Annotated in this window: 64 protein-coding genes (2 of these 64 only partly in view); 8 read left to right on the top strand and 56 right to left on the bottom strand. The window is 38.8% G+C overall.

Translation table 11 applies throughout. The features are described from left to right. From MKY80_RS07135 to panB, 4 genes are all read right to left on the bottom strand, one after another. A protein-coding gene (locus MKY80_RS07135) for a 5'-nucleotidase C-terminal domain-containing protein (RefSeq protein ID WP_096363960.1) crosses the window boundary here: on the bottom strand, positions 1–1,057 show its 5' portion. It extends 1,067 nt beyond the left edge of the window; 1,057 of the gene's 2,124 nt are visible here — the first part of the coding sequence; it begins with the start codon at positions 1,055–1,057; its stop codon lies beyond the left edge, outside the window. A 272-nt stretch (positions 1,058–1,329) separates the two neighbouring features. Then, positions 1,330–1,713, bottom strand: coding sequence for an aspartate 1-decarboxylase (gene panD / locus MKY80_RS07130; protein ID WP_090001314.1), 384 nt, complete (start codon positions 1,711–1,713; stop codon positions 1,330–1,332). Between the two features lie 2 nt (positions 1,714–1,715). Beyond that, positions 1,716–2,570, bottom strand: a complete 855-nt coding sequence (panC, locus tag MKY80_RS07125) for a pantoate--beta-alanine ligase (protein WP_342532394.1) — start codon at positions 2,568–2,570, stop codon at positions 1,716–1,718. Beyond that, the gene (gene panB / locus MKY80_RS07120; RefSeq protein WP_008181899.1) at positions 2,567–3,406 is read right to left on the bottom strand and encodes a 3-methyl-2-oxobutanoate hydroxymethyltransferase; all 840 of its coding nucleotides are present in this window, start codon (positions 3,404–3,406) and stop codon (positions 2,567–2,569) included. Before panB ends, panC begins: the two co-directional genes overlap by 4 nt. Before the next feature lie 419 nt (positions 3,407–3,825). Between panB and MKY80_RS07115 the strand changes: the two genes are divergently transcribed. From MKY80_RS07115 to MKY80_RS07105, 3 genes are read left to right on the top strand one after another with little or no spacing between them, the layout of a single operon-like run. Continuing rightward, on the top strand, positions 3,826–4,146 hold the full coding sequence (locus MKY80_RS07115; RefSeq protein ID WP_008181900.1) for a PadR family transcriptional regulator: 321 nt from the start codon (positions 3,826–3,828) through the stop codon (positions 4,144–4,146). Further along, positions 4,139–4,741: a DUF1700 domain-containing protein gene (locus MKY80_RS07110; RefSeq protein WP_089986585.1), complete on the top strand. Its 603-nt coding sequence runs from the start codon at positions 4,139–4,141 to the stop codon at positions 4,739–4,741. Before MKY80_RS07115 ends, MKY80_RS07110 begins: the two co-directional genes overlap by 8 nt. Further along, complete coding sequence (locus MKY80_RS07105; RefSeq protein ID WP_089986586.1) at positions 4,742–5,578, top strand: DUF4097 family beta strand repeat-containing protein; 837 nt, start codon at positions 4,742–4,744, stop codon at positions 5,576–5,578. 56 nt (positions 5,579–5,634) lie between these two features. Here the strand turns inward: MKY80_RS07105 and MKY80_RS07100 are convergent, their stop codons facing one another. From MKY80_RS07100 to MKY80_RS07075, 6 genes are all read right to left on the bottom strand, one after another. Further along, positions 5,635–6,618 (bottom strand): biotin--[acetyl-CoA-carboxylase] ligase, encoded by a 984-nt coding sequence (locus tag MKY80_RS07100; protein ID WP_008181552.1) that lies wholly within the window; start codon positions 6,616–6,618, stop codon positions 5,635–5,637. Between the two features lie 143 nt (positions 6,619–6,761). Next, positions 6,762–7,940 (bottom strand): CCA tRNA nucleotidyltransferase, encoded by a 1,179-nt coding sequence (locus MKY80_RS07095; protein WP_342532393.1) that lies wholly within the window; start codon positions 7,938–7,940, stop codon positions 6,762–6,764. Further along, positions 7,927–9,072 (bottom strand): N-acetyl-alpha-D-glucosaminyl L-malate synthase BshA, encoded by a 1,146-nt coding sequence (gene bshA, locus MKY80_RS07090; protein WP_008181556.1) that lies wholly within the window; start codon positions 9,070–9,072, stop codon positions 7,927–7,929. Before bshA ends, MKY80_RS07095 begins: the two co-directional genes overlap by 14 nt. A 33-nt stretch (positions 9,073–9,105) precedes the next feature. After that, on the bottom strand, positions 9,106–9,510 hold the full coding sequence (mgsA, locus tag MKY80_RS07085; RefSeq protein ID WP_008181558.1) for a methylglyoxal synthase: 405 nt from the start codon (positions 9,508–9,510) through the stop codon (positions 9,106–9,108). A gap of 19 nt (positions 9,511–9,529) precedes the next feature. After that, positions 9,530–10,327, bottom strand: coding sequence for a 4-hydroxy-tetrahydrodipicolinate reductase (gene dapB, locus MKY80_RS07080; protein ID WP_043990815.1), 798 nt, complete (start codon positions 10,325–10,327; stop codon positions 9,530–9,532). Next, positions 10,327–10,662 carry a nucleotide pyrophosphohydrolase gene (locus MKY80_RS07075; RefSeq protein ID WP_008181563.1) on the bottom strand — a complete coding sequence of 112 codons (336 nt, stop codon included), beginning with the start codon at positions 10,660–10,662 and terminating at the stop codon, positions 10,327–10,329. Before MKY80_RS07075 ends, dapB begins: the two co-directional genes overlap by 1 nt. A gap of 115 nt (positions 10,663–10,777) precedes the next feature. Between MKY80_RS07075 and MKY80_RS07070 the strand changes: the two genes are divergently transcribed. Then, positions 10,778–11,647 (top strand): YitT family protein, encoded by an 870-nt coding sequence (locus MKY80_RS07070; protein WP_008181565.1) that lies wholly within the window; start codon positions 10,778–10,780, stop codon positions 11,645–11,647. 56 nt (positions 11,648–11,703) lie between these two features. On the opposite strand, the gene MKY80_RS07065 is transcribed toward MKY80_RS07070, so the two are convergent. From MKY80_RS07065 to prsW, 39 genes are all read right to left on the bottom strand, one after another. Then, positions 11,704–12,378 (bottom strand): zinc metallopeptidase, encoded by a 675-nt coding sequence (locus tag MKY80_RS07065; protein ID WP_008181566.1) that lies wholly within the window; start codon positions 12,376–12,378, stop codon positions 11,704–11,706. A 60-nt stretch (positions 12,379–12,438) separates the two neighbouring features. Next, complete coding sequence (locus MKY80_RS07060; RefSeq protein WP_008181568.1) at positions 12,439–13,035, bottom strand: DUF1405 domain-containing protein; 597 nt, start codon at positions 13,033–13,035, stop codon at positions 12,439–12,441. A 242-nt stretch (positions 13,036–13,277) separates the two neighbouring features. After that, the gene (locus tag MKY80_RS07055; RefSeq protein WP_004232669.1) at positions 13,278–14,045 is read right to left on the bottom strand and encodes a menaquinol-cytochrome c reductase cytochrome b/c subunit; all 768 of its coding nucleotides are present in this window, start codon (positions 14,043–14,045) and stop codon (positions 13,278–13,280) included. Positions 14,046–14,086: 41 nt separating this feature from the next. Beyond that, positions 14,087–14,761 carry a cytochrome b6 gene (locus MKY80_RS07050; RefSeq protein WP_008181573.1) on the bottom strand — a complete coding sequence of 225 codons (675 nt, stop codon included), beginning with the start codon at positions 14,759–14,761 and terminating at the stop codon, positions 14,087–14,089. Positions 14,762–14,780: 19 nt separating this feature from the next. After that, positions 14,781–15,287, bottom strand: a complete 507-nt coding sequence (locus MKY80_RS07045) for a ubiquinol-cytochrome c reductase iron-sulfur subunit (protein ID WP_025114703.1) — start codon at positions 15,285–15,287, stop codon at positions 14,781–14,783. A gap of 154 nt (positions 15,288–15,441) precedes the next feature. Beyond that, positions 15,442–15,891, bottom strand: a complete 450-nt coding sequence (locus MKY80_RS07040) for a DUF2487 family protein (protein ID WP_008181955.1) — start codon at positions 15,889–15,891, stop codon at positions 15,442–15,444. 146 nt (positions 15,892–16,037) lie between these two features. Beyond that, complete coding sequence (locus tag MKY80_RS07035; RefSeq protein WP_008181956.1) at positions 16,038–16,595, bottom strand: ReoY family proteolytic degradation factor; 558 nt, start codon at positions 16,593–16,595, stop codon at positions 16,038–16,040. Between the two features lie 14 nt (positions 16,596–16,609). Then, the gene (locus tag MKY80_RS07030; RefSeq protein ID WP_107921770.1) at positions 16,610–17,878 is read right to left on the bottom strand and encodes a tetratricopeptide repeat protein; all 1,269 of its coding nucleotides are present in this window, start codon (positions 17,876–17,878) and stop codon (positions 16,610–16,612) included. Between the two features lie 96 nt (positions 17,879–17,974). Next, positions 17,975–19,261 (bottom strand): 3-phosphoshikimate 1-carboxyvinyltransferase, encoded by a 1,287-nt coding sequence (gene aroA / locus MKY80_RS07025; RefSeq protein ID WP_342532392.1) that lies wholly within the window; start codon positions 19,259–19,261, stop codon positions 17,975–17,977. Positions 19,262–19,318: 57 nt separating this feature from the next. After that, complete coding sequence (locus tag MKY80_RS07020; protein ID WP_089986589.1) at positions 19,319–20,416, bottom strand: prephenate dehydrogenase; 1,098 nt, start codon at positions 20,414–20,416, stop codon at positions 19,319–19,321. Then, positions 20,413–21,513 carry a histidinol-phosphate transaminase gene (gene hisC / locus MKY80_RS07015; RefSeq protein WP_089986590.1) on the bottom strand — a complete coding sequence of 367 codons (1,101 nt, stop codon included), beginning with the start codon at positions 21,511–21,513 and terminating at the stop codon, positions 20,413–20,415. Before hisC ends, MKY80_RS07020 begins: the two co-directional genes overlap by 4 nt. Before the next feature lie 18 nt (positions 21,514–21,531). Beyond that, a complete protein-coding gene (aroH, locus tag MKY80_RS07010) occupies positions 21,532–21,900 on the bottom strand; it encodes a chorismate mutase (protein ID WP_008180391.1) in 369 nt (122 codons plus the stop codon). Beyond that, a complete protein-coding gene (aroB, locus tag MKY80_RS07005) occupies positions 21,897–22,988 on the bottom strand; it encodes a 3-dehydroquinate synthase (protein ID WP_090001296.1) in 1,092 nt (363 codons plus the stop codon). Before aroB ends, aroH begins: the two co-directional genes overlap by 4 nt. Positions 22,989–22,991: 3 nt before the next feature. Then, complete coding sequence (gene aroC / locus MKY80_RS07000) at positions 22,992–24,173, bottom strand: chorismate synthase (protein WP_342532391.1); 1,182 nt, start codon at positions 24,171–24,173, stop codon at positions 22,992–22,994. Positions 24,174–24,475: 302 nt separating this feature from the next. After that, positions 24,476–25,249, bottom strand: a complete 774-nt coding sequence (locus MKY80_RS06995) for a protein-glutamate O-methyltransferase CheR (protein ID WP_008180397.1) — start codon at positions 25,247–25,249, stop codon at positions 24,476–24,478. A gap of 84 nt (positions 25,250–25,333) precedes the next feature. Next, positions 25,334–25,564 (bottom strand): hypothetical protein, encoded by a 231-nt coding sequence (locus MKY80_RS06990; RefSeq protein ID WP_008180398.1) that lies wholly within the window; start codon positions 25,562–25,564, stop codon positions 25,334–25,336. Between the two features lie 125 nt (positions 25,565–25,689). Continuing rightward, positions 25,690–27,315: a long-chain fatty acid--CoA ligase gene (locus MKY80_RS06985; protein WP_008180399.1), complete on the bottom strand. Its 1,626-nt coding sequence runs from the start codon at positions 27,313–27,315 to the stop codon at positions 25,690–25,692. Positions 27,316–27,384: 69 nt separating this feature from the next. Then, positions 27,385–28,152: a 3-hydroxyacyl-CoA dehydrogenase gene (locus MKY80_RS06980; protein ID WP_089986592.1), complete on the bottom strand. Its 768-nt coding sequence runs from the start codon at positions 28,150–28,152 to the stop codon at positions 27,385–27,387. Between the two features lie 15 nt (positions 28,153–28,167). Continuing rightward, positions 28,168–29,316, bottom strand: a complete 1,149-nt coding sequence (locus MKY80_RS06975; protein WP_089986593.1) for a thiolase family protein — start codon at positions 29,314–29,316, stop codon at positions 28,168–28,170. Positions 29,317–29,818: 502 nt separating this feature from the next. Beyond that, complete coding sequence (locus MKY80_RS06970; protein ID WP_089986594.1) at positions 29,819–30,547, bottom strand: zinc ribbon domain-containing protein; 729 nt, start codon at positions 30,545–30,547, stop codon at positions 29,819–29,821. A 668-nt stretch (positions 30,548–31,215) separates the two neighbouring features. After that, a complete protein-coding gene (gene ndk / locus MKY80_RS06965; protein WP_089986595.1) occupies positions 31,216–31,632 on the bottom strand; it encodes a nucleoside-diphosphate kinase in 417 nt (138 codons plus the stop codon). A gap of 86 nt (positions 31,633–31,718) precedes the next feature. After that, the gene (gene hepT / locus MKY80_RS06960; RefSeq protein ID WP_089986596.1) at positions 31,719–32,693 is read right to left on the bottom strand and encodes a heptaprenyl diphosphate synthase component II; all 975 of its coding nucleotides are present in this window, start codon (positions 32,691–32,693) and stop codon (positions 31,719–31,721) included. 19 nt (positions 32,694–32,712) lie between these two features. Beyond that, positions 32,713–33,417: a demethylmenaquinone methyltransferase gene (locus MKY80_RS06955; protein ID WP_008180404.1), complete on the bottom strand. Its 705-nt coding sequence runs from the start codon at positions 33,415–33,417 to the stop codon at positions 32,713–32,715. Positions 33,418–33,432: 15 nt separating this feature from the next. After that, positions 33,433–34,200: a heptaprenyl diphosphate synthase component 1 gene (locus MKY80_RS06950; protein ID WP_008180406.1), complete on the bottom strand. Its 768-nt coding sequence runs from the start codon at positions 34,198–34,200 to the stop codon at positions 33,433–33,435. Between the two features lie 253 nt (positions 34,201–34,453). Continuing rightward, a complete protein-coding gene (gene mtrB / locus MKY80_RS06945; RefSeq protein ID WP_008180408.1) occupies positions 34,454–34,672 on the bottom strand; it encodes a trp RNA-binding attenuation protein MtrB in 219 nt (72 codons plus the stop codon). 62 nt (positions 34,673–34,734) lie between these two features. After that, complete coding sequence (gene folE / locus MKY80_RS06940; protein ID WP_008180410.1) at positions 34,735–35,304, bottom strand: GTP cyclohydrolase I FolE; 570 nt, start codon at positions 35,302–35,304, stop codon at positions 34,735–34,737. Between the two features lie 220 nt (positions 35,305–35,524). Then, on the bottom strand, positions 35,525–35,797 hold the full coding sequence (locus MKY80_RS06935; RefSeq protein WP_004232618.1) for an HU family DNA-binding protein: 273 nt from the start codon (positions 35,795–35,797) through the stop codon (positions 35,525–35,527). A gap of 198 nt (positions 35,798–35,995) precedes the next feature. Then, on the bottom strand, positions 35,996–37,474 hold the full coding sequence (gene spoIVA, locus MKY80_RS06930) for a stage IV sporulation protein A (protein WP_008180413.1): 1,479 nt from the start codon (positions 37,472–37,474) through the stop codon (positions 35,996–35,998). A 92-nt stretch (positions 37,475–37,566) separates the two neighbouring features. Further along, entirely contained in the window at positions 37,567–38,349 is a 783-nt protein-coding gene (locus MKY80_RS06925; RefSeq protein ID WP_008180415.1) for a hypothetical protein, read from the bottom strand. Positions 38,350–38,371: 22 nt separating this feature from the next. After that, positions 38,372–38,584, bottom strand: a complete 213-nt coding sequence (locus MKY80_RS06920) for a DUF2768 domain-containing protein (RefSeq protein ID WP_008180416.1) — start codon at positions 38,582–38,584, stop codon at positions 38,372–38,374. A 223-nt stretch (positions 38,585–38,807) separates the two neighbouring features. Then, entirely contained in the window at positions 38,808–39,824 is a 1,017-nt protein-coding gene (locus tag MKY80_RS06915) for an NAD(P)H-dependent glycerol-3-phosphate dehydrogenase (RefSeq protein WP_089986599.1), read from the bottom strand. 111 nt (positions 39,825–39,935) lie between these two features. Further along, positions 39,936–41,246 carry a ribosome biogenesis GTPase Der gene (der, locus tag MKY80_RS06910; protein ID WP_008180419.1) on the bottom strand — a complete coding sequence of 437 codons (1,311 nt, stop codon included), beginning with the start codon at positions 41,244–41,246 and terminating at the stop codon, positions 39,936–39,938. A 202-nt stretch (positions 41,247–41,448) separates the two neighbouring features. Further along, a complete protein-coding gene (locus MKY80_RS06905; RefSeq protein WP_255319012.1) occupies positions 41,449–41,577 on the bottom strand; it encodes a hypothetical protein in 129 nt (42 codons plus the stop codon). 265 nt (positions 41,578–41,842) lie between these two features. Next, positions 41,843–42,979, bottom strand: a complete 1,137-nt coding sequence (gene rpsA / locus MKY80_RS06900) for a 30S ribosomal protein S1 (protein ID WP_008180421.1) — start codon at positions 42,977–42,979, stop codon at positions 41,843–41,845. A 102-nt stretch (positions 42,980–43,081) separates the two neighbouring features. Next, positions 43,082–43,756 carry a (d)CMP kinase gene (gene cmk / locus MKY80_RS06895; RefSeq protein WP_008180423.1) on the bottom strand — a complete coding sequence of 225 codons (675 nt, stop codon included), beginning with the start codon at positions 43,754–43,756 and terminating at the stop codon, positions 43,082–43,084. 96 nt (positions 43,757–43,852) lie between these two features. Continuing rightward, positions 43,853–44,512 carry a flagellar brake domain-containing protein gene (locus MKY80_RS06890; protein WP_342532390.1) on the bottom strand — a complete coding sequence of 220 codons (660 nt, stop codon included), beginning with the start codon at positions 44,510–44,512 and terminating at the stop codon, positions 43,853–43,855. 86 nt (positions 44,513–44,598) lie between these two features. Continuing rightward, a complete protein-coding gene (locus tag MKY80_RS06885) occupies positions 44,599–45,882 on the bottom strand; it encodes a PepSY1/2 domain-containing protein (protein WP_008180427.1) in 1,284 nt (427 codons plus the stop codon). Between the two features lie 15 nt (positions 45,883–45,897). Beyond that, the gene (sleB, locus tag MKY80_RS06880; RefSeq protein WP_008180429.1) at positions 45,898–46,731 is read right to left on the bottom strand and encodes a spore cortex-lytic enzyme; all 834 of its coding nucleotides are present in this window, start codon (positions 46,729–46,731) and stop codon (positions 45,898–45,900) included. Between the two features lie 96 nt (positions 46,732–46,827). Continuing rightward, positions 46,828–47,502, bottom strand: a complete 675-nt coding sequence (prsW, locus tag MKY80_RS06875; protein ID WP_043990729.1) for a glutamic-type intramembrane protease PrsW — start codon at positions 47,500–47,502, stop codon at positions 46,828–46,830. An 84-nt stretch (positions 47,503–47,586) separates the two neighbouring features. On the opposite strand from prsW, the gene MKY80_RS06870 reads away from it, so the two are divergent. Beyond that, a complete protein-coding gene (locus MKY80_RS06870; protein ID WP_089986600.1) occupies positions 47,587–48,555 on the top strand; it encodes an asparaginase in 969 nt (322 codons plus the stop codon). 28 nt (positions 48,556–48,583) lie between these two features. On the opposite strand, the gene MKY80_RS06865 is transcribed toward MKY80_RS06870, so the two are convergent. The 7 genes from MKY80_RS06865 to MKY80_RS06835 all read right to left on the bottom strand — a co-directional run bounded on the left by MKY80_RS06865 (position 48,584) and on the right by MKY80_RS06835 (position 55,997). Beyond that, on the bottom strand, positions 48,584–50,125 hold the full coding sequence (locus MKY80_RS06865; protein WP_342532389.1) for an aminotransferase class V-fold PLP-dependent enzyme: 1,542 nt from the start codon (positions 50,123–50,125) through the stop codon (positions 48,584–48,586). 4 nt (positions 50,126–50,129) lie between these two features. After that, on the bottom strand, positions 50,130–50,690 hold the full coding sequence (locus MKY80_RS06860; RefSeq protein WP_090001282.1) for a glycerol-3-phosphate acyltransferase: 561 nt from the start codon (positions 50,688–50,690) through the stop codon (positions 50,130–50,132). Positions 50,691–50,747: 57 nt separating this feature from the next. Further along, the gene (locus MKY80_RS06855) at positions 50,748–51,713 is read right to left on the bottom strand and encodes a YpdA family putative bacillithiol disulfide reductase (RefSeq protein WP_342532388.1); all 966 of its coding nucleotides are present in this window, start codon (positions 51,711–51,713) and stop codon (positions 50,748–50,750) included. 113 nt (positions 51,714–51,826) lie between these two features. Continuing rightward, complete coding sequence (locus tag MKY80_RS06850; RefSeq protein ID WP_342532387.1) at positions 51,827–52,582, bottom strand: metallophosphoesterase; 756 nt, start codon at positions 52,580–52,582, stop codon at positions 51,827–51,829. A gap of 146 nt (positions 52,583–52,728) precedes the next feature. Next, on the bottom strand, positions 52,729–53,439 hold the full coding sequence (locus MKY80_RS06845; RefSeq protein ID WP_008180442.1) for a LysM peptidoglycan-binding domain-containing protein: 711 nt from the start codon (positions 53,437–53,439) through the stop codon (positions 52,729–52,731). Between the two features lie 86 nt (positions 53,440–53,525). After that, positions 53,526–54,968, bottom strand: a complete 1,443-nt coding sequence (locus MKY80_RS06840) for an ATP-dependent DNA helicase RecQ (protein WP_342532386.1) — start codon at positions 54,966–54,968, stop codon at positions 53,526–53,528. Continuing rightward, positions 54,969–55,997, bottom strand: coding sequence for a helix-turn-helix domain-containing protein (locus MKY80_RS06835; protein WP_096363936.1), 1,029 nt, complete (start codon positions 55,995–55,997; stop codon positions 54,969–54,971). A 106-nt stretch (positions 55,998–56,103) separates the two neighbouring features. On the opposite strand from MKY80_RS06835, the gene MKY80_RS06830 reads away from it, so the two are divergent. The 3 genes from MKY80_RS06830 to MKY80_RS06820 all read left to right on the top strand — a co-directional run. Beyond that, positions 56,104–56,352: a ferredoxin gene (locus MKY80_RS06830; RefSeq protein WP_004232564.1), complete on the top strand. Its 249-nt coding sequence runs from the start codon at positions 56,104–56,106 to the stop codon at positions 56,350–56,352. A 136-nt stretch (positions 56,353–56,488) separates the two neighbouring features. Then, entirely contained in the window at positions 56,489–57,091 is a 603-nt protein-coding gene (locus tag MKY80_RS06825) for a hypothetical protein (RefSeq protein WP_239354363.1), read from the top strand. Between the two features lie 147 nt (positions 57,092–57,238). Next, positions 57,239–57,671: the 5' portion of an SDR family oxidoreductase gene (locus tag MKY80_RS06820; protein WP_008174288.1), read on the top strand. Its footprint extends 350 nt past the window's final position; 433 of the gene's 783 nt are visible here — the first part of the coding sequence; the start codon lies at positions 57,239–57,241; its stop codon lies beyond the right edge, outside the window.

The following is a 57,671-nucleotide window of genomic DNA, read 5'->3' as shown; positions in this document are numbered from 1 at the left end:
AGTTAGTAAATTTCACTTTACCTGGAGAAGCAATATCCAAAGTTTCTTCTGTTGTTAAACCGAAGATACCGACTTTTTCTCCATCAATTTCTTTTACAATACCTGAATAGATTTTACCGTTTTCAGGCTCACTTGAAACTAAATCTGTAAATAAACCTTTAAATTTATCATCCGCTGAGAAATCTGTATTGGCACCCACAAATGGGAATTTAGCACCTTTAACAAAGTCTGCAAGTGCTTGATGTCCTTCAGGTGATGAACCTAAATCAAATTCATGGTTACCAAATACCATAGCATCAAAGCCAATTTCATTTAATAGCGCTAAATCTGCTTGACCATGGAATTCGTTGAAGTATAAAGTACCACTAAATGCATCGCCAGCATGTAATGTTAAAACATTTTTCTTTGTTTCACGTTGCTCTTTTACAGCAGTTGCTAGTTTCGGTAATTCATTTGCGCGTGCATGTGTATCATTCACATGTAGAACTGATAATGTAAATGCATCTTCCGGTTTTTCAGGCGTTTCTGTGTTTAATTTTGTGAGAGCTTCTGCAATCAATGTTGCTAGTTGTCCACGTGTTACGCTTTTACTAGCTTCGTGATTTTTAGCACCTTCTAATTCTGGTAAGTTAGGAATAGATGATAAGATTTTTGCCAAATCACCATGTGTAATCGTTTGGTTTGGACGGAATGTGTTGTCTCCATAGCCTGAAACAACTTTTAATCCTACTAATGCAGCGATTGGACCGTAATACGTATTAGCTGTATCAATATCCTTAAAGTTTGGATTCACAACTTCTTTCGTGTCTAGCTTTAATGCGCCTGCAATCATTTTTGCAGCTTGTCCACGTGTGACATTTGTATCAGGTTTGAATGTACCATCTGGGAATCCACTAATAATACCTGCCGCATAAAGTGTCGAAATGCCCTTATAATCCGCATGACTTTCCTTTACATCCGAAAATGGACTAGCTGCTGATGCTGGTGCCGCTGCTACCGCTGTGATAGCCAATGCTGCTGCAGTAGCTGTTAAAAATTTATTACGTTTATTTTCCATTACAAATGATACCTCCACTAGTAAAATGATGTACTAACAACTAAATTCTACATAAATATCTCATAAAATACTAGAACATTTGTAAAATTTTAATTTCACAAACTAGTTTAATAGTTAGAAAAACAAAATTTTACCAGTACTTTTGTAGTAGTTTTAATCACATAAAAAAGGAGGATGGCTATTCGGCTACACTAATTGAGCCTTGTCATCCTCCTATTTAATTCAATTTCCAGCAACTTTCCTCATTGTTGATTCTGGACAATTCTCTTGTCTTACATCACCGTTGCTTCAGGCTCATAGGAAATCATTTCTTTAATCGTATTGCTTTCTCCCATAATGGCCACAGTCGGTTTATGATTCTTTGCCTCATCATTATCCACATACGCATAGGAAATAATGATGACAATATCGCCACGCTGTACGAGTCTTGCTGCCGCTCCATTCACACAGATTACACCTGAACCACGCTCACCTGCAATAATATACGTTTCAAAACGAGCGCCATTATTATTATTAACAACATGTACCTTTTCGTTTGGCAGCATACCGACTGCATCTAAAATATCCTCATCAATTGTTATGGACCCCACATAATTTAAATCCGCCTGAGTCACTGTTGCACGGTGGATTTTACTATTCATCATCATTCGTAACATATTTATAGTCCCTCTTTCAAAGTAAAGATACTATTATCAATTAAGCGAGTCTGCCCAATATACACAGCAGCTGCCAGCAATACTTGTTGTGTCGTTTCAGTCACTGGTATCAAATCTGGGTAGGCTAATAATTCAATATAGTCAATTCGGCCATGAGTTCGTGCCTGAATATGGGCTTTGGCCTTTGCTAATGCGTACCCAACCTCTCCAGTCGCTAAAAAGCTATCCTGAGCCAATTGTAGTGCTTCTTGTATGGCAGGAGCCTCTTCTCTTTCCGATTCGCTTAGATAAATGTTGCGAGAAGACTTCGCTAGCCCATCTTCCTCACGAACGATAGGTACAACACGCATTTCTAACGGAAAATTAAAATCACGTACCATTGTTGTAATAATGGCCACTTGCTGGGCATCTTTTTGACCGAAATAGGCTCTTGTTGGAAGTGTAAGGTGGAATAGTTTGGCTACAACCTGTAACACACCATCAAAATGACCTTGACGACTCGCGCCACAAAGAATCATGGCCTGTTCACCAGCATGGATACGAATTCCGCCATCCTGCGGATACATTTCTTCTACACTTGGAGCGAAGATAAGATCAACACCGACAGACTCTGCCAACGCAATATCTCTTGGCAAATCCCGTGGGTAACTTTCAAAATCTTCATTTGGCCCAAATTGTGTGGGGTTAACGAATATACTCATAACAACTAAATCATTTTCTGCACGTGCTGTTTGAGCCAATGTTAAATGGCCTTCATGTAAATATCCCATAGTTGGAACAAGGCCAATAGTTTTATGGGCTTGTTTTGCTGCCTGAATTTCAGCTGTTAATGCTTGTATCGTTGTGATGACTTTCATGATTTGATGCCCCCATATAGCTGGTCTAGCGCATCCTCTTTCATTGTGAAGAAATGCTTTTGAGCTGGGAAAGCACCCTCTTTGACTGCTTCCACATAGCGAACCATTCCTTCACTTGCCTCTTTCCCCATATCCGCAAATTGTTGAACGAACTTTGGCACATGGTGTGAGCCATAGCTTAACATGTCATGATAAACTAACACTTGGCCATCTGCTTCGACACCCGCTCCTATACCAATAGTTGGTATTACTAGACTAGCAGACACCATTTCTGTTAACTGATGTGGGATACATTCTAAAACGACCGCACATGCACCAGCCTTTTCACACTGCTTGGCATCCTCAATCAGCTGCGTTGCCTGTTCTGCCGTTTTCCCCTGTACCTTATAGCCACCAATTACTCCCGCTGATTGTGGCAACAAGCCTAAATGAGCAACCACTGGAATTCCTGCAGCTGTTAGCTTTCGAATGACCGGAATGACATCACCAGCCCCTTCCACTTTTAAAGCGTCAGCACCTGTTTCTTGCATCATATAAATGGCTGTTTTCAATGTTTCATTGACATCACCATGATAGGAACCAAATGGCATATCCACTACAACAAAAGTGTCCTTTGCCCCACGTCGCGTTGCTTTCGCATGATGGATCATATCTGCTACAGTCACTGGCATTGTTGAATCATAGCCAAGGACAACCATTCCAAGTGAATCCCCTACAAGAATCATGTCTACATTAGCAGCCTCTGCAAATTTAGCGGCTGGATAATCATAGGCAGTCACCATCACAATTTTCTCGCCTGCCACTTTCATCTTTAAAAAATCTGTTGTCGTTCTCATTTTGTAGTCCTCCTTTTTAAGGGAAGAAAACAGAAAAAACCCTCGGTTCCAAAATGGACAGAAGGGTTGTGTTTCATTCGTTAGCAAAAAGCCTCTGCATAACTCAGCAAGAGGTACTAGCTTCACTTAGAAAGTAAGCTACTTTTTGAACGCATTGTTTTCTTCCGTCCCTGTCATATAGATCAAGGCAGATATTTGTTAGTATGAGATCTTACGTTTTGAAGGTGCCGTTCACAATGGATACTGCCCTTCAGCACATACTATAACAATAAAACTTGTAATCTTCAAATATTATTTTCTAATAGTAAAAACATTTATTTATAAAATTTGACAATCAATGCTATACGTCATATACTATCCACATACTATATGGCATATAATATAAAATGAAGTATAAGTAATGAATGTGAGGTGGAAAGATGACATTTCAGCTTGGCTCAGCTTTACTGGATGCTTGTGTATTGGCCATTGTTGACAAAGAGGATGCTTATGGCTATTCCTTAACGCAGCAAGTACAATCAGTCATGGATATTTCAGAGTCTACATTGTACCCCGTATTACGTCGCTTACAAAAAGCAGATTACTTAACTACCTACGATCAGCCCTATCAAGGTAGAAATAGACGCTATTATCAAATTACCGAGCATGGCCGTATACGCTTATTAGAGCTTTTAAAAGAATGGCGTGTCTATAAGGAAAAGGTTGATTGTGTACTTTTAGGAGGGAATATAGATGGATAGAGCTAGTTATTTGAAAAAGCTACGAGGGAAATTACGGCGCCTTCCTGCGCAAGAGCTAGAGGCTGCTCTTGCCTATTATGAAGAATACTTTGATGAAGCAGGAGAGAATAATGAGCAGCAGGTTATTTCAGAACTAGGCTCCCCTTCTCATGTTGCCTCACAAATATTGGCTGATTTTGCCTTAAAAGATTTAGAAAACACTTCGGAGAAATCGACTAAAAAGAATATGACAGCTTTATGGCTTATTATTCTTGCTATACTTTCTGCACCACTTTCTTTACCACTTCTTGCAACAGCTATCGCCCTTATATTATCATTTGGTGCTGTCATTATTAGTTTGATTTTTGCGATTGGAGCAGGTATTTTAAGTATTTTTATTGGGGGAATTGCAGCCCTTATTTCAGGCCTCTTTATTTTAACAGAGCATTGGCCAACCGCCTTATTATTTATGGGTATTGGCTTAATCATTACAGGGTTGAGTGTCTTACTCTTTCCATTCGTTGCCCGTTTTATTAAGAAAACCGTCCTTCTCTCTGTAGAAACATTGGGCAGATTGTTCCACAAAATAACGAAAACAAGGAAAGGGGGCTTGTAAATGGCTTCTAAAAATTCCCTTATTGCGATGACCATCATTGCGTTAGGTGTTTTACTAGCATTGGTCGGCTATTTTTCAGGCGGTCGATGGTTCATTATCAAAGATGAGGATGGCATTCACGTGCCAGGAAGCAATAAACTAGTTAGTGAATCGTATAACTTAGATAAGTTTACTAGTATAAATATAGCGAATGATTATGGGGATATTACCGTTGTCGCCACTGAAGACCAATATAAACTAGAAACGAATGTACTCGAACAACAAGACGTCTCATATCGTATTGAAAATGGAACTTTACAGATTGAAACAAAGGCTAAGAAAAAAAACGGGTTTGAATTTGGTTTCTCAAGCTTTTCTTCTCCCTCTATCAAAATCTATGTTCCAGCAAATACTAACCTCAAGTCGATTGTAATAGATAGTGATTTTGGCGATACAACACTTCGTGGTTTGCATTATCAACAGCTGAATCTGATGCAAAATTATGGAGATATTACCTTTAACAACATAACTGGAGAGAACACAGAGATTACACAAGACTTTGGTGATTTAACTTTCAAGCAATATTCTAGTAATGGTGTAAACATCGAAAGTGAACATGGTGATATTCATATTGCTGGAACTTTAAATGGGACATCAACCATTACATCTAGCTTTGGGGATGCAACACTTCACTTACAAAATAAACAAAGCGATCTTGGTTATGAAGTAAAAACAAGTTTTGGCGATATAACGGTTAATGGTACAGAAGAAAATGGCTCAATCACTCAGCTTTATAAAGGCGATGACCAGCTGAACGTTTCTTTATCTCACGGTGATGTCAATGTTTCACTCAAATAATAATAACAATTGAAGTCATCAAAAAAGCTGCAGGTACGCACCTTGCAGCTTCTTTTTTATAGTATTTTGATATCTCCTGCATAAATGGTTCGGACCAATCCATCATCTTGTGTAAGCTGTAGCACCCCATCATCTGTAATTCCACTAGCAATTCCTTCAAAGCGCTCTCGTATAGTCGTCACCTCAATACGTTGACCAATTGTACAAGACAGCTGCTCCCATAGGGTTTTAATACTGGCAAAGCCTTCTTCGATATATAACTCTGTAAATTGCTCTAGATACTGTAAAATTAAGGCTACAAGTGCCGCACGATTAATTTCTTCTCCTGCTTCTAATCGTAGTGAAGTAGCAATATCCGCAATATCCGGTGAAAAATCAGCCGCCTCCTGGTTAACATTTATTCCAATGCCAACTAGCAATGCCTGAACCAAATCTGCCTCTGCCTGCATCTCCGTCAAAATACCTGTACATTTTTTACCATTAATTAATAGATCATTTGGCCATTTAATAGTTGGCTCAATATCGCTATATAGTGTTTTAATGGCCATTGTGACAGCGACTGCTACGACAAGCGTAAAAGAGGATGCCTGTTGAGGTGTGACATCAGGTCGAACGATAACGGTCATCCAAATACCACTACCATGAACTGATTCCCATGGACGAGCCATCCGACCGCGTCCTGCTGTTTGCTCTTCACCAATAATGACTGTGCCATGTGGTGCGCCTTCCTGTGCCAGCTTATGGGCAATCGTTTGTGTTGAATCTACGACATCGAAATAATGAATTTCTCTTCCGAAATGCTCTGTTTTTAAAAAAAGTTCAATTTGTGTGGGACTTAAACTATTTGGTACACCCGTTAATACATAGCCTTTTTTCTTTATTGTTTCAAATGTGTAGCCCTCTTCTTGTAACGTCTGCATATGTTTCCAGACAGCGGTCCTTGAGACTCCAAGAGAATCCGCTAATTCTTGACCTGAAACAGCTTCTCCATTGGCAGCTAGTATTCTTTTTAAAATTTCATCTTTCATGGACATTGTCATGTTCACATCAATCCTTTTGTAAACTCTGCTTTTTATATAACTAAATTTAATCATACTGTAAATCAACTGAAATGACCATCAGTGATATAAAAAACAAGCCGTCCCACACTTTCCTGAGACGGCTTGTTGTAAGGTATATATACTCATGTTTCATGGAAATAGTTATGCTTCAGCCATTTTTTTATCTGCTGCTGATCATTTGCAAGCTCATTATGAATAATCGCTTCGAGTATGTCCTCTAATGCTTCTTTTACCCAAGGGCCTCCTTTTTTGCCAGACCATTTAAGTAAATCCGCCCCATTCACCGCAATTTCTTGCTTTTGTCGAATCGGCAGCTTGTCCTGCAATATACGAATAGGCTCACTTGGTAAACAAACGTCCGCTTGGAGCAGTTTTGCAAAATATATCGCTGCTTCCAGCTCCTGTTCTTTATAGGTAAAATAATGGGAGTTTGTCCAGCCACTTTTTAACGCTTCATATGCTGTCAAAACAGATTTAACAAACGCCATTTCTTTATTGGACAATCGATAATCCTGCAAAATCTCGCGCCAGTTTGCTCCTTGAAGTAGCGCAAAATATGCCCAGCCCACATGCTTGTCCTCAGTCTGAAATTCATACCAGCGATCAGCCTGAAAACTCCCTTGTAAATACGCTGCCAAGCCACTTTCCTCTAATTTTTGTAGGCCACTAAAAACAGTCGTTCCTAGCCATAGCTTATCTAGCTCTGCCTTGATTCGCTCTTTCGCAATAAAAGCGATATCGGCCGCTCTATGTTGTATCGCCATCAATGTATCTTCCGCTATTGTGAAATCAAGCTGCGCTGAAAAACGGATTGCTCGTAACATGCGCAAGGCGTCCTCAGCAAAGCGTTTTTGAGCATCTCCAACAGCTCGAATAATACGAAGATCAATATCTTGACGACCACCATAATAATCAACAAAAGAGCCATCACGTCGCATAGCGATGGCATTCATTGTGAAATCACGGCGTTGTAAATCATCTTGTAGAGAGCGAACGAATTGCACTTTATCTGGTCTTCGATGGTCTGTATATTCCCCATCTGTACGATAAGTAGTTACTTCAACTGGCCCAGCAGGTACGATAACAAGTACCGTCCCATGCTGAATTCCAATATCAACTGTTCGTTGAAAAACTGTTTTTACCTCTTCAGGCAACGCATTTGTCGCTACATCGACATCATGTGCAGGACGATTCAGTAAAGCATCTCTAACAGCTCCACCTACAATAACCGCCTCAAAGCCTGCTTGTTCTAATTGTTCTATTACTGAATAGGCTGTTTGCCATTCTTTATTGTTTTGCATGATTTCTTTCCGCAACCTTCTCGTACAGATTTTCGTATTGTTCTACAATTTTGGACGAGTGGAATTTGTCACTGACTGCATGAATGGCCGCTTCTCTGAAACGCAGTAATTTTTCCTCATCTTGCAATAACTGAACAGCATATTCAGCGACGGCTTCCGTATCTCCTAATTCCACAATAAAGCCGTCCACGCCATGTTCAATGACTTCCGGGATACCTCCTACATTTGTTCCAATACAAGGCACTCCACAAGCCATTGCCTCTAATAAAACCAATCCAAACGATTCCTGCTGAGATAGTAACAGCTTTAGGTCACTAATTGCATATAGTTCAGCTAAATTTTCTTGCTTCCCTAAAAATAGAACATCCTTCATATATGGACTTTCCTTTACTTGGTCCATTACACGATGTTTTTCTGGCCCATCACCGACTAATAAGAGTTTCGCCTTCACATTAGTACGTATTTTCATAAAGGCGTCAATGATATGCGGAAGATTCTTAATTTTACGGAAGTTAGAGACATGGATGAGGACTTTTTCATCTTCTTGTATACCAAATTGCTCTTTTAGGTTTCCTGAATTACGAGGGAAGTACTCCCGTTCATCCACAAAGTTATAAATTGTTTCAATGGGCTTAACTGTATCAATTAATTCATAAGTTTGTTCTTTTAATGCATGTGACACGGTCGTCACAATATCAGATTTATCAATCCCATACTTAATGGCCTGTGAAAGCGTAGAATCCTGCCCAAGCACCGATATATCTGTGCCATGAAGTGTTGTAACGATGCCAATATCTCGCCCACTCATTTCACGTGCTAGCACAGCACATACTGCATGTGGAATTGCGTAATGCACATGCAACACATCCAACTCTTCATCCTTGATGACGTCTGCCATTTTACTCGCTAATGCAATATCGTATGGTGAATATTGAAACACTGAATAATTATTAACTTCGACTTCATGGAAAAAGACGGTTGGATAAATTTTATTCAATCGAAATGGTACGCTTGAGGTAATGAAATGAATTTCATGTCCTCTTTCTGCAAGCATTTTGCCTAATTCTGTTGCTATTACACCAGAGCCTCCAACTGTTGGATAACAGGTAATGCCGATTTTTAGCTTTTTCATTCGATGATCATCCTTTCTAAATCACGTCTTTTATTAGTTACGTCTTTCTTGTATCAGTCTCCAATCCACAAAGCCTTCTTGTAGGCCTTTTAATAATATTTCTGCTGTCCCCATATTTGTCGCCAGTGGCACTTGGTAAACATCACAAAGACGGATAAGTGCAGAAACATCTGGCTCATGTGGTTGTGCTGTTAATGGATCACGGAAAAAAATAACCATATCCATATCATTGTTGGCAATCATTGCGCCAATTTGTTGGTCGCCACCAAGTGGACCTGAACGAAAACGTGTTACCTCTAAACCAGTGGCTTCAATGACACGCTGTCCTGTTGTACCGGTAGCATAAAGTGAATGTTCAAGCAAAATTTCTTTGTAAGCAATAGCAAACTGTACTAAATTATCTTTTTTACGATCATGTGCAATTAATGCGATTTTCATATAGCTTCCATCCCAATCTTTAGATGATGTTTTCTAAACCATAAACAAGCTGATCCATTTTCATAACCTCTTCTACGCAAAAGGCAATGCCTGACATAAAAGAATTTCGATTCAATGAATCATGGCGAATCGTTAAAAGCTGCCCATCTCCACCAAATAATACTTGCTGGTGTGCCACTAAACCAGGTAAGCGAACAGAGTGAATGCGCATGCCTTCAAAATCTCCACCTCTTGCACCTTCAATGGTTTCTTTTTCTTCTGGATGCCCCTGAGTCTTTTGCGTACGTACCTCTTGAATTAGTTGAGCAGTTTTCACTGCTGTTCCAGATGGTGCATCCAGTTTTTGATCATGATGCATTTCAATAATTTCTACATCTGGTAAGTATTTGGCCGCTTCTTTCGCAAATTTCATCATCAGGATAGCGCCAATCGCAAAGTTTGGTGCAATAATGCAGCCCAACTCTTTTTCTTTAGCAATGGTTGATAATTCTTCTAGTTGTGCGTCAGTAAATCCTGTTGTACCAATTACAGGTCGTACATTTAAATTCAATGCTTCTTTAGTATGATTATATACAGCATGTGGGTTCGTTAAATCCACTAATACGTCTGGAGAAGTTGCTTCTACAAGATCATGCATTTCCGTAAATAAAGGTACTGTATAGCTCGCTGGGAACATGTCTAAATCAGCTAATGTTCTTCCTACTTCCTTATAATCTAGTACAGCTACTAATTCCATTTTGTCATGTTTCATGACCGTATGTACAGCCTCAGCCCCCATTTTTCCTCTTGCTCCTGCAATAGCTACACGAATCGACATCATTCTTCATCCTTTCTCGTCCAACGATCCTTATCCCTTGTTTCAAATTTATGTATGACTCTTAATAGAGCTTCATCTAATTTAATGCCCTGAGCATTGGCAAAGCATACTAAAACAAAGAAAAAGTCACCAAGCTCTTCTTCAATACTGTTTATTTCCTCTGTATTCTTTTTCTTTTTTTGTCCATATACATCCTGAACCTCGCGAGATAGCTCTCCTAATTCCTCTGTTAAACGAGCTAGCAGTTCGAAAGGTGGGAAATATCCTTCTTTAAATTGTCCTATATAATTATCAACACGCTGTTGTAATGCTTGCATAGTTAGTTGATCGGTCATTTAAATCACACTCCTATTTACCATCCTATATAATTTACACCGTTGTTGTCAAAACCAATAAAATGTCAGATAATAGATATCACTACTTCATTTGTTTGGAACTACAGGAGGTCAAATGTTAAAACAGATTAAAATACGTAATATTATCGCAATAATGCTCGGAGCAGCCATTTTTAGCTTCGGCTTTGTTCACTTCAACATTCAAAATCAGCTAGGTGAAGGTGGACTAAGTGGAATTACACTCATACTATACTTTACATTAGGATGGGACCCCGCCTTAATGAACCTATTATTAAATATTCCCATGTTTATAATTGGTTATCGATTACTCGGAAAGAAATCTTTTGTCTATACGCTTGTTGGCACTTTATCTGTTTCTCTTTTTCTAAAGATTTTCCAGAAATATCAGTTTACCATTCATTTAGAAGATGACATGTTACTCGTTGCTCTGTTCGCGGGTATATTCGTCGGTCTTGGCCTAGGAATTGTCTTCCGCTTTGGTGGCACTACCGGTGGCGTCGATATATTGGCACGACTTGGGCATAAATATTTTGGCTGGAGTATGGGTAAAACGATGTTTGTCTTCGACGCCATCGTCATCATCCTTTCATGGCTTACATTCTTAGATGCGCGTTCCATGATGTACACATTAGTCGCTGTATTTGTTGGCGCTCGTGTTATTGACTTTGTACAGGAAGGTGCCTATGCAGCGCGTGGTGCTCTCATTATATCCGAGAAGTCAGGTGTTATTGCGGAAACAATTGCCCTACGAATGGAGCGCGGGATCACTATATTAGAAGGTCATGGACACTTTACTAAACAGCCTAAGGAAGTTATTTATTGTGTGATCGGTCGCAACGAAGTTGTACGCCTAAAATCCATTGTTCATGAAGTGGATCCGCACGCTTTCGTTTCTATTATAGAAGTACGTGATGTGGCAGGAGAAGGCTTCACTCTTGATGATCAAAAACAACCGCTTCATTAAGTGTTTGAAGATAAAAAACTTGTTATAGTGGTGTACCACCATAACAAGTTTTTTTCTTAGTCATCGCTACGCATATTCGTAAAAATTAAAATTAAACGTAATAACTCTAGTACAGCTACCGCTGCCGCTGCTACATATGTTAATGCTGCAGCACTCAATACTTTTCGTGCTGGTCGTTCTTCTTCATTTGTAATAATGCCAAGCGAATTCATTTGAACTAATGCTCGCTTTGAAGCATCAAACTCCACTGGAAGTGTCACTAATTGGAAAACAACACCTGCTGCTAATAATATGATACCTAAAAGCAAGAAATTCGTACTACTTGCAAAAATACCAATCATTACAAAAATCCAAGACGCATTAGAAGAAATATTTGCCACTGGGACTAGCTTACTACGTAATGTAAGCATAGAATAAGCTTCTTTATGTTGGATGGCGTGACCTACCTCATGGGCAGCTACCGCAGCACCTGCAACACTCGCTTCATAAAAGTTACTTTCTGATAAAGCAACTGTTTTGGTTGCCGGATTGTAATGGTCAGACAACACACCTTGTGTTGGCACAACTCGTACATCATATAAGCCGTTCGCATCTAAAATCGCACGCGCTACCTCTGCACCTGTTTGGCCCTTCATTGTACGTTGTTTCGCAAATTTATTATACGTGCCTTTTACTTTCATTTGTGCATAAAGTGGCAGCAGCATAATAATAATAAAATAAACAATATACATGCTTGTTGACAATATTCTAACCCCTTTCTACCTCGATACTATAATTCTATAATTTATACCCTAATTCGGCAAATATTTGCGCCACCTAATTGAGAAAATCGCAAGGAGAATACATGCAATTGATAACCAAAATGTAAAGTAGCCAATATAGCTTGTGTACTTGACTAAATCCCCATACATAGGCATTTGTCCAAACACATAGTCAATGACATCATTATGGAGCGTCCAGACAGCTGCTATCACTACATGCCAATAAGTGAATACATATTTCTTCATATATAATATAGCTTGAACGGCCATTGCAAAATGTGAGCCAACTAGCATCCAACCTTGCCAACCGATCGATCCTGTTTCAACTAATGTCCAAATATTCATGACATCAGCCCACAGACCGTATTTCACTAATGTTACAAGCGCTAATACTTCCATTAGCGGCCATCTTTTTCCCATAATCCAAGCCATTAACACAAAGCAAAAGAATAAGCTAGCTGTCGGGCTATCAGGAACAAAAATATAAAAAATAGGCTTAGTCATGGCAAGCTGCCATCCATACCAATAATAGCCATAAATTGTGCCTAATAGATTAATAATAAGTAGCGCAATTAAGAATGACTTATGGTTTAGAAGATACCAAAGATTTGCACGTGTTATTTGCATAAATTCAACTCCTTGCGCTTTACTAATAATTCTTTGTTATGTATAGGGAAGATTCTTATTTCCAGGTGAAATTATTTCCACAACTTCAATATGTGCTAATGGATTGAATTCATTCGCTTTTATCTATTTTTCGACATTTTTCGCTAAATTACTGAGGACAAGGGAACCTTTTCGGCTAGCTTTCAGTCCCAATATTATAACAAGGTCGAAAAAAAAGAGCCAGTTTCCTGACTCTTTTACTATTACTCAGCTTTTAAACTTTCGATAAATTCAGCAAGTTTCTGAAGATCTTCATCTGAACCTGTCCATAATCCTGGTGGCATGTTACCACGACCATTATGAGCAATGTCCTTAATTTCATCAGCTGTTAATCCAGTGTTCATTAGAGATGGTGCACCTGCTCCACCTTCTAAGCCTTCACCGTGACATGTAATACATGCTGAACCAGCGTATAGTTTATAACCTTCTGATTCTTTATCGAATTCAACTGTTTCTACGATTGCACCCATAGCTTTTTGAGCTTCCCAGTCGTGGTTAACAACTGACTCCCAAGTTAGGTAGAACATAGCAGCTAGAGTTAATAACATAAACGCTGTCGGTAATGGACGTTTAGATGGACGACGTTCTGGACCCTTGTCTAAAAATGGCATTAATAATAGCGCTCCAAATGCAAGACCTGGAATTACAATTGCTCCAATTACATTGTATGGACCAGAAGCAAATGAGTATTTTAAAAGTTGATACATGAATAAGAAGTACCAGTCCGGTAGCGGTGTATATGCTCTAGTTGGATCTGCCGGCCCTTCAAGTGGTGACGGGTGAGCGACAGTTAATAATAAGTATCCAATTAAAAATACAGCACCTACCATCCATTCCTTCAGTAAGAAGTTCGGCCAGAAAGCTTCCGTCTTACCTGGATATTCGGAATAATCCTTTGGAACGTTCGGCATTCTGTGATTCGCTTTAATACGAGAATCGCCGACAAATTTCATTCCTTTTCCGCGATGCATAGTGTCCCCTCCTTTTAAAGATCATCGAACCGTCAAGACAATCACAACGGCCCTGAAATTCCTTGACGACGAATCATGATAAAGTGTGCTGCAAGTAACCCAAACAATACTGCAGGCAAGAAGAATACATGAATCGCAAAGAATCGAGTTAACGTTTGAGCACCAAGAATTGTAGTGTCACCCGCTAATAATACTTTAATCATCGAACCGATAAACGGTACAGATGCTGCAATTTCGATACCTACTTTAGTAGCGAATAATGCTTTCATATCCCATGGTAATAGGTATCCTGTAAAGCCAAGACCCATCATTACACCAAAAATACCTACACCAACCATCCAGTTTAACTCACGAGGTTTCTTATAAGAACCTGTGAAGAATACACGAAGTGTATGTAAGAACATCATTACGATAACTAATGAAGCTCCCCAGTGGTGCATACCGCGCACGATTTCACCAAACGCTACTTCGTTTTGTAAATAATAAACTGATTTCCAGGCATTCACAACGTCTGGTACATAATACATTGTTAGGAACATACCAGATAGAATTTGAATTACTGTGATGAAGAATGTTAATCCACCGAAGCAGTAAACGAATGCTGAAAAATGATGTGCAGGGTTAACGTGCTCTGGCACTTCGTGGTCGGCAATATCACGCCAAATAGGTGTAATATCTAGGCGTTCATCGACCCAATCATAAATTTTATTTAGCACTGTTGTCGTACCCCCTTACTTATTTAACTAGAGTATTTGCTTTAGCTGGACCAATCATTAAATAGCCATCTTGTTCTTGTACTTCAAATTCATCCAACGGACCTAGAGGCGGTGTACCTGCAATGTTTTTCCCGTTTTTCTCATAACGTCCTGCGTGACATGGACAGAAGAATTGACCTGGGTGTGCAGAATCTCCATTCCAGTCAACCATACATCCTAAATGCTTACAAACAGGTGAAAGGGCAATGATTTGATCGCCACTTTTATAAACCCAAGCTACATCTGTAACCTGTGATTTGTACCATGCATCCACTTGTTCATATGAAAAGTCAACTTTTACAGGCTCTTCAGTCAAGTCAGCGATTTTATGCTCTGTTTTTACAAAATCTCCACCCTCATGCTTTTGTAGCACAGGATCAATTGCAAAGCGAAGCATTGGCATTAGCATACCTGCCGCCATAAATCCACCTACACCAGTAAGAGTATAACTTAGAAATTGACGACGTGAAACTCGATTATTACTCATTATTTTCCCCCCTCTAACTTAAAGGTCAGTCCAACGGACATACTTTTACAAATAGTAATACTAGGACATATATATGATATATCAAGTCCATAGCTTGGTCAATATAGCATTCTGTGGAAAGCTGGAGAATGTGAACATTTATTGAAACTAATTGTTAAATCTGTGCCCATTTGGTCGAAAGCATCGGAACCACTTGTCGTAATTGATCTTCGAGAATGGATTTTTTCACACCTGCATCCATACTTTCTAACGGAATTGCTGGTAACCAAATAATATTTACTATATCTCCAATATTTGTCCAAGAGTGGTCACAAGTAATGAAGAACACATGCTTAAAGCCAGCATTATGTAATTGTGTTTCAAATTGCTTCGGTAATTCTTCGTTTTTTAAAGAAGCCATATAAGAAAAAGGTGGCATGACTAGTAAACGGCCTTTAAACTGTTGTTCTATGAAAGAAGTTAAAGACATTAGAAAATCTACCTCAGCACCACTTTGTTTCATTTTCTCAGGAGCCAAATCGATGGATATGAGCGGAACTATCGCAGTATCGATGAAATCCTTCTGTCCCAAAAACGATGTCACATCGTTTGCATTAAAGTACATTCAACAAACCTCCTTTGTCGCATAATAAAAAATGCCCTTTTCCACTCTTCAAATAGGATACCCAATTAAAAGTGAAAACAATCATTCATTCACTAGTAATGTTACCATATTGAAGTGGGTAAAGGACATTCAATTTTTACCTATAACTAAGGTAAATTAGCCGTTTCCTTTAATGCTTGTAACAAATTAGACAATTCATAAAAACGTTCTTCATCTCCCTGATCGAGGGCTTCATCAATTTGTGCAAGTAATTTTTCTTCTTGGAATACGAGTAAGCTATTGGAAAGCAGTTCTTCTGCCAGTAAACGATCTTTTTCACTAACTAACAGTGTCTCTGGCATATAAGGGTTTTCTTCTAGAACTGCTAAGTATTGTGCACTTGGTGGTATATTTGGAAAATTCAACTGTATATACATATCTTCTTGCTCGTGTAAGCGTAAATCATGGAAAGACTTTTCGGCGTCTGCTGTCATTACATTGCCTTTATAGAAACGAAAAGGAACACCTGTTGAATCAACTGTTGACATCACCATTGCTCTCGGACAATAGTGAGCTTCTTCCACGAATCGGATTCGTTTTAATAAGTCATCATTGCTAAGTAAGTAATTTAAAATCCAAACACACTCACGACGTTTCAATTGATAATTTTTTAAAAACCATCGAACAAATGCTTTTTTATCAACAACTGATACAGAAGCAGTCATACCCACTCCCTCCTTTACTCAAATTCTAAGGCTTCTAACTTCTCTTGCCATTCTGGTTCACCTGGTTGAATGTTCATTAATTGTTCAAGAACCACTTTCGCCTCTGAACGTTTTCCTTCCTCTAATAAAAAGTACACATATTTTTCTAAAAATGTTGCGTCTTCCTTAAAATCATTATATGCCAAACGGTAAAATTCGTATGCACGGTCGTACAATTCTAAATTTTCATATGCCTCCGCTGCAAATGGGTATAACGTGCTCCATTCAAAATCATTTTGCTGTAGAGTCTCAAATAATTCGATAACATCTTCATTCCGTTCTTGTTGACCTAACACAGAAATAAGTGCTAATACGGCTTCCATATATTCAGGATCTAACGCTATTGCTTCTCGTAAATATTGCTCTGCATCTACTGGCAAACTATTTTTCAATGCCATTTTCCCAGCAAATAAATAGAGTGTTTTATCATATTCATCGCGCTTTAATCCCTCTTGGATTGCCGCATAGGCTTTTGGATTTTCCTCTGTCATCGCATAGCTTTCTGCCAGCAATAAGTAAGCTGAGAAGTAATCAGGATCTAACTCTTTCAATTCCTCTAATTGTTTAATAGCCATCTCGTATTTTTGGGATTGGAAGGCTGAATACGCAGCACCAAATAAAATATCCGGTTTTACCTCATCGTCAAGCGCCTTTAAATAGTAATCCAATGCCGTTTCGTAGGCAGCCCCGGCACGATAAACCTCCGCCAATCGCTCCACAAGATGAATACCAGCAAATTCAGCTTGTTGTTCATATAATTCTTCATACAATCTTGCAGCTTCTAAAAAACGACCTGTTTCAAATAACAGCTCAGCTTTGGCAAAATGCAGTAATGGCTCGTCTGGTAAAATTGCTAGTGCTTCATTTATACGTATCTCAGCTACTTCAAATAACCCCTGCATCTGATAATAATCAGCTAAAACTAATAATGCTTGAGGATATTCTGGTGATGCTTCTTCAATTTCAAGCAATAAATTTAATGCTTCATCTTCATCACCAAGCTCCATTAAAACATTTGCACGATCTATTTTTAACTGTGCCTCTTCTGGGAATAAAAATTGTAAATGCTCCAGAACGCGGTCAGCTTCTTTCATGTACCCATATTGCATAAAAATTTCTGCAAGTGCGTAAATTTCCTCGGGTAGCTCCTTCACTAAAAATGTTTCAAGTAGCTGATCTATTAATGCTAAGTCTCCCTGTTCAAGTGCTTGCATCATTTCAGTCATCGCATTGTTCACAGTCATTCACCTATTCTTTCTTTGATACCTTTATGCTACAAAACATTTACCACCGAAACAAGAAAAAACTCCCCAAAAACTTGGAGAGTCAATCTTCAATTGTTACCTTACTGCCTCAATATGTTCAAAGAATGATGGATACGATACAGCAATACACTGTGCATCATCTAAAGTGACTGAGCCTTCGGTAATTAAAGCAGCCACAGCACCCATCATGCCAATTCGATGATCGCCATATGTTTTGAGACTTGCACCTTTCAATGGTGTTGGCCCTTCAATAATCATACCATCATTTGTTGCTTCGATGTTAGCACCCAGCTTTTTTAATTCAGTTACAACCGCTGTAATACGATCTGTTTCCTTTACTTTTAACTCTTCGGCATCTTTAATAATCGTTTGACCGTGTGCCTGTGTAGCAAGTAAAGCAAGGATTGGTATTTCATCAATTAAACGAGGAATCAATTCTCCCTCGATTGTTGTACCAGATAAAGTAGATGTTTGAATTTGAATGGTCGCTGTCGGTTCAGCTTGACGATCATCATTTGGGATCACTGTCATCGTTGCGCCCATTTTTGAAAGAACCTCGATAATTCCATCACGCGTTGGATTAACGCCAACATTTTCAAGAGTTAATTGACTAGTATTGCAAATTGCCCCTGCCACTAAGAAAAAGGCTGCTGACGAGATGTCCCCTGGTACAGAAACATGGGTCCCACTTAATGTTTGTCCACCCTCTAATGAAACGACTCCATCCTTCACTTCGACATCGGCACCAAATTGACGCAGCATTCGTTCAGTATGATCTCTTGACACTTCTGTTTCTCTAACAATCGTTGTACCCTCAGCACGCAAGCCTGCAAGTAATATAGCAGATTTAACTTGAGCACTTGCTACTGGCATTTTGTAATCAATGGCCTGTAGTTTTGTACCTTGAATGGCTAATGGTGTATATTGACCGTCTGCACGTCCCGTAATATGGGCTCCCATTTGACGCAGTGGATCAATGACGCGTCGCATTGGTCGCTTGCCGATTGATGCATCCCCTGTCATGACTGAATGAACTGTAGAGCCTGCTAAAATTCCAAGCATTAAACGTGTAGTTGTACCAGAGTTACCTGTATATAACACGTCAGTAGGCTCCTGCCAGCTATTCATCCCTGGACTTTCTATCGTTACATTCGTTCCTTCCACCTCAATATGCACACCAAGCTTCTGGAAGCAATCAATGGTACTTAAACAATCTTCCCCAAGTAAAAAACCTTCTACTGTTGTTGTCCCAGTAGCAATGGAACCGAACATCACAGAACGGTGAGAGACCGATTTATCGCCTGGAACAGTTAGTGATCCCTGTAAAGATGGCTTATTGTATTGTAAAACTTTTTTACTCATTAATTTTTCCCTCCAATATGAAGACAGAAAGCGCCGTAAAGCCGACGCTTTCTTTTTCTATGAAATATACGTTTCAAAATTGGCACGTTTTTGAATACATGCTGCGGCACGTTCACGGTCATTTTCGCTTTGGAAACTAATGACCAAAATACCGAAAACATCCTCTCTTGACTCGACAATCCTTAAATTCGTAATACTTATTGCCTCATCAGCCAGCAAACCTGTTACCTCGGAAATGACACCTGGATAGTCTGGAACATCTACGTATAAGTCGAACGCTGTATACATAGCTCCTGCGCTAATTGGTAATTCATCTCTCAGTTCTTTGGCAATAGAAAAATAGTCTTCAATATCCCGAGAAGTACCATTCGTCAGCAATTCCTTAATACGGCCCATTTCTTTTTCCCAGCCTTCTAGCTGAGTCAGTAGCTCATCACGATTTTGTAAAGTGATATCTCGCCATAAAACCGGGTTGGAAGAAGCTATACGCGTGACATCACGGAAACCACCCGCGGCAAGGGAGCGAGTCATAGGGTATTCCCCATTCTCCTCTCCTAATTGATGCACAAGGGAAGCTGCAATGATATGTGGGAAATGACTTACCACAGCTGTCATATGGTCATGCTCATTTGCAGAAACACTAACCACTTTTGCATGCGTGAATTTTAAGAGGCTTTCCAGCTGTGCCATATGAACAATTTCTTCACCAGCAAGCGGTGTAAGCATATAGTATGCATTTTCAAAAAGATGCGCCTTTGCAGCTAATACGCCACTTTTATGTGAACCTGCCATTGGATGTCCACCAATAAACGTAATGCCAAGTTCACGTAATTCGCCAGCTTTTTGCATAATTAATTTTTTTGTACTTCCTGTATCTGTTACGATGACTTTATTTTTTAATGGCCATGATTTTAATTGCTCCATCCATTCAAGCGTTGCATTAACTGGTGTACCGAAAATAATGATATCGACATCACCTGCAATTGCCTGTGGATCCGTTACAGTGTCATGTACAATATTTAATGCTTGCGCATGCTCACGCGTTTGAGCATCCATGTCATAGCCAATAATCCTTGTGTCTGGTGCCTTCTGTAAAGCAAGGGCGATGGAACCACCGATTAATCCTAGCCCAATAACGAGCACATTGCGTGTCATGCAAATACTCCTTGCTCTTTTAATACATTGTCAAGTTGAACTAGCAATGCTGCATTTTGGGCTTCAGTACCGATTGTAACACGGATAAATCCTGGTAATCCTAAAGCATTACCACTGCGCACAATAAAGCCCTTTTTCATAAGCTCTTGGAAAATGACATCACTATCAGCCTTTGTATCAAAGAAAATAAAGTTCGTATCAGATGGGAAGTATTTTAGATTATGTTTTTCACAGAATTCAACATATTGCTTTTTACCATTTTCATTTGCTTCACGACATGCTTCTATATATTCCTGATCGCTTAGTGCAATAGCAGCTACAGCTTGGCTTAAACTCGTATTATTAAACGGACCTCTGACCGGATCAAGCTTTTCAATGACAGTTGGCTGTCCAATCGCATAGCCAACTCGGAACGATGCCAAACCATATGCTTTAGAGAATGTACGTAATAAAAGAACATTTGGATATTGATCGATGATTGGTAGAGTATCCTTATGTTCAGGATGTGTCACGTATTCAATGTACGCTTCATCTAATACGACAAGTACATCATTTGGTACCTTGGCAAGGAAGGCACGTAAAGCCGTATCTGGAATTACAACACCAGTAGGATTATTCGGACTACATACCCATACGACAGCTGTTCGATCATCAATTGCAGCCGCCATTGCATCTAGATCATGTGCACCCTCTACACAAGCAATTTTACGTATTTCAGCACCTTCAATTTCAGCATTATGCCAGTATTGGGAGAATGATAGATCAGCCATAATGGTATTTACCCCTGGATACAACAATGCACGAGTAATAATAGCAATGATATCGTCAGAGCCGTTACCAAACAGAAGCTGTGTCTCTTGAACGCCTAGATGATTTGCAACAGCTGTACGTAAATTTTGTGCATAGCCATCTGGATAAAGGGCATGATTCACTGCATTATTTTGTAAATATGCTGTCACCTTAGGTGAGCATCCAAATGGATTTTCATTTGATGCCAATTTAATCACTTCTTTTAAGCCATATTCACGTTGCACTTCTTCAATTGGTTTTCCTGGTTTATACGCTTGCATACCGTCCAATTGTTGTTTCCACTTCATCTAAAACATCTCCTCTACTTATTTAGCTTGTGCTAAATCTGGTCTTAATTTCACTGCATCATTGAGATACAAGTGCTTCACGTCTTTTTGTGCTACCTCTACATTTGCATGAATTAATACTCGAATACATAATGGTAGTGCATTCGGCACATCCATTTCATGTGTACACATTACTGGAACATATTGCCACCCTTCCATCAAGCGTACTGCACGAGCAGGAAATGCTGAGGTAATATCCGGCGTAGTAGAAATTAAAATGGATGCAATATCATCTATTTCTACATTATTTGCTGCCACAACCTCACGCACTAATCTTGCTGTCTCATCCCATACAAGCTCTGGCTTGTCAGATTCAATTGTAATTGCCCCTCTAAGTCCACGAATCATACAAGCACCTCCGCTAATAACTGTCTATATTCGGCATCTACTTCTTGGCATTCTTCTAAATCAATTGCCCGCACAAATGGTTTACCAATTTTTTCCAATAAAACAAATTGTAAAATGCCATATTCCGTTTTTTTATCTTTCATTAAATAGCTTGTTAATTGTTCAAATGTATAGTCATTAACAGCCTCAAAAGGATAGCCATTTTTAACTGCAAATTGTAAAAACGCTTTGCTAAACGAACGATCTAGCTCCCCATAACGTTCACTCAATAATAAGCAATACACAAGACCAATCATGACTGCCTCACCATGAGCTACTTTTCCGTAGCCTGCAGCTGCTTCAATCGCATGTCCATATGTATGGCCCAAGTTTAAAAACTTTCGAACAGATTGCTCTGTTTCATCCTCGGCTACAATTTTTGCTTTAACCTCAATCCCTTTTTTTAACTGACTCGCTAATTCCTGCCGATTAAAATGTATAACGGAATCTACTGCCATTAATTCCTCTAACCATGCTGGATCAGAAATCATCGCATGTTTGATTAACTCAGCTGTTCCTGAACGGATCTCGCGTACAGGTAAGGTTTCAGAGAAAACTGTATCGTAAATAACACCTTCTGGCTGATAAAATGCACCAATCATATTCTTTCCTAATGGATGGTTAATAGCGGTCTTCCCGCCTACTGCTGAATCATGCGCCAAAATAGTTGTTGGAATTTGAATAAATGGAACTCCACGCATATAGGTTGCTGCAACAAACCCCGTTAAATCTCCAACAGCCCCGCCACCAAAAGCAAAAATAAATGATTTCCGCGAGCATTTTTGCTCTAGTAAAAAAGTTTGAGCTGCATAATATTGCTCAAAGGTTTTGCATGCTTCGCCACCAGGCAAAATAAACACTTCAAAATCATATGGGAAATTTGCCTTGAAATAGTCTCCCTGTGCCTCCCATACATGAGCATCTGTAAAGACAAACAGTTTATCTGCTTTTTTTAGCTGATCCGCAAATGTTTGAATAGCTTTAGTAAGAAATCGATGGCCAAGTACAACCTCATAATGATGTGATTTTGTTGCAACTGGAACACGCATAAATTAGAACCCCTTCGTATATTGACGATGTTCATCAATTTGAGCTTTTAGTTGTGGTAATTGATCACTATGGAATTGCTCCAAAATAACATTCGCTATTTCCCAGGCAATAACATGCTCAGCTACTACTGATGCCGCTGGTACCGCACAGCTGTCAGAACGCTCAACGCTTGCTTTAAATGGCTCTTTTGTTTCGATATCCACACTTTGTAATGGTTTATATAATGTAGGGATTGGCTTCATTACACCGCGTACAACAATTGGCATACCAGTAGACATACCACCCTCTAAGCCACCAAGTCGATTAGTCGCACGTGTATAGCCTTCTTCTTCAGTCCAAATAATTTCATCATGAACTTCTGAGCCTTTACGACGTGCCATCTCGAAACCAAGCCCAAACTCAACACCTTTAAATGCATTGATAGATAGCATCGCTGCAGCCAACTTAGCATCGAGCTTACGATCATAGTGTACATATGACCCTACACCTGCTGGCATACCTTCCACAATGACTTCAACAACACCGCCGATAGAATCGCCAGCTTTTTTTGCTTCGTCAATCGCTTCTACCATCTTGGCAGAAGCGACAGGATCTACACAATAGCAAGGATCCACTTCTACGATGGCACGAATTTCATCGACTGTTTTCCCTTCCACTAAAGATGTATCAGCCTTAATTCCAACAATCTCCGTAACATGTGCGACAATGGAAATACCTAATTCATTTAATAAAGCCTTCGCCACTGAGCCGACCGCTACACGTACAGTTGTTTCACGAGCTGAAGAACGCTCTAATACATTTCGTAAATCACGATGTCCGTATTTCATGCCACCAACTAAATCCGCATGGCCTGGACGAGGTCGTGAAATTTGACGTTTGATATCCTCAGGATTCACATCTTCTGCTAATGGCTCAGCACCCATAATTTTTGTCCAATGCTTCCAATCATCATTGGTTACAACTAATGCGACAGGTGATCCAAGTGTTTGTCCATGACGAACGCCTGCGACAATCTCTACTGTATCTGTTTCGATTTGCATGCGTCGTCCACGTCCATGACCTCCTTGACGTCGTTTTAAATCGTGATTAATTTTTTCTGCTGTAATGGGTAAGAGTGACGGTAAACCTTCAATAATAGTTGTTAGTTGGGGGCCGTGTGACTCACCCGCTGTTAAGTAACGCATAAACGCTTTCTCCCTTCAACTCGCTAAAGTATGTATTTTTCACTATAACATATATTCTTTAAAAAAACAGTCCTTTTGCAAATGTCTTTTAAGTTCATTCTATTTACATAACCTAAATGCGAATATTCTGAACGACTTGCATAAAACCTTACTACACTACTGAAGTGAAGTGCTAAAATTTATAAAAAATACGCCTTTGCTTAGGATAAGCGAAAAGCGTACGAATTATCTATGTTAATGCTTTAGTTACTATATGTACATGATGAAACCAGTCATTTGTACAAAGCTTTTCATTCATATTATTAACTGTTTTTTCGATAGAAGAATGTATCCTCTACTTCAAATTCGTAACGAGATGGATTAAAAATTTGCTCTGTCGATCCTACAAATAGTATGCCATCCTTGCGTAAGGCTTTACTAAAATCGTTATAAATTTGATCCTTGGCTTCTTCCGTGAAATAGATCATTACATTGCGGCAAACTATTAAATCATAATTGCTATCATAGGTATCATTAAGCAAATTTTGTTTTTTAAAGGTCACACAACGCTTAATCTCATCCTTCACGCGGTAGAAGGAGCCCTCTTGTTCAAAATATTTAGCTTTAATGTCATTTGGCACTTCTGCTAATGAGCGTTCTGGATAGACACCTAATTTCGCTTTTTGAATGACATTTTCATCTAAATCAGTAGCAATAATTTGAATTTGAGATAAAGGCACTAATTGAGATAAGACCATTACTAATGAATACGGCTCTTCTCCTGTTGAACAAGCAGCACTCCAAATTTTTAAACGCTTATTTGTTTGTAATAGCTTAGGTAATATTTTCTTTTGCAATACGTCCCAACGCTTTCCATTACGATAAAATTCAGAAACATTAATCGTCATACGATCTAAAAACTCATTCATTAAATCACGATCTTGTTCAAGTACCTTTAGAAAGTCAACAAAATTTCGATAACCTTTTTTTTCATAAAGTGAGGTTAATCGTCTTTTCATTTGCGCTTCTTTATATAACGCTAAATCTATTCCTGTTTTGCGCTTGATACCTTCTATAAACTGTTCATAATCAGACATATGGTCATCTTCCCCTCTAGCGTCGTAGTTCCATTATAGCGGAAAAGAGACAATCCTGAAATAGTCTTTCTCATGTATACCCATCTACTTGCTTGAGTTTTGTTTTTCCTCTAATAGTAGCACCTTCGACTGTTCTAATTCAAGGCGCATTTTTTCCGTTTCAATCGTATAGGTTTCTAATCGAAGTTTTTCTAATTCCACTTCTTTTTCGATAGCCTTTAATTTAATTTTTTGCTGTCTCGTACGGGAATCTGTAAAAATCCCAGCTAAAGAAATAATAACCCCACCAATAATCGCTACAATGGCAATTGACAATACGACCACTTCCTTTCGTTATTCAAATTATACGGCAAAATGAAAAAAATAGTTTCACTTTTCAGGAATTTATTTCAATTAAAAAAAGAAGGTAGCTTTTCACTACCTTCATTCTAGCTAATTGACTAAACTTGTACACGGTAATCTTTTAAATCTTCTCGTAATTTCGCCTTCAAAAATTTACCTACAGATGTTTTTGGTACTTCCTGAATGAAAACAATATCATCTGGAATCCATGTTTTATGGAATTGCGCTTGTAAATTTTCGATGAGCTCCTCTTTAGAAATGGAATCCTTATATTCTGGCTTTGGCACTACACATGCCAAAGGACGTTCCAGCCATTTTTCATGTGGGATAGCAATCACAGCAGCTTCAAAGACTTTTGGATGAGACATTAAGGCATTTTCTAACTCAACTGACGAAATCCATTCACCACCGCTCTTAATTAAATCTTTTGTACGATCGGTAATTTTTATATAGCCATCCGGCGTCATTACTGCAATATCCCCTGTATAAAGCCAACCATCCTTAAAGGCTTCATCTGTACGCTCATCTTGATAGTACTCATTTGCGATCCATGGACCTCGTATCGTTAGCTCTCCCATTGTTTCGCCATCCCATGGGACCTCGCCATTTTCATTCACAACACGAGTTTCAAGAAGGGGCATGGTCATCCCTTGGGTAATGCGAACATGCATTTTTTCATCAGCCGTGTAGTCCTGCATATGGGTTAAATACGTTGATAAGCTTACAAGTGGAGAGGTCTCCGTCATCCCATACCCAGTCATATAAGGAATCTTCAGCTCCTCCTCGAAGCCCCTTACAAGACCAATAGGTGAGGCAGATCCGCCACAAACAATTAATCGCATTGACGATAGGTCACGAGGGTGTAGACGTTGCTCCTGTAAAACACCGAGCCAAATAGTAGGTACACCTGCCGTCAAGGTTACTTTGTACACGTCAAAAAGCTCAAGTAAAAGCTGAGGCGTAAACATAGGCCCTGGTAATACCTGAGTGGCACCAAAGGCTACACTAGCAAAGGGGAAGCCCCACGCATTGGCATGAAACATGGGTACAACAGGTAGCACAACATCCGACTCACAAATGGCAATACTATCTGCAAGCCCAGCAGTTAAACTGTGAAGGACGATACTGCGATGTGTATAAACTACTCCCTTCGGCATACCAGTCGTTGCACTCGTATAACACATGCCAGCAGGTGTATTTTCATCTAAATCATCTGGAAATGTGAAATGCTCATTGGCATCTGCAATTAGTGCTTCATAGGACAAAGCATTTGGAATGGGTATAGATTCTAGTGCCACAGCATCTCCCATAATAATAATGTGTTTAACCGTTTTTAACTGTGAAACAAATGGTGCGATAAGGGGCACTAAATTGTCGTCAATTAATAATATTTCATCCTCCGCATGATTAATAACATAGACAATATGCTCTGGTGCAAGTCGAATATTAATCATATGCAGGACTGCTCCTGCACATGGTACAGCAAAATAGGCCTCCAAATGACGATGATGATTCCAAGCAAATGTCCCAACCTTCGTGCCCTGCTGCATACCTAATTTTGTAAGAGCATCCGCTAATTGACGAGTTCGTTTGACATACTCTTTATACGTAAATTCATGAATAGTTGTAGCGCTTGTTCGCGAATATATTTTCTTTGACTGAAAAAATCGTTCTGCCCGATTCAAAAAACTTGTTAATATTAAAGGCGTATCCATCATATGCATGTTACCGCTCCCCTTTGCTGACAAATTTTCGAAACAACCAAGGCTGACTGCTGCTACAATTAAAAAGATTTACTTCGGCTGCATCCGAATGGCTCCATCCAAACGAATGACCTCACCATTTAACAAACCATTTTGGATAATGCTTTCTACCAGAAGTGCATATTCGGATGGCTTGCCAAGTCGTTTAGGGAATGGCGTCATTTGTGCAAGAGCCGTCTTTGCAGGCTCTGGTAAAGATGCAAACATAGGTGTTTCAACTAAACCGGGTGCAATAGTCATCACACGCACACCAAACTCCGCAAGCTCACGTGCAATTGGTAATGTCATGGCTGCTACGCCACCCTTTGACGCACTATAGGCAGCCTGTCCAATTTGTCCGTCAAATGCTGCTACGGACGCCGTATTAATAATAACGCCGCGCTGTCCATCCTCGTTTGGCTCATTACGCTGCATTTTCTCAGCTACTAGACGGATGACATTGAATGTACCGATTAAATTAACCGTTATTATTTTTTCAAATAAACTAAGTGCATGAATTCCCCGCTTGGAAATTACTTTGCTCGCATCTGCAATTCCTGCACAGTTCACCGCTACATTTATATGGCCAAATGCATCTATGGCTTGCTCAAGACCTGTTGCTACATCTTCCTCCTTCGTAACATCTACTCGTACATAGATTACATTTTCCCCTAATTCCTCTACTAGAGCTTGTCCACGTTCATCATTCACATCAAAGATGATGGATTTACCACCTTGTTCGACGATGTGACGAACAGTCGCCTCTCCTAAACCGGATGCCCCACCTGTTACAACTGCAACTACTTCATGCTTCCTCATTGCCCATACCCCCCTTTACATTTTTTCAATAATCGTAGCATTAGCCATCCCCATACCTTCACAAATAGCTAGTAAGCCGTACCGGTAATTTTCTCGTTCCATGCGATAGAGCAAAGTCGTTAACAATTTTGTTCCGGTAGCACCTAATGGATGTCCTAGTGCAATTGCTCCGCCATCTGGATTGAGCTTCTTTGGGTCCCCACCAATTTCCTGCAACCACACAAGTGGCACAGGTGCAAAGGCTTCATTAACCTCATACGTATCGATATCCTCTATGTTCAAGCCAGATCGTTCTAACGCCTTTCGAGTTGCTTCGATTGGTCCCGTTAACATCAATGTCGGGTCAGAACCTACAACAACTCTTGTGATAATTTTAGCGAGTGGCTGAATACCAAGTTCCTGTGCCTTATCCAATGCCATCACCACTACTGCTGATGCCCCATCACTCATCTGACTAGCATTACCAGCCGTAATGACGCCATCCTCTTGAAAAACAGTTTTTAAACCATTTAAAATGTCAACCGTAGTTTCAGCACGAGGTCCCTCATCCTTAGCAACCGTTGCGACAGTGCCATCTTCTTGAATGACTTCAATAGGTAGAATTTCATCTTTGAAAGACCCTGCTTCAATGGCTGCTAGTGCTCGTTGATGACTCTCGTAGGCATAACTATTAAGCTGCTCTTTTGATAAGGACCATTTTTCGGCTATTTTCTCTGCTGATAGTCCTTGATGTATAATATTATAATTTTCCTGTAAGCGATTACCTAAATGAGCATTTTTCATGTTAGTTCCCATAGGCACCCTAGACATACTTTCCACACCGCCAGCAATTACTATATCCATATCCCCCGCTAATATAGCTTGTGCAGCGAAATGCACAGCTTGCTGACTTGAACCACATTGACGATCAATGGTCACACCCGGCACACTATCAGGAAATCCAGCCATTAACAGGGCTGTCCGCGCAATATTTCCTCCCTGCTCTGCAGTCTGCGTCACACAGCCTAAAATGACATCATCCACTTGTTCCTTATTTATGCCTGCCCGTTGTACAGCCTCCTGCAACACATCGGCTGCCATATCATCCGCTCGAACATGACTTAATACTCCCTTACTTCGCCCAACAGCCGTTCGCACAGCCGCAACAATCACCACTTCTCTCATCTCCATTGCCCCTTTTCCTCGTCATCCTTCACAGTTTATTGACAAGACTATTAATATATTCCTCACTTAATTATCAGAATATTATAGCATTTATTGTACATGAACAAGAAGTTTTTAACAATTCTATATGGTTATAGAAATAGATGATTCACTAAGATGACTGGCCCATCTAAATAACCACTATCCTACTAACCATCTCCATTTTTAAGCAAAAAAAAAGCAACCTCAATTATATTGAGATTGCCTAATCTATTCGCAAATTAAACTAAATCTTCACCGAAGAATAAAGCGATTTCGCGCTCTGCAGAAGCAAGAGGTACTATTTTTTTACCTTCTTAGGTCCAAAATATATACAACTTCCGCAAATATTTAAATGATAAATCGCGTCTTATCTTCAATTTATTTAATATTTTTTCTTTTTGCTTCAAAATCCCTGCCTCTTTTAATTGAGAAAGCGCTCTGCAACTCCATTAAATGGTCATCTTAAGGCAACAGGTCAGCGCTAGATTTCTGTATCTTCTGTAACTTCTGTTTCTTCTTTGTTCTTATTTTTATCAACGTATGTTTCATATTCTTCTTTTACATCTGCTGGCATAGTGATTAAATATTCTTCAAATAGACTATTAAATTTAGAATATAAATCATTTGTTTTGTTGTTAAAAGATAATAGTGAACCTGTTGGTGACTGAGCTTGGTCAGCAAATTCAACATATACTCCATACATTTCTTTCAAAACTCCGTAAACCTCTTCATAACCTTCTGGAACGTCTTGTAAATACTTCATGCTATGTTGGATTTCAGTTTGAGTATCTGTTAATTCTTGCAATATTCCTTTTTCTTTATACGCATCTTGTAAATTGGTTAATTCAACATTAAAATCTTTTCTATCATCAATCGCATCACTCCATGTTTCTGAGTACATAGAGATAACAATCGCATTCTCTAAGACTTCTAAATACATGTTAAAAGAGTTAATCGCCATTTCTTCAACATACTCTTGAACTTTTTTTTCTTCTTGCTTTTTCTGATAAACAATAAAGGCTCCTATGCCACCTATTACTAATAATAATCCTATAATAATGCTAATAATTAATTTCTTTTTTGAACCTTTTTTTTCAGAAATATTTCTTTCATCTTCCTTTGTTCCAGTATCAGTAATTAAAGAACCTCCACACCCCGAACAAAACTTACTATCCTCGGGATTATCACGTCCACATTGATTACAAAACACTTAATCACCTCATAATATAATAGTACTAATATAATACCATAGCAGACTTTCTTACAGTTCATTTTTTTACATTCTTCTACCAACATAGCCAAATACTACGTTTTTACGACCAAGTTAAAATGTCCTAGTGCTTTAGAAATTATTGCAATACTTGCTCTTCTAACAGCAAATACATTATATTCTCTGTTTCAAAACTCTTGGCATATTTGTTCAATTGTTTTCGATATTGCCCGGTTTGATGATTTACTTGTATTCATTTATCAGACATTCTGCGTGATAAAGAAATTCCGATTATCCGTGCGGTCGATTCCCTGAAATAATTTGCCCCTTTACATTTTTGTTGTGCAACCTCCATGGATTTCTCGCTCTACATCCCATAATAGTCTGTCATAGACTCTTTTCACTGTGACTGCTACTTGGGATGTGGAACACTCCATAAATGGTGGTTGCCGCAAAACAAAAACTAAACTATTATGTGTCTTAAGACTTGACTTATATCCATCGATAAGCTTAAATCAATGGTTGTGTTAACTTTATTAAATGATTTTGACAAATAAAAAACCCCCTAACATTTTTTGTTAGAAGGTAAAAGTTACATCGGAAAAATAGATGATTTTTTTATTAAGTTCTATTCGTAGTTATTTTCGCTACGCTTCTTCTATTCGAAATTAAACTAAATCTTCACCGAAGAATAAGCTGATTTCGCGCTCTGCAGAAGCAAGAGAGTCAGAACCGTGGATGATGTTGTGAGAAACAGTTGTTGCATAGTCACCACGGATTGTACCTGGGTTAGATTCCTCAGGTTTTGTTGCACCCATCATTGTACGTGCAAGTTTAATTACGTTTTCGCCTTCCCATACCATAGCGAATACAGGACCAGAAGTGATGAAATCAACTAGTTCACCAAAGAATGGACGCTCAGCATGTTCAGCATAGTGTTTTTCTGCTAAATCTTTTGAAATTACCATTAATTTAGCACCTTTCATTACAAAACCGCGACGCTCGAAACGATCAACGATGTCTCCAACTACTTGACGCTCAACGCCATCTGGCTTAACCATTAAAAAAGTTTGTTCAATTGCCATGTTTAAAACACTCCTTAAATTCTTCTAACAGGTTTTACACCTACCGATAAATATTAACAAAAAATGAGGCTTTGTACAACAAAAAGCTAGAATTTGCGCTTACCCATAAACAATGCGACATCACGTAGCTTTTTCTTTACGGGATGTTTTGGCAAAGCATCTATTTCTTGTAAAGCCTTTTTCAAATATTTATCACTCATACGATTAGCTTGCTCAATTGCATGAGATTTACGCACATACTGCAACATATTTTGACGTTCGGCTTCTGTTAATGTACCCGCAAATACTTTTACCAAGAATGGTTGCATCTCCGGATCATCCTTTAACAAGAGAATCGGTAAGGTAATATTGCCTTGTAATAAATCACTACCTGCTGGCTTTCCTAGCTCCTTATCTGTTGCCATAATATCTAACACATCGTCGATAATTTGGAAGCTCATGCCCACAAAGTAGCCGAAGCGTTTTAAATGACCTACAGTTTTAGCATCGACGCCTGCCGCAACAGCCCCTAGCTCACAACTAGAGGAAATAAGTAGAGCTGTTTTGCGTTTGATTCTTCTAAAATAATCCTTTAAACCTTGATCGAGTCTAAATTTATCTTCAATTTGAATAACTTCACCGTTACAAATCTCAACCATGGTACGTGCTAAAATCTGATGAACTAGTGGGTCTTCTATTTTTGTAATATATTCGAGAGCACGTGCAAAAATAAAATCGCCCGTGTACATTGCTACTCGGTTATTCCATTGCGCTTTGACAGTTGGGCGTCCTCTTCGCATATTGGAATCATCAATAACATCATCATGGACAAGTGATGCCATATGAATGAGCTCTAAAGGGACTGCAACATCCTTCATCTTCTCAATGTCATATTCACCAAATTTTGCACCTAGTAATACAAAAATTGGTCGTATACGTTTGCCACCAGCTTGTAATAAATGGAGAGAAGCATCGTTGATCAAATATGAAGATGAGTCCACCGCATTTTCTAACTCTCGTTCAATGATATCGATATCTGATTTCAAATCGGAATAGAGTAGTTTTAACTTCATCTTTTCCACGTGTGAAAACCTTCCCCCATTAACGTATCTTTTTAAAGCCTATATGCATTGCCGCAGCCCCGCCACTGTATGCTTTGTACGATACTTTTTCTAATCCTGCCTGCTCAAACAATGCCGCTAACTTTTTCATACCTGGGAAATCATTCGCAGATTCTTGAAGCCAAGAATACTCCTTATAACTTTTCGCAAATATTTTACCAAATATCGGCATTATAAATTTAAAATAAAAACGGAATAATTGACGGTAACCAGGAATTTCAGATTGAGATGTTTCTAAACAAACAACCATACCACCTGGTTTTACGACACGGTGCATTTCCTTTAAGACTTGCAAATAATCTGGTACATTGCGTAGACCAAAGCCAATTGTCACATAATCAAACGTATCATCTGGGAAAGGTAATTCCATAGCATTTCCATGAATCAGTTCAATTTGTGGATATGATTGCACTTTTTGTTCGCCAACTTTAAGCATGTTTTGACTAAAGTCGAGTCCTTTTACTTCTCCTTTTTCTCCAACTGCCTCAGCCAATGCGATCGTCCAATCTGCCGTACCACAGCAAACATCCAATGCCTTTGATCCAGGTTTGACAGCCATGTGTTTCATCGTATCATTACGCCAACCAATATGCATTTGGAAACTAATAACACCGTTCATTTTGTCATAATTATCCGAGATACTCTCAAACACTTCATGAACGTGCTCTGCTTTCGTTTTAGCCATTTTGAAAAACCTCTCTTATCCGTTAGTAGAAGCAATAGAAGCCTCTACATGTGCATGTAAAGCTTGTTTCACATCACTTTGTAAAAATGATGCACTCTCCACCATCTTCGACAGCTCTATTTTTAAATGCACTATTTTTTCCTTGATGACGCTATTAAAAGTAGTACCATGACGTTGAACACTTTCTTCAAGTGCCTTACCTATTAAGGACGTTTGTCCACGTTGATAGGCTACCATTTCTTTTTCTAAACGTAAGATCAATAAACTTTTTTCCATCAACGGTATATATTCACTAAAGGAATAAAGCTCGAAAAACTGAGCAATTAATCCTGATTCAATATTGCACATCGAAGCATACCATTGCTCGATTGTTCTTTGTTCGGTCTCATACACCTTTATCTGGTTTTCACATCGTGTCACAATTCCTTGTGACAAATTTCGTATCAATGCGACATTTCCAGACATCGCTAATATTTCATAATAACGACCACTATAAAAATCCCCAGCTAATACTGTAAGCTGCTGTTCTTTAGAAGTAGCATCTAATTCTTTTATGTGATCGTGTGCCGCTAATGCCGCATACACAATGCCAACAGTAATGGCAGCCTCTTGTTGCTCTTGTTGCCACTCTTCACCATTCAAAAACGGGACTAACAAATAAAACAATTGATTTTCATCTACCACAGGCATTCCTGTGTATTTTTGCAAAGTTCTATGACGAACATCCATGAAAATCTCTGTTTTTAACTGGGCAATTGAATTTTGAATGTATGTTGCATTCATAGACCTTACTCCATTTCACTTTCAAATACGTTAATCCTATTGAAGGCTTAACGTTTGCTTACTGAGTCATTATAGCATACGCAACGATGCGGAATAAAAAAATTTTGCTTTCTTCAAGAGGATAGGCAGTAGAGCTATCCCATAAAAAGGGACTGCTACTGCCCATATAATTAGTTTTTCACATCTCACTCTTTTATATGTGCCTAAATGGCACGGGCTAAAAACTATTATGAAACCATATCTTGTCTATTTATTATTTTTTTGCTTCGCTATGAATCACACCATGTGCTGTATGAATCTGTGCTTTCCCTCGAATCTTCATCGCAGAAGTGTGTTCTGTAAATTGAGCAATCATAACTTCGCCGGCATCTAATTTTTCAGAATGATGGAACTTTGTATCTGTTCCACGCGTTAAACCAATGACATGTACACCATCTTCTTCAGCTTGAATAACAATATAATCTTGTGACATTCTTGTACACTCCTTAAATCCGACAAATTCTTAGTTCATCATAACATAATTAGACAAGCAATTTAAGACATTTGAATAAATGATAGAACTTCTCTACGCTTCACTTCATCTTGCTCATAAACACCACGTGCTACAGATGTTACTGTCTTAGAGCCTGGTTTTTTCAGCCCTCGCATAGTCATACACATATGCTCAGCCTCAATCACCACATAAACTCCTTTTGGTGCGAGCATTTCCATAATGGTATCAGCGACTGAAGATGTAATACGTTCTTGCAACTGTGGTCGACGAGCAATGGTTTCTACTGCACGCCCTAATTTGCTTAGTCCTGCAACAATGCCGTCATTTGGTATGTAGGCGACATGTGCTTTTCCATAGAACGGAACTAGATGATGCTCACACATCGAATAAAAAGGAATATCTTTAACAAGAACCAATTCTTCATGATCCTCGTGGAACACTGTTCTAAAATAGTCTTTGGCATCTTCATGTAAGCCACTAAACATCTCAGCATACATTTTTGCGACACGTTTTGGTGTATCTAATAAACCTTCTCGATTTACGTCTTCACCTACCGCCTCTAAAATCATTTTTACTGCTTCTTCTATTTTCAATAAATCTATATTCGACATTCGAAAAAACCTCCTGCGTATCAAAACATTACACATTTCCCTATGCATCGTAGCACATCCAAAAGGTAAGCGCAAAATGACTTACTTGTTTCACAAAAAAATTGCTGCAAGTTAGCAAATCTAGCTTTTATTATCATTATGTATAGTCAACTTGAAGTTAAAAAGAGCAGTCTTCATGTTGTTCACATGAAGACTGCTCTATGTAACTACTAGACGAGTATTATTTTACTGCGTCTTTAAGCGCTTTACCTGGTTTGAAAGCAGGTACCTTGCTAGCAGCGATTTCGATTTCTTTACCAGTTTGTGGGTTACGACCTTTACGAGCCGCACGTTCACGTACTTCGAAGTTACCAAAACCAATTAATTGTACTTTGTCACCCTTTGCAAGAGCATCTTGAATTGTATCAAATACAGCTTCAACTGCTTTAGAAGCGTCTTTTTTAGAAAGACCTGCAGCTTCAGCAACAGAGTTTACTAATTCTGTTTTATTCACACCATTCACCTCCTCTCAAAGGGTCATGAACCAATTCTGTAAAAAGAGTAACACATAGAAAACCGCTACGCAACTGTATTCATTCATGATTATAACCAAAAAATCAGTTTTTCACCCAAAAAATCAAAAAAAAGGACTTTTCGCATAAAAACGAAAAGCCCTTTTCCTATTTTTTACACTTCTTATTATTTTTTATCACTATAAAATAAATGTGACTAACCCACGATCACCTTCGTTTACCATACGTTCGATCGTTTGACGCATACGTTTTTTGGCTGTATTTGGAACTGCATCCATTTTATATCGAATACCTTCTTTTAATACTTCATGTAATGGTGTTCCAAAAAGTTGTGTATTCCATAGAGCATCACGATCATGTAAATAAGCATGGTTCAAATCTTTTAAAAGTTGCTGACTATGGAACTCAGAGCCGATTAGCGGGGCAAATTCTGAATCCATATCGACACGAATAATGTGATAAGATGGCGCCTTCGCTTTCATTCGTACACCAAAGAAATTATTTTGCTTAATTAATTCTGGCGCTGTTGGCTCAAATTCCTGCATCATTGGTAATGTAACACCATAGCCTGTTGTATCCGCATCATGAATGGCACTTTTAAAGCGCTTTTGAGCTTCTTTTGCCTCTGCTGCTTCTTTAATAAACAGTAGCCAATCTTTTTTCGTTTCAATTGGTTCTTCTAACCACTCATTACAAACCGATTTATATAGTTCACCCTGTAAGGACACACGAATTACAGCTGTGCCAATACCAGCATCTACATGGACTACTTCACTTTGATCAATAAAATCAATAGCTTTAAAAGCATCGGATGCTTGTTGCACATCTCTAATTTTCATAACAGAAGAAAGTACTTCTTCCATCGAATCAATCAATGCAACATTTAATGGATGTGAGGCATCTAACACATCTAACCAATCTGGCTTCTCCACCTCTATCGTACGGATTGGGAATTCAAATAATGCCTCTTGTAAAATATACTGAATATCAGTTTCTCTCATTTGATCAATTGCAATGGCGATAACGGGAACATTATAACGTTCAAACAACTCATTGCGCAGTTGAACAGTTTCTTCTCTAGCTGGCATTTGGCAATTAAGTAGAATGACAAAAGGCTTGCCAATTTCCTTTAGTTGCTCAACAATCTCTTCTTCTGCCCTCTCAGCAGCTCGACGACTAATACCGTTAACCGTTCCATCAGTTGTCACTACAATTCCAATATTCGCATGATCGCGAATTACTTTATCCGTACCTATTTTCGCTGCTTCTTGGAACGGAATAGGCTCTGTATGCCAAGGAGTATGAACAAATTTTGGACCATTTTCATCTTCATAGCCTTTTGTTCCTTCGATAATGTAACCTACACAATCTGCTAATCGAATTTGAAATGGCATTTCATCGTCACCGACCACAATACGGGTTGCTTGGGCAGGCACAAACTTCGGCTCAGCAGTCATAATGACTGGCCCCGGAGAACTTTGTGGCAACTCATCCTGTGCTCGCATTCTTTCTGTTTCATCCACAATGTTTGGTAACACGACGGATTCCATTACCTTTTTTACAAATGTTGATTTACCTACACGTACTGGACCGACAACACCAATATAAACATCGCCATTTGTTCGCTCTGCAATTTCTCTAAATACTGCTTCACTCAAGGTTTCTGCCTCCTTTATCTACGCTTTTTCACTATATGCGAGCTTGTAGACAAATATGAAAAAGCCCCTCACAAATGTAAGGAGCTTGTTGATTATTCTTCTTTTTTCTTGGCGGCTTCTGCCTCTTGTTTTTGTCGTTCTTGAGCCTTCTTGACATCTGCCTTATAAGTGTCCATATCATAAACTGGCTCACCCTTCTCGTCCACTGTATACGGAACAGAGTAGGCAGGTACTACAGGAAATTTATCGACAAGTAATTGGCGAATATCATCGCCCGGTTTGACATCCGGCTTGTCTTCTTTTAGAAGTTGTCCTAAATCAATGGAATAATCTACATGCAATTCACCGTCACCAGTCATAAAGAGCGGTAATTCGACGCCAGAATAGGGGCTTTTCACAGTAACCTCTGTTTTATAGCCCAAATCCTTATAATTAATTTGGTACACATTATCAGATGATGAACCTGTTATTGGTAAATATTGTGTAGATAGTTTCCGAATTCCTATTTCGCGAATGCGCTCTGCAGCATTTAAATCTACTAGTTTAACGGTCGCTTCATGCTCAGGATCCCAAATAATATACTGATATATACCGCCTTTTTCATAGGCGTTTCCAGGGATCGTCGACAAATACTTCGGCATAAGCTTTTCAAAATCAATTAAATACTTGATATATAAATCTGTATCTAATTCGCTATTTTTAATGGGTACTAGCCCACCAGTTGCTTCACGGTATTCATTAACAGCACGCTGTACAGCTGCAAGTTGGTCCACATCAGGCGTTACCTTCGCCCTTTTCTCGTCTTCTGGGTACGCACACCCTACTAACAATATGGCGGTTGCAATTACCAACAGAAAAGCACTTAGTTTTTTCATGTTACTGACACCTCGTTATTTATTATGCTGGCCATGTGGCAACTATAAGTACCATTAAAAATGTGCCAAGTCCAAACAGTATGTATGCACATAAATTTACGATTGTTCGTAAAAATACATTCGAAATCTTGTTACGAGCTAAATAAATTAAGCCGACTGATATAATCATAAAGCCTATACAATAAAACGATACCCACATTACATCCAAAGCAGGCATATGAGCTAACGGGCCCATTTCAAATAACCACCTTTCTTTCTATGTCAAGACACAATCAAAGTATATTATACTATGTGCCTTTGTTAAAAAGAAATAGTTGTCCCATAACTATCAAGAAATGGACAACCTTTTAAAATGCTTTAACTATTCAATTACTAGCACATAATAAGGTGTCTCAGTAGATTCACCGAGACACCTTATTTATGTCCGTTTCATGACAAATTTAATCATAAAAATAATATTAATGCTTCATCTCGTCAATTTCACGTTTCTTCATGCGCATCATAAGTGCGTCTACTGCCACTTTCGGTGCTACTTCATTAAAGAGTACACTATAAAGCTCTGTAGAAATGGGCATTGCCACACCATACTTTTCTGCTAATTGAAAGGCAGCCTTTGTAGTACGTACACCCTCTACAACCATCCCCATTTGATCGAGAACCTCTTGTAACTTCATGCCCTGCCCTAACATATTACCTGCTCGCCAGTTTCTTGAGTGAACGCTTGTACACGTTACAATCAAATCACCCATGCCTGTAAGCCCTGAGAACGTAAATGGGTTACCACCCATTTTTACACCTAAACGAGTAATCTCCGCAAGTCCTCGCGTAATTAATGCGGCTTTCGCGTTATCCCCGTAATTCAAGCCATCGGTAATGCCTGCAGCTAAAGCGATAACATTTTTCAGTGCCCCACCAATTTCTACACCAATTACATCGTCATTTGTATAAACACGGAAAAATTGATTCATAAATAAATCCTGTACTTTTTCAGCAGCATCTATGTCCGCACATGCAGCTGTAACCGTTGTAGGATGATGAAGGACTACTTCCTCAGCATGACTTGGCCCTGAAAGCACTACAATTTCATCCACTTTTTCAGCAGGTAAGCTCTCTGCTAATATTTCAGAAATTCGCTTTAAAGAGTCAGGCTCAATTCCTTTTGAAACATGTACAAATAAAACTTTTTTAGTTAATTCAGCCGTCAATTTTTCACAAACCTCACGAATTGCTTTTGTCGGCACAGCTACAACGATTGTTTCAGCATGTGTTGCTGCCTTTGCAATATCACTCGTAGCATGTAAATTTGTTGGCAAGACCGTTTCAGGTAAATATTTTTTATTGGTATGCATACGGTTGATTTCTTCTGCCTGTTCAGCTCGATGTGTCCATACAAGCGTATCATGGCCATTTTCCGCCAGTACCATTGCCAGCGCAGACCCCCAAGAGCCTGCCCCTAACACACAAACTTTTTCCATAAAAAAAATCCTCCCTTATTGTGGGTTGTCTACACTACTTTATTTTCTTGTAAAAAGACGCCACCCAACAATTGTGTCGGGTTGGCGTATTGTATGTGTATGACGATAACTTTAAGCACGAGCACGTGTAATTAAACGAATCGGCGTTCCTTCAAAGTCGAATGTTTCACGAATACGATTTTCTAAGAAACGTTCATAAGAGAAGTGCATAAGCTCAGGTTCATTCACAAATACCACAAACGTTGGTGGCTTAATTGCAACCTGTGTAGCGTAGTAAATACGTAAACGGCGACCTTTATCGGTTGGCGCAGGATTACGTGCTACAGAATCTTCTATGACTTCATTTAAAATAGAAGATTGAATACGCATCGCATGATTCTCACTAACACGTTGGATAATCGGTAAAATTTGATGAACACGCTGTTTCGTATTAGCCGAAACGAAAATTATCGGTGCATAGTCTAAAAATAGGAAATGCTCACGAATTTGCTGCGTAAAAACATTCATCGTTTTTTCGTCTTTCTCGATAGCATCCCATTTATTTACAACAATCACAACTGCTTTTCCGGCCTCATGTGCATACCCAGCAATTTTCTTATCTTGCTCCTGAATACCTTCTTCCGCATTCATAACCACTAACACAACGTCTGAACGTTCAATCGCACGTAACGCACGCAAAACAGAATATTTCTCGGTCGTCTCATAAATTTTCCCTTTTTTACGCATACCGGCAGTATCAATAATGACATATTCCTGATCATCATACGCATAAGGTGTGTCAATTGCATCGCGTGTCGTACCCGCAATATCACTAACAATTACTCGATCTTGACCTAAGAAAGCATTCACTAAAGATGATTTCCCCACATTCGGACGACCGATTAATGAGAATTTAATTACATCATCTCCGTACTGCTCTTCATCTTCTTTCGGGAAATGTTTCGCACATTCGTCTAATAAATCCCCTAAACCTAAGCCGTGAGAGCCAGAAATTGGCCAAGGCTCACCGAAGCCCAATGCATAAAAATCATAAATCATTTCACGCATATCAGGATTATCGATTTTATTGACTGCTAGTACAACGGGTTTCTTAGTTTTGTATAAAATTTTAGCTACTTGCTCATCGGCTGCCGTTACTCCTTCACGACCATTTGTCATAAAAATAATAACGTCCGCTTCTTCAATGGCGATTTCAGCTTGTTGACGAATTTGCTCTAAAAACGGCTCGTCCCCAATTTCAATCCCACCTGTATCAATAATATTAAAATCGTGTGTTAACCACTCTGCCGAACTATAAATACGATCACGTGTTACGCCTGGGATATCTTCCACAATAGACACACGCTCTCCAACGATACGGTTAAAAATCGTCGACTTACCTACGTTCGGACGACCTACGATGGCTACTACTGGTTTCGTCATCTGTACTTCATCCTTCCAACTTCTTGTCTTTCGCTATTATACACGAAAAATGCCATTATATCATATCATATCATATCCATAAAGTAGAACGCTATGTATGGCTTTACCAATCCAAACGATTTATTTTCGCGGTTTTATGATGTATTTTGAGTACGTAGGTGGAGGATTTTTTGAGGGTAAATCCGTCGCTTTTTGGTTTCTATTAATTGGAAGGCTTTTTCGTTATATTGCGGGCTGTATCCGTCACTTCGAGAGTTGTATCCGTCATTTCGAACTTCCTATCCATCACTTTGTGAGGTCTATCCGTCACTTTTGGGATTCTATCCGTCATTTTGCAAGGTTTATCCGTCACTTTATGGATTTCCGTCTTCGATGCTTTTAACTATCACTTTTAGAGGTTTATCCCACTTCGCTGCCTCACCGTCATCTTGTAAGATGTATCCGCCATTTTGCCAGTTCTATCCGCCACTTTTTGACTCCTATCCGTCACTTTATAGGTTTTCTCCCATTTCATTGATTCTATCTATCACTTTGCAAATCCTATCTCATCACTCCAACAAAAAGCGAGGATACAATCTTGTATCCTCGCGTTCTTCTTATTTAAAGTTTTTTAATTGATCGCCAATAACGTCTCCGAATGAGAAGCCTGTGTTTTCTTCTGGTAATTCGTAGTCAATCACTTCTTCTGCTTCTGGATTTTCGAGTAATTCTTTAATGCTTAGCGCTAATCGGCCGTCTTCAGCATTGACATCAAGGACTTTTACTTGTACTTCTTGTCCTTCTTTTAATGCTTCATGTGGTGTATTGATATGTTTGTGAGCGATTTGCGAAATGTGCACTAATCCTTCAACACCTGGGAAAACTTCCACAAATGCGCCGAAAGATGTAAGACGTTTCACTTTCCCGTCTAAAATAGCACCTTTTGCTGCACGTTCTTCGATATTAGACCAAGGTCCAGGGATCGTTTCTTTGATTGATAATGAAATGCGTTCATTTGCTGGATCAACAGATAGAACTTTTACAGTTACACCTTGTCCTTCTGATAAAACCTCACTCACATCGCTTACATGCTCATGAGACACTTGTGAAATGTGGACAAGCCCATCGATACCACCAAGGTCAATAAATGCTCCAAACGATGCTAAACGCTGTACTTTACCATCTAAAACATCGCCAGCCTTAATTTGATTAATAACATTTTGCTTTTGTGAAGCTTTTTCTGATTCCACTACTGCGCGATGAGATAAAATTAAGCGATTCTTTTCTTTATCAAGTTCAACAATTTTAAAGCTTAATGTTTTGCCTTTATAGCCCTCAAAATCATCGACAAAGTAGTCTTCTACAAGCGATGCTGGTACAAAGCCACGTACACCTAAATCTACGACAAGACCACCTTTAACAATATCCTTCACTTCCGCTTCGAAAATTTCTCCTGCGGTAAATTGTTGCTCAAGTGTATCCCATGCTTTTAAAGCATCCACTTTACGTTTTGATAGGACAAAATTTTCTTCCTCAACCTTTGTAATCATCAAATCTAACTCATCCCCAACAGAGATGACATCAGAAGCTTTCTCAATGTGCAAGCTTGATAATTCACTGATTGGGACAATACCATCAAATGGTGCACCTGGAATTGATACAGATACTGCTTTTTCATCAACTTGCTCTGCAATACCTTTGACGATATCACCCTCGTTAAACGTTTGTTCTGCATAGTTCATTTCTTCAGACATATGTAACCCTCCTTCGCATCTTCCCTTACTATTTTATTCGATATTGAAGACAAAGACAAAAATAAATCCTTTAAATTTGAAAAATGTCTGAAATTTTAGGATTTATAGCATTTTTTCTTCTGCTAATTTTAAAATAGCTTGTGCTGCATCTTCGATAGACAACGCTGTCGTATCTAAAAATACGGCATCTTCTGCTTGGATAAGTGGTGATGCTTCACGCTCACTATCTTTTTTATCACGTAATGCAATTTCTTCCTGAAGTTTTTCAAGTGAAGAGTCGATTCCTCTTTTTTGATTATCTATAAATCGTCTTCTTGCGCGTTCCTCTACAGTTGCAGACATAAAAATCTTTAGTTCTGCATCTTTCAATACATGTGTAGCAATATCGCGGCCATCCATAACGACGCCACCGTTTGCTGCCAGCTTTTGTTGTTGAGCTACTAATAACTCACGAACCTTTGCATGGGCAGCTACTTGAGAAACTGATGAAGTGACTTCATTTGATCGAATATCAGCTGATACATTGTGACCATCTAAAAAGACAAGCTGTCCCTGTGGAGATGGCTTTAAATCAATGGTACTTGCTGCTAACATTTCAGCTAATTTTGCTTCATCATCTAAATGTATGTTTTGTTGCATCGCTTTATACGTAACTGCTCGATACATTGCACCTGTATCGATGTAAGTAAAATCAAGTGCCTCAGCAACAATTTTTGCAATAGTACTTTTACCGGCACCAGCAGGCCCGTCTATCGCAATTTGAATGTTTTTCTTCATATTCTTCCCTACTTTCTGTCACCTCATATTGTATCATATAACCTATAAAAAGCCCTCTGCTAGGAGAGGGCTTTTAAAAAATTACTATGCAAAATATTAAGCATTAAAGGGATTCAATTCTTTACGACGATTGCCTAATTGACGCTCAAAGCAAAAGCGCACGATATGTTGTTGGTCAACATCATCTGAATCCGTTAGCTGGATTGTTGCAATTCGTTTAGAATCTTTTTCAAAAATACGCACGACAATTGCCTCTGTTATCACGTATTTCACATCCCCATTGGCAAATGGTAAGGCAACCGTTAATTTCACCTCATCCCCATCATTGAAAGCCACTTCACCTTTCAAAATGAGGGCCAAGCCTCCTGCACTAATATCCGAAGCAACTAACTGATATTTGTGATCCTTGAACTGAACGGCCACATCCACGGGTGTTTCAACTCGTACATATTCTCGTCGTTGAATTTTAATAAATTCCTCTGGCTTTGGGCAATGCAACATAATCATAGGTATATGGCCCGCTTTACGGCCTATTACCTCCGTATTAAAGGCAAATGATTGTTTGTCCTCAGTGCGAAAGGTTGCTCTAAATTCTGAGCCATCTATCAAAAATGCTGTTTTCTTTGTCGCCATATTAATTGGATAATCAATATAAAGAATATTGTCTTGTTGCTCTACAACTTTACAGCGGAATTTCTCCACACGCTCTGTATAAGTCGGTTCAAGTTGTAATTGTGTGCCAATTTTAATCTCCATGAGCATCTCCCCGTACAATAAATATGGTTTAATTATCTCATGAGATATTAATTTTGGCTATAAAAATTGGTAGTATTTTCTTATTATTAAGTTAAATATTCCACTTTTAAAACATTATGATTTTCTGCATCAATGACGATTCTAAATGTTTCTTGTGTTTTACCATCACGCAAGGCAATGACCTCATAGCATAGACGTTGTTCAAATTCACCATTATCTGTATAAATATTTTTTACTTCTTGCACTTGAATATCATCCTGGAAGAATGTTTTCCAATCGATTGGTTTTGCTGTTTGCTTTTTAATATTTTCTTCTTGAATGTATTCCATCGCGTTTGCCCCTAACAACTCACCTGTATCTTTTGCTAATTTAAGTTGAACACCATCAGCATAAATTAATGCGTTATCCCCTGGATGTACACGGGCAAACGTTACATGCCATGCCTGATGGTTTTCACGCGATTCCACATAAGCTAAATCGTTCATGCCTAATTTCTTGACATAATCTTCGGCTTTTTTGAGAATTTCCTCTTGTGACTGCTTCGCTTCGTCAACAGGGCGTTCTACTAAATAGGACAGTAAATGCCCTCCTTTTACCGTTAAATCCGCATACCCTAAACGAATCCCTTGATGGAATTGTATGTGATAGAAAGGATATGGTGCGGTGTCACTACTTTTTGTGACTGTAAATGTTGCATCTTTAATAACTGGGAATAAATGCTTCACTTTTTCCAACGCTTCTTTTTCTGTAATTTCAGCATCCTGTAAAGCTTTTAATGCAATTTTTTTCTGCCAATCTGACTCAGATAATGTCAGCGGGAAATCTTTTTCTCCATAACCTTTTAACGTGTCTTTCACTTTATCAAAGTTCGTGTTTGGATTTTTATTATCGACTTGCTGCAGCCAAACATCCATTTTTCCATTATGTTTATAAAAATCAACGGTTGCAGCTGTCCAATCATCAGAAAGAGCTTGTAAATTCGTAGAGACCTGTGGCATTTTTTCACGCCAAGCTTCATAATCGCCTGTTTTTGCAGTTCTCTTCGCTTCATCGCCAAGTCGTCCTAAATAATTCATCCATTCATTGGATAGTTCTTGCCCTATCGGAATATTTGCAATGGAAGAACGAACTTCTGAGCTCAAACGCCAAACAGAATCTAATTCACTGTGAATGGCTTGCTCATCTTGAAACAGTAGGGATTGTGAGACTGATCGCTGTAGATGAGATAGTTTTTCAGATGCATCTGTTAGCTTATCCGTATACTGCGCTAGAACAGTACGTTGTAAATCTTCTTTATCACCATGTAAATCTATACTATATGCCCCTAACCCGATAACAGCTATCGTTAAGACCACGAGCCAAGTTTTCATCTATGTTCCTCCTTTCTATGAACAGAAAATATGCTCTCCAATTTGTTTAATTTGTGGACGAGACCAAATCCATTTACTTGTTGCCGTTTTCGGATTGAAGTAATACAAAGCATTTTCAGATGGATCCCAGCCATTCATTGCATCAATAACAGCTTCTTTTGCTCTATCATTAGGCTCTAACCAAATTTGTCCATCTGCTACAGCTGTAAACGCTAAAGGTTGGAATATAATACCAGAAATCGTATTCGGGAAATCGGGACTTTCTAAACGGTTTAAAATAACTGCCGCTACGGCTACTTGTCCCTCATATGGCTCTCCCCTTGCTTCTCCATACACAGCATTCGCCATTAGCTGTAAATCTCGCTCTGTATATTTAGGAGGAACTTGAGTTTGTGTTCCATTGTTATTAGTAGTGCCACTACTATTTCCTCCACCACTACCGGCACCACTACCTGTACTAGTCCCTTTATTCACTTGCTGATCAAGAGGAACACCACCATAGTAGGTAAATTGATTACCGGCATTTAATTGCGCTTTCACCCATTTTTCATCGTAATCAGAATAGCCAGCTATCGTTTTTTTGGTTTTCGCTCCAGCGATACCATCTACTGGTAAACCATATTTCTCTTGGAAATTACGTAATGCCCAGTATGTGTTATAGCCAAATTTCCCATCAATTTTACTCTTATAAAAACCTAAGTATTGTAGCCTTGCTTGCAATTCAATGACATCATCTCCATAGGCACCACGAGTAATTTGCTGGTCACTAAAGGCAATCACTTCATTTTGAGGAATCGCAATTATACTAATTCCTAATATCAAAGCAAAAAGTATGCTTACTAAACGCACTTTTATCACTCCTTTTTTTTATAGCTTGAAACAAAAGAGGCAATTTATACATGATAAAAAAGAATAAAGCGTAGAAATCTTGACGATTTCTACGCTTTAAATTTTTTTATGCATATGCAAATGTTGTACTAGATGATAATGCGCTAGTTTCACCTTTCGTAGGCCAAACCACCATAAAAACAGCATAAAAGGAATCATTAAATAAATCCAGTGACCTTTAAATGATAATATTGTATTGTATAGAATGTGAAGTACCACTGGTGCACAAAGCGCCATAGCAATCATTTCTTTCGTCTTGGCAAACTTTGAAAACTTAGCACGTCCATAATAGTAGCCCATGACTACGCCAAATAATGCATGACTTGATACAGGCAATAAGGCGCGCATAAATGCGGTATCCAAGCCAAAGGATAATAAATAAAGTACGTTCTCGATTGTGGCAAAACCAAGTGATATACTTGCCCCATACAATATACCGTCATATGGATCATCAAATTCAACATGATTGTAGATGGCAATTAATAGCACAAACCATTTAAAAAATTCTTCAACAACACTAGAGAAAAGAACGTCTTGAAGGTAAAAATATCGAAAAACCCCTTCCTCTGTTAGTACATATTGTAAAAACAGAATCGGGAACGTTAAAAATGCACCGTATAAAAATGTTTGTAATAAAGTTCTTCTTGGCTCCGTAGCCATTTGATTGCGCAAATAGAAATAACTAAAAAGCGCTAGACCGGGAGCAATGGCAGCAGATAATAAAATGATCATGATGCCGGCTCCTTTCAACAATAGACTGCTATTATTATACCATGTAATGACAAAAAAACTTTTTAAAAGGAGATTTTATTTTTTATGAAAAAAACAATTTTATTAATTCATACTGGCGGCACAATCTCCATGGCGATGAGTGCTGAAGGAGCAGTTATGCCCAATAAAGAAAATCCGCTCATGAAAGAGAGCAATAAACTTAATTCATTAGCAACCATTATTGAAATAGAAGCTTTTAACCTACCTTCTCCACATATCACGCCAAAAGAAATGCTTCAATTACGCAACTTGATTATGGAGCAAACTACAGCAACGCAAATCGATGGTGTTGTCATTACACATGGTACAGATACATTAGAAGAAACTGCCTATTTCTTAGAACTGACTACAAATTTAGCCATTCCCATTGTATTGACAGGGGCGATGCGCTCATCCAATGAGCTTGGAGCAGATGGTATTTATAATTTAATGGAGGCAATCCGGGTAGCGGTCGATGATGAAGCTCGCGACAAAGGCGTTCTCGTTGTGATGAACGATGAGGTACATCTTGCCGTCAATACAACGAAAACGAGCACAAGTTCGGTCAATACCTTCCAATCCCCACAATATGGACCAATTGGGCTGATTACAAAATCACGTATTTTGTTCCATCATGCACCAATTCGTCGTCAATACGTAGACATTAATAATTTATCTAAACGCGTAGCCATGCTAAAAGTTTATGCTGGTATGGAAGAAGATTTACTAGATGTTGTGCTCGCATGTAAATATGAGGGGGTTGTGCTTGAAGGGTTAGGTCAAGGAAATGTCCCACCTTCTGTTGTTAAAGGCATTGAGAGTCTGATCCAACGAAATATTCCTGTAGTCCTCGTTTCCCGCTGCTTTAATGGAATAGCAGAAGGTGTCTATGGATATATTGGTGGCGGTAAAATGCTGGAAGACTTAGGTGCGATATTTGCCACGGGAATAAATGGTCAAAAGGCACGATTAAAATTATTAATTGGACTTAACACAACTGGAGAGCCTTTAAATTTAAAGGATTTTTTCCTGTAAAGTCAATGTATTCATATTGAGCACTTGCTTATGCCTCGATTATTTGTTCATAGTAGTGCAGCATTTCATTAAGACGTACAAGAGCATCGTCGAAATCTGGCTGAATGACAGCAAACTGAAGAAATCCTCTTTGACGTAAATATGGGCTATCACCATGAACTAATAGTCCATTTAAGGCTAAATCGATGTGTAGGTTTGAAAGTGTCTTTGGCAGTTGAATGGTTATAAGCATTGGGTACCGAGTTGTTGGTAATTGAAAGTGCATATAGGGCAGCTGCAGTAGTGCCTCAAAACGTTGCTGTAGCTGCTCATAGCGGACAGGATAGGCTTGTAAAGACTCATCTAAATTACCAAGCAATACGGCTGGAAGCGTAAAAGGTATGGCACCTTGCTGGTAATTTGCTAAGTCCAAGTATGCAGGCAATGTAGTGGCGGATTGTGCTAAGTATTGTGAAAATACAAATGCGAGCCCACTTACTGCCCCAATTGCTTTCCCACTCACTGCAGTAGCCAAATAACAATCCTGTAACGAAAATGGCATAGCACCGAACGTACTGATGCTATCTACACATAGCTTCACATTATAACACTTTGCCAATTGACTAAGACCATCTAAATTATTACAAGTCCCCGTCGAGGTTTCCCCATGCACGACCAACACCCACTCATATGCTCTAGTTTCTAATAATAACGCTATTTTCTCGCAATCAAATAGTGTTCCCCATTCTTGTTCAACGACATCAAAATCTAATGACCAACGGACTGCTTGTTTTCTCAACCGCTCACCAAATTCCCCATTTGTTAGAATAAGACCTTTCCCTAATTGCTGTGCCTGTAATTGAGCAAGCATCACCTCATTGGCCAATGTTCCAGTTCCAACGATTATTCCAACATGCTTGGTATTCGCTAATTGTAGTAACTTTTGCTGTACTCGTTCATAGATTGCCTTAAAACTTAGCGAACGATGCGATAAATTGGTATATCCTATAGTCTCTAATTGCTTAACTGGTCCAGGATAAAAAGTATAGTTATCTTTTGCAAGCCTACGTTGTAGGTCATGTTCAAATACATCTCTAGTAAGCACCATAGGTAAAAACTGGGCATCCGTTACTCCAACAGCTGGAGCAAATTGTTGAAAACCCATTTGCTTATAGAGCTTTTCTTCACGCGTTGTTCCCGAAATTACGGCTGCCGTATAGCACTTTTCATAGGCAAATGTATTTAAAGCTTGAGTGAGCTTCAATAGGACTCGCCCAGTTCGATAATTTTTTTTCACAGCAAGTAAGCGTATTTCACAAATCTTGTCACAAACCTCTTGCGGTAAAAATTGCTCCACCTTCCCAATTTTTTCATCAATTGAAAAGGGTCTTTGATCTCTAAATGCTACCATTCCAATTAATTCTGTTTTTTTATACACCACTATATATGTATTTTGCTCATGGAATCGGTCAACCTTTAGTCTTTGCGTATTTGGTTCATGCTGTGGTATTTCCTCCACAAATGTCTCATAATTCAATCGCGCAATCGCCTCATACTCTTCATTTGTTTGAGCTATTTTACACCAATACATCTCTTTACTTCCCTCTTTTCCATGACTCCTTAATATTAGACATATGTCTTATGAGCATACACACGATTGCCATCATCAAAAGTGCGTAGGGCACTAATAGGCCAGCCTGAATGATGGCGCCAACATAAAAAATAAAACCACCAACCATGCCTAATGTTAAGCTCCTTGTTAACATCAGTACGGCCCCAGTACCTGCAATCATCCATAAAAACAAGCCTGGTGATAAAGCGAGACCAACTCCAATAAAAGTTGCTACTCCCTTTCCTCCCTTATATTTTAGCCAGAAAGGATATAAATGACCTGCAATCACACAGGCTGCACCACTAACAATCACCCATTCTTCTAAATACCATAAACGGCCTAAGCCTACCACGAGCACACCCTTCAAGGCATCGCCAAGAAATGTCAGAAGAAAGGCCCTCTTGCCAAGGACGCTTCCTGCATTGCGCGCACCTAAATTTTTACTGCGTTCTTCCTGCAAATTGACACCATATATCTTTCCAACGAAAAATGCTGTCATGAAGTTTCCTATTAAATAACTGAAGAGCCAGTACAAACCAATCAATCCTATTCCTCCTTACTAAAAAGGCTGTATAAGCTACACGCCTATACAGCCTCACCATTATCCTTTTCTTTGAGCAATAGTTTGAGCGATACAATCCCCATGGAAACGTCCGTTTTCAATAAAAATTTCGTTGGCATTATTCCCCGCAGCAATTACGCCTGCGATAAACAAACCTTCGACATTTGTTTCCATCGTTTCCGGTGTAAAATAAGGGCGGCCCGTTTCTTCGTCAATATCAACACCCATGGCTTTAATAAAGGAATGATCAGGATGATAGCCAGTCATGGCAAAGACAAAATCATTGTGCAACACCTTTTCTTGGCCATCTATTTCTAAAACCACTTCATGCTCACGAATCTCTAACACATTCGTATTAAAATGCATGTCAACTTCTCCCGTTTTGACTACCCCCTCAAATTCAGGTAATAACCATGGCTTAATACTTGGAGAGTATTCACTTCCACGATAGGCAACCGTTACGCGAGCACCTGCCTTATTTAATTCCAATGCTGCATCTACAGCTGAATTTTTGCCTCCTATAACAAGAACATCCGTATCAAAAAATTCATGCCCCTCTTTAAAGTAATGGAAAACTTTAGGTAATTGTTCACCAGTGATATTTAAAAAATTAGGATGATCATAATAGCCTGTCGCAATAATGACATGAGGTGTTTCATATTTATCCTTGTCTGAAGTAACAGTAAACATACCATTATTTTTCACGACACTTTGCACTTTTTCAAAGCGGTTAACTTGAATATTTTTTAATCGAACAACTTCTCGATAATATACAAGCGCTTGATTCCGCTTGGGCTTACGTCCTTCAATAATAAATGGTACATCGCCAATTCCTAATCGTTCACTTGTACTAAAAAAAGTTTGATGTGTAGGATAATGATAAATCGCATTGACGATATTACCCTTTTCAATGACAATGGGGTTTAATCCAATATTTTGCAAAGCTATTGCTGCTGCTAAACCACATGGGCCTCCTCCAACAATAATGGCATCTGCTTGCTGCATTTCTTGACACTCCAATCGAATTTGGACAGCTTTAGTGGCTGTTCCTTGCTTACATCCATTATGAAAATAGACGATTCCTTTATATTATACGCCTTCTAGCAAGTTTTGTTTGTTTATTTACTTGAAATATCGATGTCGATTATATGACATTGTGGTTTGGCACCAAGTCTCATCGGCAATAATGTAGTACCATAACCATTGCTTACTAAAGTCATGACACCATCTCGCTCTCGATAAGAACCATTAGGATGGACACCATATGGACCAAATCGAATCTGCCCTCCATGTAAATGTCCTCCCATCATTAAATCAGCACGGTACTTAGCCCGGACTTTTGCAAAAACCTCTGGATTATGCGCAATAAAAACAACTAGATCACGCTCTCCAACTTTTTTAAAGGCTTTTTCAAAGCTATATTCTTTAATCGTTGTATCCTCAATTGCACTAAGCCAGAAGCGGTTTTTCATAGGTAACAGCACCGCATCATTGACAATAATTTGAATATGATATTTCTGCAAAATACTCTTCAGCCGATCTTCTCCCACTTCTCTATCATTATTTCCCCATACAAAATAAGTTGGTCCAATGGAGGTTAATAATTGTAAATTGTCATGAATACGTGAAATGGGTGTGCGATTATCTGCTAAATCTCCACCAATAATGACCGCATCAAAGTGTTCTGTTAGCTGTGCAATCATTCTTTTATTAATTTTACGCAAATGAACATCTGAAATAAAAAATAAACGTACCTTTTCCGGCTCTCCCTTTAATAATAGCTGGTGATGTAAAACATTGTTCTCATGCGCCACCTTCCACATATAAAGCAAAAAGATGACCACTATGATAAGCAATAGCCCTATATAAAGCATTCTCTCACTTCTCCTTACGACAGCAAAAAGACGATTCGTTTCTTATGAAGAATCGTCTTTTTGCTAAATCAGACGTACGTTTTGGTGTGAACGTTTGTCCTTTATTTTATACTTGCTAAACTATATGACCATTATATGGCTTTTATTTAAGGAAGTTTAATTACTTGCCCAACCATAACGGTATTTGAAGACATACCATTAGCAGCACGAATTTTAGCTAAAGTCGCTTCACTACCATCACCATAATGATTTAATGCAATACGGAATAAGTTCTCATTTGCTTTGACAGTGTGTGTACTTGCTTTAGCATTTTGTTTCGCTTCTTCTGCCTTTTTAGCCTCTTCAGCCTTTTTCGCTGCCTCTGCCTGTTGCTGAGCAATTCTTGCTTCTTCAGCTTTACGTGCTTCTTCAGCATTTTTTGCCTCTTGTGCTTTTTTCGCTGCCTCAGCTTCTTTTTGATCTGCCGTTACTTTATCAGCATCTTCTTTAGATGGCTCGTTTGATTTTTGATCAGCTTGATCGCCTTTGTCTTTATTTTTGTCTTTGTCAGATGCGGAAGCCTCTGAAGAATCCATTTCGACGACCTGTTCAGCTGAGTCCTTCTCAGCTTGCTCTATTGATTTCCCTGGTTCGTAGAACTTCCAAAAATAAACAAGAATAGTTAATGGGATAAGGATAAATATCACAAAAAGTATAGTCATTAACGGTGTTCTTCGTTTCGGATTTTTTGGCTTTTTGTTTTTATCTCCATTTTTATTCATTCTGGAAACTCTCGACAATGTTTGCTGTTCGTTTTGCTCATCTTCAAATGATTGTCGATGTTCTTCTATTTTATCGCGATAATCTTCTTTACTCATTCGTCTTTCCCCCAAACCTTACTACGCTTTCTGTCATTCTATTATGACGAATTTTACGAAAAAAGTAAATGACCGTCAGATTTAGTCTAATTACCCAGTAAAAGTTGCTGCAATCGACGTTCCCACGAAATCATTTCTATTTTTTTCTCGGCTGTTAAGCGTTCTTTCTTGATTTCATCATAATGGATTCCACAGTTTTCACAACAGTTTTCCGGTTTTTTTTGCAATTTTTGCCCGAAATACCCGACAAGATGTTCACGAATACAGTCTTTTGTCTGTATAATCTTCAACATTTCATCGACTGCATGGTATTTTTCTAGGGCTAAATGATTTAGTCGAGCCTTTACTTGCTCCTTCGTTTCTTGTTGCATCCAATAGTCTAACACACGAAATGCCGTCTCACCTAGTTCCCCATTTTTTAACATCTGTGCTGGCAGTACCTGCTGGGAAATGAGTTCCTCATAGCGATCAACATACTGTGGACTCGGAAGATCACCCGTAACAACGAACTTCGCTAGCTCTTCATCACCATCACTATAGAGTAAAATGGCAAGCGCAGACTCACCATCTCGACCTGCTCGACCAATTTCCTGCATATAATTTGCAATATTAGCAGGCATTGATTCATGAATGACCTGACGAATATCTTGTTTATTAATCCCCATACCAAAAGCGTTTGTTGCCACTATCCAGTCCAATTCGCCATCAATAAACTGCTGCTGAATAAATTGGCGATCCTCCGCCCCATAGCCTGCATGATAGGCTGCAGTACGAATACCCGCTTGTAAAAATGCCTCACTATATTGTTGCGCTCGTTTGCGTGAGGAAACATACAGTATTCCTGGGCCAGCAGTTTCTTTGACATGTCGCATAAGCCAGCTCGCTTTATCTGCCTTATCCTCTAGAACAATGCGTCCTAAATGAATATTTGGCCGATCCACATTATACATAAATTCAAATGGTTCCTTTAACGATAATGTTTCCCGAATATCTTGCATGACCTTACTTGTTGCAGTCGCGGATAGTGCTAGCAGTGGAGGTCGATTGTGCCTTGATAGCCACTCACCTATCCGTAAATAATCTGGTCGAAAATCATAACCCCATTGTGATATACAATGAGCCTCGTCCACTACGATTAAACCTAATTTCACTTGCGCTAATTTGTCTTGCACCTGCTGTTGAAGTAGCATCTCTGGAGAGGTAAAAATAAAACGATATTGTTCTAAATAATGTAATACATACCGTTTTTCAGTGAGAGATAAAAAGGAATTTAAGGCGACAACCCTCTTTTCTCCAAAACGTTTCAATTCCTCTACCTGATCTTGCATTAAAGAAAGCAATGGAGAAACGATAAGCACAGGTTTATCTAAAATGTAGGCCGGGAGCTGATAGCACAATGATTTTCCCATTCCTGTGGGCAATAAGGCCATTACATCTTTCTCTTGAAGTATTGCTTCAATGACTTCCCTTTGCCCTGGTCGAAATGATGAGTAACCAAAATGTTTATGCAATAGTTCTTCTAGTTCCATTTATACTTCTCCCTTCGCAAGGACAAGCCTTAATTGAAAATAACTCAATTCCTTTAAAGCCTCATGTAAGATTTTCAATTTTTTCGTTTGAAAATGCTTCGATGCCTGCCAAACTTTTTCAGCTTCCTTATATGAGACGAATGGACCAATAGAAAAGTTCGGTTCATACATCGCTAATTCCACAAAATGGTCCTCAATAGTACTTTGTTTCAGCTTTCTTATTTTCACTATTTGTTCAATTGAATATCCTTGTTCATATAATTGTGCTGTTTGCTGTGCAGAATCGGTTAGCAATATTTTCACTCTTAGTCCTTGTGCCACTTGTTTAAGCATTGGATAATCATTGCTTTGTTGCACTTCGTTTAATAATATATGTAGTGTTTCAATAAAAGCTAATTGACTATCCAGCACAGTTTCCTTCCGTTTATCGGCAAGCTGTTGCCATGTCCATCCAGGTAAGCGATATCCACTTAAACGGTAAAGGACAAGCTGTTTGCTACCATCTGAAACTGGAAGATTCTTTAGCGCACTGGTACATTCGTCTAATAATTGTTGTTGTAAATGACCTTGTAGGTAATGATGATCCTGCAAAAAGGATCGCACCCAAGTTTGAATCGCAGGATCTCTACTGATGGGCGAAAAAGAACGAACATCTGCAGTTTGATGTGACAAACTTTGCACAATTAATGAAAGACGTGCAAAAAACACATGCTCATTTCCTCGATAATGCCATCCATCAAAGAAAAATGTTGGCGTTTGTTGTGCTCTCTGTAAACCTAGCTTTTCCATGTGAAAATGACCAGAATCCTGCACTTTTAACCAACTATATTGCATAAATAACGTTACAGCCTCATCAAAGGTAGTCCGTGGTAGTTTAGGTAATAAGCCAAAATATTGATGCAATTGAAAAAGGCCAATGTCTTGAATGGTCTGACCTGAACGCTTTCCTCTCAGGACATGGTAGGCAGCCGAAATCGTCCGTTCCGTATTGAGTTTTTGAAAGATTTGCAATAGAATTTGATGAAACATTGACGCAAATTCCTCCAATTTAATAGTATTTAAGTTGAAATGTAAGATAAACATCTTTAAAATGAGTATGAAGCTTTGTAGGAACATCGTTAAAGGAGAGAAAAAAATGGCTAAATACACAATAGTTGATAAAGATACATGCATCGCTTGTGGCGCATGTGGAGCCGCAGCGCCAGACATTTATGATTATGATGATGAAGGTATTGCCTTCGTTATTTTAGATGATAACATGGGAACTGCTGAAGTGCCAGAAGATCTATTAGAGGATATGCAAGACGCATTTGAAGGGTGTCCAACTGACTCTATCAAAGTAGCAGATGAAACTTTTGATGGTGACTCATTAAAATTCGAATAGTCCTTTAATTTGTATGTATACCCAAAAGGCATCCTTCAATGGGTGCCTTTTCTTTTGAATGAAATATTTTGCTACCTTTTGCAACATGATAATCCATCATATAGCTCTTTTCTATACGGACCAATCTATTGGAGGAATGATGATGATGTTTGAGCAGTTACAAGTAGAGCATAGTTTATTTCATATCGATCAAGACCATATTGATCAATTTAAAAATCTTGCGGCAAAATGGCAAATGATTTTTCCACAGGTTTATGCTAAATGTTTAAATACACTCGATTCATGGGCCATAGTTTTAAATAATTGGGTATTTTTAAAATCTCAGCATACCGATGAACTGATACTCAATCCCTCTAAGGCCATATACTACTCTATCAATACATTTTTGCTGGAAGAGCTCAAAAAAATTCAAATAATTCAAAAAATAAATCATTGTAATAATGATGATTTACAATATTTTGCTGCATTCCAATTAGGAAATGCCATTGATTTATGGGTTTATAAGACCGTTGGAAAGAGTACTGAGGCAGATTTATTAAATTCGCAGGAAGATAAACCTTATTTTCTTGCATATTTAGATGATGGGTTTCAAACGGACAACACTCCTTTCCATAGAGACCAAACAAGAGCCATCAAAATTCTTGCCCAAACCATTCGTAGCCAAAATTGCTTTAGAATCACTATCAATAGTGCTGTTTATCAAGCAGTAGATATGTATGAAGATTATATAGCTCTTTAGGTTGCTTTTTAATTCGTCTCTCACATAGAAGAGATGAATTTTTTTGCCCGATAATCGGCTACTCTATTGCAACAGTTTTTTATGTATGATAAGATTTTAGTAGTTGGTACTAATAACAGATATTATCTCACAAAGGAGTTCTTCATAATGATGGATAATTTATTACAATTAAAAGATAAAAATATTGTTGTCATGGGTGTAGCGAATGATCGTAGTATCGCATGGGGCATTGCAAAACGTTTATTTGATGTAGGTGCAAACGTTATTTTCACTTATCGTCAAGAACGCTCATTGAAAAAATTACAAAAACAATTAGACAATATTGGTCAAACTGATTCCCTTGTTGTTCAATGTGACGTTAATAGTGATGAAAGTACAAAAGCAGCATTTGATGAAATTGGCTCAAAGGTTGGCGTTATTCACGGTATTGTCCACTCAGTAGCATTTGCTCATGCTGAAGATTTACACAACCGCTTCTTAGAAACAACACGTGAAGGCTATGCTTTTGCACAAGATACAAGTGCCTACTCTCTAATTTCAACAGCCAAAGCAGCTCATCCGTATATGACAGAGGGTGGCT

It is taken from the genome of Lysinibacillus sp. FSL R5-0849 (assembly GCF_038595075.1).
GTDB lineage: Bacteria > Bacillota > Bacilli > Bacillales_A > Planococcaceae > Lysinibacillus > Lysinibacillus fusiformis.
The sequence above is the reverse complement of the archived record's forward strand: the minus strand, read 5'-3'. Positions and strand labels throughout refer to the sequence as shown.

Excerpts from the sequence above, each read along its gene's own strand:
- panD (WP_090001314.1), bottom strand. The coding sequence starts at position 1,713 with ATGTTACGAATGATGATGAATAGTAAAATCCACCGTGCAACAGTGACT.
- panC (WP_342532394.1), bottom strand. The coding sequence starts at position 2,570 with ATGAAAGTCATCACAACGATACAAGCATTAACAGCTGAAATTCAGGCA.
- panB (WP_008181899.1), bottom strand. The coding sequence starts at position 3,406 with ATGAGAACGACAACAGATTTTTTAAAGATGAAAGTGGCAGGCGAGAAA.
- MKY80_RS07115 (WP_008181900.1), top strand. The coding sequence starts at position 3,826 with ATGACATTTCAGCTTGGCTCAGCTTTACTGGATGCTTGTGTATTGGCC.
- MKY80_RS07110 (WP_089986585.1), top strand. The coding sequence starts at position 4,139 with ATGGATAGAGCTAGTTATTTGAAAAAGCTACGAGGGAAATTACGGCGC.
- MKY80_RS07105 (WP_089986586.1), top strand. The coding sequence starts at position 4,742 with ATGGCTTCTAAAAATTCCCTTATTGCGATGACCATCATTGCGTTAGGT.
- MKY80_RS07100 (WP_008181552.1), bottom strand. The coding sequence starts at position 6,618 with ATGACAATGTCCATGAAAGATGAAATTTTAAAAAGAATACTAGCTGCC.
- MKY80_RS07095 (WP_342532393.1), bottom strand. The coding sequence starts at position 7,940 with ATGCAAAACAATAAAGAATGGCAAACAGCCTATTCAGTAATAGAACAA.
- bshA (WP_008181556.1), bottom strand. The coding sequence starts at position 9,072 with ATGAAAAAGCTAAAAATCGGCATTACCTGTTATCCAACAGTTGGAGGC.
- mgsA (WP_008181558.1), bottom strand. The coding sequence starts at position 9,510 with ATGAAAATCGCATTAATTGCACATGATCGTAAAAAAGATAATTTAGTA.
- dapB (WP_043990815.1), bottom strand. The coding sequence starts at position 10,327 with ATGTCGATTCGTGTAGCTATTGCAGGAGCAAGAGGAAAAATGGGGGCT.
- MKY80_RS07075 (WP_008181563.1), bottom strand. The coding sequence starts at position 10,662 with ATGACCGATCAACTAACTATGCAAGCATTACAACAGCGTGTTGATAAT.
- MKY80_RS07070 (WP_008181565.1), top strand. The coding sequence starts at position 10,778 with ATGTTAAAACAGATTAAAATACGTAATATTATCGCAATAATGCTCGGA.
- MKY80_RS07065 (WP_008181566.1), bottom strand. The coding sequence starts at position 12,378 with ATGTATATTGTTTATTTTATTATTATTATGCTGCTGCCACTTTATGCA.
- MKY80_RS07060 (WP_008181568.1), bottom strand. The coding sequence starts at position 13,035 with ATGCAAATAACACGTGCAAATCTTTGGTATCTTCTAAACCATAAGTCA.
- MKY80_RS07055 (WP_004232669.1), bottom strand. The coding sequence starts at position 14,045 with ATGCATCGCGGAAAAGGAATGAAATTTGTCGGCGATTCTCGTATTAAA.
- MKY80_RS07045 (WP_025114703.1), bottom strand. The coding sequence starts at position 15,287 with ATGAGTAATAATCGAGTTTCACGTCGTCAATTTCTAAGTTATACTCTT.
- MKY80_RS07040 (WP_008181955.1), bottom strand. The coding sequence starts at position 15,891 with ATGTACTTTAATGCAAACGATGTGACATCGTTTTTGGGACAGAAGGAT.
- MKY80_RS07035 (WP_008181956.1), bottom strand. The coding sequence starts at position 16,595 with ATGACTGCTTCTGTATCAGTTGTTGATAAAAAAGCATTTGTTCGATGG.
- MKY80_RS07030 (WP_107921770.1), bottom strand. The coding sequence starts at position 17,878 with ATGACTGTGAACAATGCGATGACTGAAATGATGCAAGCACTTGAACAG.
- aroA (WP_342532392.1), bottom strand. The coding sequence starts at position 19,261 with ATGAGTAAAAAAGTTTTACAATACAATAAGCCATCTTTACAGGGATCA.
- MKY80_RS07020 (WP_089986589.1), bottom strand. The coding sequence starts at position 20,416 with ATGACACGCAATGTGCTCGTTATTGGGCTAGGATTAATCGGTGGTTCC.
- hisC (WP_089986590.1), bottom strand. The coding sequence starts at position 21,513 with ATGAAGTGGAAACAACAATTGGACGGTATGCAAGCGTATAAACCAGGA.
- aroH (WP_008180391.1), bottom strand. The coding sequence starts at position 21,900 with ATGATTCGTGGACTTAGAGGGGCAATTACAATTGAATCTGACAAGCCA.
- aroB (WP_090001296.1), bottom strand. The coding sequence starts at position 22,988 with ATGCGTGTTCCAGTTGCAACAAAATCACATCATTATGAGGTTGTACTT.
- aroC (WP_342532391.1), bottom strand. The coding sequence starts at position 24,173 with ATGCGTTACTTAACAGCGGGTGAGTCACACGGCCCCCAACTAACAACT.
- MKY80_RS06995 (WP_008180397.1), bottom strand. The coding sequence starts at position 25,249 with ATGTCTGATTATGAACAGTTTATAGAAGGTATCAAGCGCAAAACAGGA.
- MKY80_RS06985 (WP_008180399.1), bottom strand. The coding sequence starts at position 27,315 with ATGCATATGATGGATACGCCTTTAATATTAACAAGTTTTTTGAATCGG.
- MKY80_RS06980 (WP_089986592.1), bottom strand. The coding sequence starts at position 28,152 with ATGAGGAAGCATGAAGTAGTTGCAGTTGTAACAGGTGGGGCATCCGGT.
- MKY80_RS06975 (WP_089986593.1), bottom strand. The coding sequence starts at position 29,316 with ATGAGAGAAGTGGTGATTGTTGCGGCTGTGCGAACGGCTGTTGGGCGA.
- ndk (WP_089986595.1), bottom strand. The coding sequence starts at position 31,632 with ATGGCAATTGAACAAACTTTTTTAATGGTTAAGCCAGATGGCGTTGAG.
- MKY80_RS06955 (WP_008180404.1), bottom strand. The coding sequence starts at position 33,417 with ATGGCTAAAACGAAAGCAGAGCACGTTCATGAAGTGTTTGAGAGTATC.
- MKY80_RS06950 (WP_008180406.1), bottom strand. The coding sequence starts at position 34,200 with ATGAATGCAACATACATTCAAAATTCAATTGCCCAGTTAAAAACAGAG.
- mtrB (WP_008180408.1), bottom strand. The coding sequence starts at position 34,672 with ATGTCACAAGATTATATTGTTATTCAAGCTGAAGAAGATGGTGTACAT.
- folE (WP_008180410.1), bottom strand. The coding sequence starts at position 35,304 with ATGTCGAATATAGATTTATTGAAAATAGAAGAAGCAGTAAAAATGATT.
- MKY80_RS06925 (WP_008180415.1), bottom strand. The coding sequence starts at position 38,349 with ATGAAAAAACTAAGTGCTTTTCTGTTGGTAATTGCAACCGCCATATTG.
- MKY80_RS06920 (WP_008180416.1), bottom strand. The coding sequence starts at position 38,584 with ATGGGCCCGTTAGCTCATATGCCTGCTTTGGATGTAATGTGGGTATCG.
- MKY80_RS06915 (WP_089986599.1), bottom strand. The coding sequence starts at position 39,824 with ATGGAAAAAGTTTGTGTGTTAGGGGCAGGCTCTTGGGGGTCTGCGCTG.
- der (WP_008180419.1), bottom strand. The coding sequence starts at position 41,246 with ATGACGAAACCAGTAGTAGCCATCGTAGGTCGTCCGAACGTAGGTAAG.
- MKY80_RS06905 (WP_255319012.1), bottom strand. The coding sequence starts at position 41,577 with ATGACGGATAGAATCCCAAAAGTGACGGATAGACCTCACAAAGTGATG.
- rpsA (WP_008180421.1), bottom strand. The coding sequence starts at position 42,979 with ATGTCTGAAGAAATGAACTATGCAGAACAAACGTTTAACGAGGGTGAT.
- cmk (WP_008180423.1), bottom strand. The coding sequence starts at position 43,756 with ATGAAGAAAAACATTCAAATTGCGATAGACGGGCCTGCTGGTGCCGGT.
- MKY80_RS06890 (WP_342532390.1), bottom strand. The coding sequence starts at position 44,512 with ATGGAGATTAAAATTGGCACACAATTACAACTTGAACCGACTTATACA.
- MKY80_RS06885 (WP_008180427.1), bottom strand. The coding sequence starts at position 45,882 with ATGAAAACTTGGCTCGTGGTCTTAACGATAGCTGTTATCGGGTTAGGG.
- prsW (WP_043990729.1), bottom strand. The coding sequence starts at position 47,502 with ATGATCATTTTATTATCTGCTGCCATTGCTCCCGGTCTAGCGCTTTTT.
- MKY80_RS06870 (WP_089986600.1), top strand. The coding sequence starts at position 47,587 with ATGAAAAAAACAATTTTATTAATTCATACTGGCGGCACAATCTCCATG.
- MKY80_RS06865 (WP_342532389.1), bottom strand. The coding sequence starts at position 50,125 with ATGTATTGGTGTAAAATAGCTCAAACAAATGAAGAGTATGAGGCGATT.
- MKY80_RS06855 (WP_342532388.1), bottom strand. The coding sequence starts at position 51,713 with ATGCAGCAAGCAGATGCCATTATTGTTGGAGGAGGCCCATGTGGTTTA.
- MKY80_RS06850 (WP_342532387.1), bottom strand. The coding sequence starts at position 52,582 with ATGCTTTATATAGGGCTATTGCTTATCATAGTGGTCATCTTTTTGCTT.
- MKY80_RS06845 (WP_008180442.1), bottom strand. The coding sequence starts at position 53,439 with ATGAGTAAAGAAGATTATCGCGATAAAATAGAAGAACATCGACAATCA.
- MKY80_RS06840 (WP_342532386.1), bottom strand. The coding sequence starts at position 54,968 with ATGGAACTAGAAGAACTATTGCATAAACATTTTGGTTACTCATCATTT.
- MKY80_RS06835 (WP_096363936.1), bottom strand. The coding sequence starts at position 55,997 with ATGTTTCATCAAATTCTATTGCAAATCTTTCAAAAACTCAATACGGAA.
- MKY80_RS06830 (WP_004232564.1), top strand. The coding sequence starts at position 56,104 with ATGGCTAAATACACAATAGTTGATAAAGATACATGCATCGCTTGTGGC.
- MKY80_RS06825 (WP_239354363.1), top strand. The coding sequence starts at position 56,489 with ATGATGATGATGTTTGAGCAGTTACAAGTAGAGCATAGTTTATTTCAT.